Origin of the sequence: Rhodococcus sp. P14, from assembly GCF_000256505.1 — a bacterium.
Classification (GTDB): domain Bacteria; phylum Actinomycetota; class Actinomycetes; order Mycobacteriales; family Mycobacteriaceae; genus Rhodococcus; species Rhodococcus ruber.
In genome coordinates, this window is sequence record NZ_AJFC01000084.1 from 1 (window position 1) to 54,249 (window position 54,249).

Annotated in this window: 59 protein-coding genes, 1 tRNA gene and 1 pseudogene (1 of these 61 only partly in view); 24 read left to right on the top strand and 37 right to left on the bottom strand. The window is 71.6% G+C overall.

What is annotated here, in order from left to right:
• Together OEY_RS0105955 and OEY_RS0105960 are read right to left on the bottom strand one after the other, a co-directional pair.
• The coding region (locus OEY_RS0105955) for an SAM-dependent methyltransferase (protein ID WP_010592992.1) at positions 1-541 on the bottom strand (541 nt) is incomplete at its 3' end.
• A 36-nt stretch (positions 542-577) separates the two neighbouring features.
• The gene (locus OEY_RS0105960; RefSeq protein ID WP_010592993.1) at positions 578-940 is read right to left on the bottom strand and encodes a GntR family transcriptional regulator; all 363 of its coding nucleotides are present in this window, start codon (positions 938-940) and stop codon (positions 578-580) included.
• A gap of 114 nt (positions 941-1,054) precedes the next feature.
• On the opposite strand from OEY_RS0105960, the gene arsC reads away from it, so the two are divergent.
• Positions 1,055-1,402, top strand: a complete 348-nt coding sequence (arsC, locus tag OEY_RS0105965) for an arsenate reductase (glutaredoxin) (protein WP_029539913.1) — start codon at positions 1,055-1,057, stop codon at positions 1,400-1,402.
• Here arsC and arcA read toward each other — a convergent pair.
• The gene (arcA, locus tag OEY_RS0105970; protein ID WP_010592995.1) at positions 1,399-2,631 is read right to left on the bottom strand and encodes an arginine deiminase; all 1,233 of its coding nucleotides are present in this window, start codon (positions 2,629-2,631) and stop codon (positions 1,399-1,401) included. The two genes, arsC and arcA, sit on opposite strands and share 4 nt — an antisense overlap.
• A gap of 115 nt (positions 2,632-2,746) precedes the next feature.
• On the opposite strand from arcA, the gene OEY_RS0105975 reads away from it, so the two are divergent.
• Positions 2,747-3,214, top strand: a complete 468-nt coding sequence (locus tag OEY_RS0105975; protein WP_010592996.1) for an FABP family protein — start codon at positions 2,747-2,749, stop codon at positions 3,212-3,214.
• A 3-nt stretch (positions 3,215-3,217) separates the two neighbouring features.
• Here the strand turns inward: OEY_RS0105975 and OEY_RS0105980 are convergent, their stop codons facing one another.
• Complete coding sequence (locus tag OEY_RS0105980) at positions 3,218-3,835, bottom strand: response regulator (protein WP_010592997.1); 618 nt, start codon at positions 3,833-3,835, stop codon at positions 3,218-3,220.
• Positions 3,832-5,013, bottom strand: a complete 1,182-nt coding sequence (locus OEY_RS0105985; protein WP_051009366.1) for a sensor histidine kinase — start codon at positions 5,011-5,013, stop codon at positions 3,832-3,834. The genes OEY_RS0105980 and OEY_RS0105985 overlap by 4 nt, the downstream gene beginning before the upstream one ends.
• 112 nt (positions 5,014-5,125) lie before the next feature.
• Between OEY_RS0105985 and OEY_RS0105990 the strand changes: the two genes are divergently transcribed.
• Positions 5,126-6,196, top strand: a complete 1,071-nt coding sequence (locus tag OEY_RS0105990; RefSeq protein ID WP_010592999.1) for an ABC transporter permease — start codon at positions 5,126-5,128, stop codon at positions 6,194-6,196.
• A 35-nt stretch (positions 6,197-6,231) separates the two neighbouring features.
• Positions 6,232-6,894 carry an ABC transporter ATP-binding protein gene (locus OEY_RS0105995; protein ID WP_010593000.1) on the top strand — a complete coding sequence of 221 codons (663 nt, stop codon included), beginning with the start codon at positions 6,232-6,234 and terminating at the stop codon, positions 6,892-6,894.
• 3 nt (positions 6,895-6,897) lie between these two features.
• Here the strand turns inward: OEY_RS0105995 and OEY_RS0106000 are convergent, their stop codons facing one another.
• The 3 genes from OEY_RS0106000 to OEY_RS0106010 form a co-directional block, all read right to left on the bottom strand.
• Positions 6,898-7,758 carry an SDR family oxidoreductase gene (locus OEY_RS0106000; RefSeq protein ID WP_010593001.1) on the bottom strand — a complete coding sequence of 287 codons (861 nt, stop codon included), beginning with the start codon at positions 7,756-7,758 and terminating at the stop codon, positions 6,898-6,900.
• Positions 7,759-7,870: 112 nt separating this feature from the next.
• On the bottom strand, positions 7,871-8,014 hold the full coding sequence (locus OEY_RS30430) for a hypothetical protein (RefSeq protein WP_155621893.1): 144 nt from the start codon (positions 8,012-8,014) through the stop codon (positions 7,871-7,873).
• A gap of 110 nt (positions 8,015-8,124) precedes the next feature.
• A tRNA-Ala gene (locus OEY_RS0106010) sits at positions 8,125-8,200 on the bottom strand.
• Positions 8,201-8,299: 99 nt separating this feature from the next.
• Between OEY_RS0106010 and OEY_RS31375 the strand changes: the two genes are divergently transcribed.
• Both OEY_RS31375 and OEY_RS0106020 read left to right on the top strand, forming a co-directional pair.
• Positions 8,300-9,949: a LuxR C-terminal-related transcriptional regulator gene (locus tag OEY_RS31375; protein WP_272942267.1), complete on the top strand. Its 1,650-nt coding sequence runs from the start codon at positions 8,300-8,302 to the stop codon at positions 9,947-9,949.
• On the top strand, positions 9,946-10,737 hold the full coding sequence (locus tag OEY_RS0106020) for a class I SAM-dependent methyltransferase (RefSeq protein WP_017679461.1): 792 nt from the start codon (positions 9,946-9,948) through the stop codon (positions 10,735-10,737). The genes OEY_RS31375 and OEY_RS0106020 overlap by 4 nt, the downstream gene beginning before the upstream one ends.
• Positions 10,738-10,759: 22 nt before the next feature.
• Here the strand turns inward: OEY_RS0106020 and sepX are convergent, their stop codons facing one another.
• The 4 genes from sepX to OEY_RS0106040 form a co-directional block, all read right to left on the bottom strand.
• A complete protein-coding gene (gene sepX / locus OEY_RS0106025; protein ID WP_010593004.1) occupies positions 10,760-11,608 on the bottom strand; it encodes a divisome protein SepX/GlpR in 849 nt (282 codons plus the stop codon).
• A 225-nt stretch (positions 11,609-11,833) separates the two neighbouring features.
• Entirely contained in the window at positions 11,834-12,469 is a 636-nt protein-coding gene (locus OEY_RS0106030) for a GNAT family N-acetyltransferase (protein ID WP_010593005.1), read from the bottom strand.
• Positions 12,469-13,728: a molybdotransferase-like divisome protein Glp gene (gene glp, locus OEY_RS0106035; RefSeq protein ID WP_010593006.1), complete on the bottom strand. Its 1,260-nt coding sequence runs from the start codon at positions 13,726-13,728 to the stop codon at positions 12,469-12,471. Before glp ends, OEY_RS0106030 begins: the two co-directional genes overlap by 1 nt.
• Before the next feature lie 32 nt (positions 13,729-13,760).
• The gene (locus tag OEY_RS0106040) at positions 13,761-14,672 is read right to left on the bottom strand and encodes a UTP--glucose-1-phosphate uridylyltransferase (RefSeq protein ID WP_003937797.1); all 912 of its coding nucleotides are present in this window, start codon (positions 14,670-14,672) and stop codon (positions 13,761-13,763) included.
• Positions 14,673-14,733: 61 nt separating this feature from the next.
• Here OEY_RS0106040 and OEY_RS0106045 point away from each other — a divergent pair, with 61 nt between their 5' ends.
• The 4 genes from OEY_RS0106045 to mscL all read left to right on the top strand — a co-directional run bounded on the left by OEY_RS0106045 (position 14,734) and on the right by mscL (position 17,089).
• Positions 14,734-15,339 carry a 5-formyltetrahydrofolate cyclo-ligase gene (locus OEY_RS0106045; RefSeq protein WP_010593007.1) on the top strand — a complete coding sequence of 202 codons (606 nt, stop codon included), beginning with the start codon at positions 14,734-14,736 and terminating at the stop codon, positions 15,337-15,339.
• A 69-nt stretch (positions 15,340-15,408) separates the two neighbouring features.
• A complete protein-coding gene (locus tag OEY_RS0106050; protein ID WP_010593008.1) occupies positions 15,409-15,705 on the top strand; it encodes an FmdB family zinc ribbon protein in 297 nt (98 codons plus the stop codon).
• A gap of 97 nt (positions 15,706-15,802) precedes the next feature.
• On the top strand, positions 15,803-16,492 hold the full coding sequence (locus OEY_RS0106055; protein WP_010593009.1) for an RcpC/CpaB family pilus assembly protein: 690 nt from the start codon (positions 15,803-15,805) through the stop codon (positions 16,490-16,492).
• A gap of 165 nt (positions 16,493-16,657) precedes the next feature.
• Positions 16,658-17,089 (top strand): large conductance mechanosensitive channel protein MscL, encoded by a 432-nt coding sequence (mscL, locus tag OEY_RS0106060; RefSeq protein ID WP_003937793.1) that lies wholly within the window; start codon positions 16,658-16,660, stop codon positions 17,087-17,089.
• 91 nt (positions 17,090-17,180) lie between these two features.
• Here mscL and OEY_RS0106065 read toward each other — a convergent pair whose 3' ends face one another.
• The 9 genes from OEY_RS0106065 to mrf form a co-directional block, all read right to left on the bottom strand.
• Complete coding sequence (locus OEY_RS0106065) at positions 17,181-17,819, bottom strand: MspA family porin (protein ID WP_010593010.1); 639 nt, start codon at positions 17,817-17,819, stop codon at positions 17,181-17,183.
• Positions 17,820-17,871: 52 nt separating this feature from the next.
• A complete protein-coding gene (locus OEY_RS0106070; RefSeq protein ID WP_010593011.1) occupies positions 17,872-18,687 on the bottom strand; it encodes an MspA family porin in 816 nt (271 codons plus the stop codon).
• Positions 18,688-19,471: 784 nt separating this feature from the next.
• On the bottom strand, positions 19,472-19,969 hold the full coding sequence (locus OEY_RS0106080) for a MogA/MoaB family molybdenum cofactor biosynthesis protein (protein WP_026137469.1): 498 nt from the start codon (positions 19,967-19,969) through the stop codon (positions 19,472-19,474).
• 74 nt (positions 19,970-20,043) lie between these two features.
• Positions 20,044-21,291, bottom strand: coding sequence for a S1C family serine protease (locus OEY_RS0106085; RefSeq protein ID WP_010593013.1), 1,248 nt, complete (start codon positions 21,289-21,291; stop codon positions 20,044-20,046).
• 103 nt (positions 21,292-21,394) lie between these two features.
• The gene (locus tag OEY_RS0106090; RefSeq protein ID WP_017679453.1) at positions 21,395-22,783 is read right to left on the bottom strand and encodes a HAMP domain-containing sensor histidine kinase; all 1,389 of its coding nucleotides are present in this window, start codon (positions 22,781-22,783) and stop codon (positions 21,395-21,397) included.
• A 38-nt stretch (positions 22,784-22,821) separates the two neighbouring features.
• Positions 22,822-23,508, bottom strand: coding sequence for a response regulator transcription factor (locus OEY_RS0106095; protein ID WP_010593015.1), 687 nt, complete (start codon positions 23,506-23,508; stop codon positions 22,822-22,824).
• 97 nt (positions 23,509-23,605) lie between these two features.
• Positions 23,606-23,779 (bottom strand): 50S ribosomal protein L32, encoded by a 174-nt coding sequence (gene rpmF, locus OEY_RS0106100; protein ID WP_003937785.1) that lies wholly within the window; start codon positions 23,777-23,779, stop codon positions 23,606-23,608.
• Positions 23,780-23,802: 23 nt separating this feature from the next.
• The gene (locus OEY_RS0106105) at positions 23,803-24,057 is read right to left on the bottom strand and encodes a type B 50S ribosomal protein L31 (protein ID WP_003937784.1); all 255 of its coding nucleotides are present in this window, start codon (positions 24,055-24,057) and stop codon (positions 23,803-23,805) included.
• Positions 24,054-25,268, bottom strand: coding sequence for a ribosome hibernation factor-recruiting GTPase MRF (mrf, locus tag OEY_RS0106110; protein WP_010593016.1), 1,215 nt, complete (start codon positions 25,266-25,268; stop codon positions 24,054-24,056). Before mrf ends, OEY_RS0106105 begins: the two co-directional genes overlap by 4 nt.
• A 117-nt stretch (positions 25,269-25,385) precedes the next feature.
• On the opposite strand from mrf, the gene rpmB reads away from it, so the two are divergent.
• The 5 genes from rpmB to OEY_RS0106135 all read left to right on the top strand — a co-directional run bounded on the left by rpmB (position 25,386) and on the right by OEY_RS0106135 (position 27,426).
• A complete protein-coding gene (gene rpmB, locus OEY_RS0106115; RefSeq protein ID WP_010593017.1) occupies positions 25,386-25,622 on the top strand; it encodes a 50S ribosomal protein L28 in 237 nt (78 codons plus the stop codon).
• Entirely contained in the window at positions 25,622-25,786 is a 165-nt protein-coding gene (gene rpmG, locus OEY_RS0106120) for a 50S ribosomal protein L33 (protein ID WP_010593018.1), read from the top strand. Before rpmB ends, rpmG begins: the two co-directional genes overlap by 1 nt.
• A 3-nt stretch (positions 25,787-25,789) precedes the next feature.
• Positions 25,790-26,095, top strand: a complete 306-nt coding sequence (gene rpsN, locus OEY_RS0106125; RefSeq protein WP_003937780.1) for a 30S ribosomal protein S14 — start codon at positions 25,790-25,792, stop codon at positions 26,093-26,095.
• A 10-nt stretch (positions 26,096-26,105) separates the two neighbouring features.
• Positions 26,106-26,366, top strand: a complete 261-nt coding sequence (rpsR, locus tag OEY_RS0106130; RefSeq protein WP_003937779.1) for a 30S ribosomal protein S18 — start codon at positions 26,106-26,108, stop codon at positions 26,364-26,366.
• A 193-nt stretch (positions 26,367-26,559) separates the two neighbouring features.
• On the top strand, positions 26,560-27,426 hold the full coding sequence (locus OEY_RS0106135; RefSeq protein ID WP_017679446.1) for a DUF559 domain-containing protein: 867 nt from the start codon (positions 26,560-26,562) through the stop codon (positions 27,424-27,426).
• Positions 27,427-27,499: 73 nt separating this feature from the next.
• Here OEY_RS0106135 and OEY_RS0106140 read toward each other — a convergent pair whose 3' ends face one another.
• The 6 genes and pseudogenes from OEY_RS0106140 to OEY_RS0106165 form a co-directional block, all read right to left on the bottom strand.
• Positions 27,500-28,513, bottom strand: coding sequence for a zinc-binding dehydrogenase (locus OEY_RS0106140; RefSeq protein ID WP_010593020.1), 1,014 nt, complete (start codon positions 28,511-28,513; stop codon positions 27,500-27,502).
• A pseudogene (gene phnE / locus OEY_RS28080) lies at positions 28,489-30,091 on the bottom strand (phosphonate ABC transporter, permease protein PhnE). Before phnE ends, OEY_RS0106140 begins: the two are co-directional and overlap by 25 nt.
• Positions 30,088-30,924, bottom strand: coding sequence for a phosphonate ABC transporter ATP-binding protein (gene phnC / locus OEY_RS0106150; protein ID WP_010593021.1), 837 nt, complete (start codon positions 30,922-30,924; stop codon positions 30,088-30,090). Before phnC ends, phnE begins: the two are co-directional and overlap by 4 nt.
• A 1-nt stretch (position 30,925) precedes the next feature.
• Complete coding sequence (locus tag OEY_RS0106155; protein ID WP_010593022.1) at positions 30,926-31,894, bottom strand: phosphate/phosphite/phosphonate ABC transporter substrate-binding protein; 969 nt, start codon at positions 31,892-31,894, stop codon at positions 30,926-30,928.
• A gap of 30 nt (positions 31,895-31,924) precedes the next feature.
• Positions 31,925-32,602, bottom strand: coding sequence for a phosphonatase-like hydrolase (locus tag OEY_RS0106160; protein WP_010593023.1), 678 nt, complete (start codon positions 32,600-32,602; stop codon positions 31,925-31,927).
• A 32-nt stretch (positions 32,603-32,634) separates the two neighbouring features.
• Positions 32,635-33,765 (bottom strand): TIGR03364 family FAD-dependent oxidoreductase, encoded by a 1,131-nt coding sequence (locus tag OEY_RS0106165; RefSeq protein ID WP_010593024.1) that lies wholly within the window; start codon positions 33,763-33,765, stop codon positions 32,635-32,637.
• Positions 33,766-33,861: 96 nt separating this feature from the next.
• Between OEY_RS0106165 and OEY_RS0106170 the strand changes: the two genes are divergently transcribed.
• The gene (locus OEY_RS0106170; protein ID WP_010593025.1) at positions 33,862-34,578 is read left to right on the top strand and encodes a GntR family transcriptional regulator; all 717 of its coding nucleotides are present in this window, start codon (positions 33,862-33,864) and stop codon (positions 34,576-34,578) included.
• 24 nt (positions 34,579-34,602) lie between these two features.
• On the opposite strand, the gene OEY_RS30810 is transcribed toward OEY_RS0106170, so the two are convergent.
• Complete coding sequence (locus tag OEY_RS30810) at positions 34,603-34,761, bottom strand: hypothetical protein (protein ID WP_017679440.1); 159 nt, start codon at positions 34,759-34,761, stop codon at positions 34,603-34,605.
• Positions 34,762-34,930: 169 nt separating this feature from the next.
• Between OEY_RS30810 and OEY_RS0106180 the strand changes: the two genes are divergently transcribed.
• Genes OEY_RS0106180 through OEY_RS0106190 form a run of 3 tightly spaced genes read left to right on the top strand, consistent with a single transcriptional unit; the run spans position 34,931 to position 37,443 of the window.
• On the top strand, positions 34,931-35,857 hold the full coding sequence (locus OEY_RS0106180; RefSeq protein WP_029539917.1) for an AEC family transporter: 927 nt from the start codon (positions 34,931-34,933) through the stop codon (positions 35,855-35,857).
• A gap of 23 nt (positions 35,858-35,880) precedes the next feature.
• Positions 35,881-36,273: a hypothetical protein gene (locus tag OEY_RS0106185; RefSeq protein ID WP_010593027.1), complete on the top strand. Its 393-nt coding sequence runs from the start codon at positions 35,881-35,883 to the stop codon at positions 36,271-36,273.
• Positions 36,274-36,276: 3 nt separating this feature from the next.
• Positions 36,277-37,443: an MFS transporter gene (locus OEY_RS0106190; protein WP_010593028.1), complete on the top strand. Its 1,167-nt coding sequence runs from the start codon at positions 36,277-36,279 to the stop codon at positions 37,441-37,443.
• 51 nt (positions 37,444-37,494) lie between these two features.
• Here OEY_RS0106190 and OEY_RS0106195 read toward each other — a convergent pair whose 3' ends face one another.
• A complete protein-coding gene (locus OEY_RS0106195) occupies positions 37,495-39,432 on the bottom strand; it encodes a vWA domain-containing protein (protein ID WP_010593029.1) in 1,938 nt (645 codons plus the stop codon).
• On the bottom strand, positions 39,432-40,817 hold the full coding sequence (locus OEY_RS0106200; RefSeq protein ID WP_010593030.1) for a sigma 54-interacting transcriptional regulator: 1,386 nt from the start codon (positions 40,815-40,817) through the stop codon (positions 39,432-39,434). Before OEY_RS0106200 ends, OEY_RS0106195 begins: the two co-directional genes overlap by 1 nt.
• A 143-nt stretch (positions 40,818-40,960) precedes the next feature.
• Here OEY_RS0106200 and OEY_RS0106205 point away from each other — a divergent pair, with 143 nt between their 5' ends.
• The 3 genes from OEY_RS0106205 (at position 40,961) to OEY_RS0106220 (ending at position 43,067) form a co-directional block, all read left to right on the top strand.
• Positions 40,961-41,533, top strand: coding sequence for a DUF4126 domain-containing protein (locus tag OEY_RS0106205; protein WP_010593031.1), 573 nt, complete (start codon positions 40,961-40,963; stop codon positions 41,531-41,533).
• Between the two features lie 22 nt (positions 41,534-41,555).
• A complete protein-coding gene (locus OEY_RS0106210) occupies positions 41,556-42,515 on the top strand; it encodes an alpha/beta hydrolase family protein (RefSeq protein WP_010593032.1) in 960 nt (319 codons plus the stop codon).
• 315 nt (positions 42,516-42,830) lie between these two features.
• A complete protein-coding gene (locus OEY_RS0106220) occupies positions 42,831-43,067 on the top strand; it encodes a hypothetical protein (protein WP_006945013.1) in 237 nt (78 codons plus the stop codon).
• A gap of 27 nt (positions 43,068-43,094) precedes the next feature.
• Here OEY_RS0106220 and purH read toward each other — a convergent pair whose 3' ends face one another.
• The 4 genes from purH to OEY_RS0106240 form a co-directional block, all read right to left on the bottom strand.
• Entirely contained in the window at positions 43,095-44,660 is a 1,566-nt protein-coding gene (gene purH / locus OEY_RS0106225) for a bifunctional phosphoribosylaminoimidazolecarboxamide formyltransferase/IMP cyclohydrolase (protein ID WP_010593033.1), read from the bottom strand.
• Entirely contained in the window at positions 44,647-45,261 is a 615-nt protein-coding gene (gene purN / locus OEY_RS0106230; protein WP_010593034.1) for a phosphoribosylglycinamide formyltransferase, read from the bottom strand. The genes purH and purN overlap by 14 nt, the downstream gene beginning before the upstream one ends.
• An 87-nt stretch (positions 45,262-45,348) precedes the next feature.
• Entirely contained in the window at positions 45,349-47,064 is a 1,716-nt protein-coding gene (locus tag OEY_RS0106235) for a cell division protein PerM (RefSeq protein ID WP_010593035.1), read from the bottom strand.
• Positions 47,065-47,130: 66 nt separating this feature from the next.
• Entirely contained in the window at positions 47,131-48,363 is a 1,233-nt protein-coding gene (locus OEY_RS0106240; RefSeq protein WP_010593036.1) for a DUF5336 domain-containing protein, read from the bottom strand.
• Positions 48,364-48,470: 107 nt separating this feature from the next.
• Between OEY_RS0106240 and OEY_RS0106245 the strand changes: the two genes are divergently transcribed.
• Positions 48,471-49,094, top strand: a complete 624-nt coding sequence (locus OEY_RS0106245; protein ID WP_010593037.1) for an IMPACT family protein — start codon at positions 48,471-48,473, stop codon at positions 49,092-49,094.
• Positions 49,095-49,175: 81 nt separating this feature from the next.
• Here the strand turns inward: OEY_RS0106245 and sucD are convergent, their stop codons facing one another.
• The 3 genes from sucD to OEY_RS0106260 all read right to left on the bottom strand — a co-directional run bounded on the left by sucD (position 49,176) and on the right by OEY_RS0106260 (position 53,116).
• The gene (gene sucD / locus OEY_RS0106250) at positions 49,176-50,078 is read right to left on the bottom strand and encodes a succinate--CoA ligase subunit alpha (RefSeq protein WP_010593038.1); all 903 of its coding nucleotides are present in this window, start codon (positions 50,076-50,078) and stop codon (positions 49,176-49,178) included.
• 15 nt (positions 50,079-50,093) lie between these two features.
• Positions 50,094-51,263 (bottom strand): ADP-forming succinate--CoA ligase subunit beta, encoded by a 1,170-nt coding sequence (gene sucC, locus OEY_RS0106255; RefSeq protein ID WP_010593039.1) that lies wholly within the window; start codon positions 51,261-51,263, stop codon positions 50,094-50,096.
• 143 nt (positions 51,264-51,406) lie between these two features.
• Positions 51,407-53,116: a hypothetical protein gene (locus OEY_RS0106260; protein WP_010593040.1), complete on the bottom strand. Its 1,710-nt coding sequence runs from the start codon at positions 53,114-53,116 to the stop codon at positions 51,407-51,409.
• A 226-nt stretch (positions 53,117-53,342) separates the two neighbouring features.
• Here OEY_RS0106260 and OEY_RS0106265 point away from each other — a divergent pair, with 226 nt between their 5' ends.
• Positions 53,343-54,249 carry the 5' portion of a M23 family metallopeptidase gene (locus OEY_RS0106265; protein ID WP_010593041.1) on the top strand. It continues 137 nt past the right edge of the window, so the window shows 907 of its 1,044 coding nt (coding positions 1-907); the start codon lies at positions 53,343-53,345; its stop codon lies off the right edge, out of view.

Sequence of the window (54,249 nt, forward strand, 5' to 3'; positions counted from 1 at the left end):
CAGCAGCTGTGGCTGCCGAGCTGGCGGTGACGTCCGCGGGCGCGGCCCGCACGCCGACGGTCCGGCCGCCCTCGACGATGTCGACGATCGCGTAACCGCAGCGCGAGAGCAGCGCGCTGATCCGCATCGACACCGGTCCGACGGCCAGCCCCGGAGGGGGTTCGTCGAACACCCACAGCTCGCCGGTGGGTCGCAGCAGCGACGCGACAGCCGTCGGCGCGGCGGGGTCGTCGCTGCGGAAACTGGGGACGTTGACGGCGAAGACGAGATCGAACGACCCCGGCAGGTCGACGCCGGGGAACTCGCCGACACGCAGTTCGGCGAGCCCGGCGTCGAGTCCGTCCCGGATGCGGCGACGCGCCCGGTCGATCTGCGTCGCCGAGCGGTCCACCCCCACGACGCAGCCGCGGCGGCGCAGCCGCTCGCACACGAGCGCGAGCGCGACGCCCCCTCCGCAGCCGATCTCGAGCACGTCGCTGCCCGGTTGCGGATCCATGGCCTCGACCGCGAACGCGATGCGCGCCGGCACGGTGCCACTCATGGGAAACTCCTCGTGGACGGGTGGGTGTCGGTGGTTTCAGGCGCCGCGCAGCGCCGCGACGACGAACTCGAGCACCTCGTCGTCGGACATGCCGAGGGTGCGCAGTTCGCGGACGTAGCCGGTGGCGGCGCGCTGGGCGAGCGTGCGGGTCAAGTCACCGGAATCCGCGACGAACGTGCCCGCCCGGCCCCGCGTCTCGATGATGCCGAGCTGCTCGAGCTCACGGTAGGTCTTGGCCACGGTGTTCGGGGCGATGCCGAGGTGTTCGGCCAGCCCGCGGACGGTGGGCAGCTTGGTGCCGGCGATCAGTTCGTCGCGCCGCACCATCGTGGCGATCCGCTGGCGCAACTGCTCGTACGGCGGGACCGGCGAGCCGGGGTCGATGACGATGTCGAGCATCGGGGCGTCCTCAGGTGGGCTGATGGTGCGTCGAGGCTAACAGTGCCGGCCGACCGTTCCCGAATGCGCCGCGGCACCCCCGCACTCGCCCGTGCCGCACGGCAGAATGTGGCCATGGCAACGACCGCGACGATCTACCACAACCCCCGGTGCAGCACGTCCCGCAACACCCTGAAGGTGTTGCAGGAGGCGGGCCTCGAACCGACCGTCGTCAAGTACCTCGAGACCCCGCCGTCGCGCGACGGGCTGCGCAAGCTGCTCGACGACGCCGGCCTGGTCCCGAGCCAGGCGATCCGGCGGAAGGAGTCGCTGTTCGGCGATCTGAACCTGGCGGATGCCTCCGAGGACGAGTTGCTCGACGCGATGGTGGCCCATCCGATCCTCATCGAGCGCCCGATCGTGGTCACCGACAAGGGCACCGTCCTGGCCCGGCCCGTCGAGAAGGTGCGCGAGATCCTCTAGGTCCCCGCCTCGCCCGCGGTCGGCCGGGCGCGGGCGAGCGGGCAGGACATGCAGCGGGGCCCGCCGCGTCCGGAGCCCAGCTCGGACCCGGCGATGCGCAGCACCTCGATGCCCGCGTCCTCGAGGCGCGTGTTGGTCTCGAGGTTGCGTTCGTAGGCCACCACCACGCCGGGCGCGAGGGCCAGGGTGTTGTTGCCGTCGTCCCACTGTTCCCGTTCGGCGACGACCGGATCGAGGCCGGTGTCGATGACGCGGAGCTTCTCGATCCCCATCGCGTCGGCGGCCGCCTCGAGGAACCCGCGCGGCCCACTGATCCGGACGTCACCGTTCTCCCGGCGGAGAGTGAAGGCCTGCAACGTCTCCCGCACCGCCGGGTACATCACCACGGCGTCGACGTCCACCATCGTGCACACGGTGTCCAGATGCATCGAGGCCCGCTGCTGCGCGATCGGCACCGCCAGCACGGTGTGCGCGAGACCGTCCTCGAAGACGCTCCGAGCGAGCGCTTCCGCACCCGCCGGGGTCGTGCGCTCCCCCACGCCCACGGCCACGACGCCCGGAGCGAGCAGCAGCACGTCCCCGCCCTCGACCGGCGCGGTGTGCGATTCGTAGGCCCGCCGCACCCCCAGGAACCGCGGGTGGAACGCGTAGATCAGGTCGGTGAGCGCCGCCTCCCGGCGCCGGGCCGGCAGGGCCAGGGTGGGGATCGCGACCCGGGGACCGACCCAGAACGACGAGTCCCGGGTGAACAGCAGGTTCGGCAGCGGCTCGATCACGAAGTCGGCACCGTGGTGCATCAACCGCACCAGCGACGGCGCGGCCCCGAGTCCCGCGGCGGGCAGTTCGTCGAACGTCATGCCCGCGACGAGGACGCGGGTGAGGTCCGCGGCGGACATCGCGCGCAGGTGGGCGGCGAGTTCGTGCGCCAGCCCGTGCCCGAGCCGGCGCGGGTCCACCGCGGACGACACCCCCTGGACGCGGGCGGCGCCGCTGACCTCGAGGGTCTCGGTGAGCAGGTCGGACAGGAGCAGCACCTCCACGCCCCGCCCCCGCAGCAGCTCGACGAACGCGTCGTGTTCCTCCTGCGCCCGCGCCACCCAGGGCAGCGCGTCGAACAGCAACTGGTCGTTGTTGCGGGGAGTCAGGCGTTCGAGTTCCGCGCCCGGCCGGTGCATGAGCACCGCTTTCAGCGCCCCCACCTCGGAGTCCACACCCAGCGCAGCGTTCATGGAATAGACCGTAATGCCGCGGGCCGCCTCACGGTGCGCCGAAACTCCCCGAACCCGACCCGGCGTCCATCCGCGGTGGCAGGATCGGCGGTGCCCGACGACCGAGGAGACATTCATGACCGACACCGACCCGCTCGGTGACCTCGCCGACTTCGCCGGCCGCTGGGTGGGCGGCGGCGAAGGCCACTACCCCACCATCGAGGACTTCACCTACGACGAGACCATCGACTTCACCGCCGTCCCGGGGAAGCCGTTCCTGATGTACGTCAGCCGCACGAAGAACCCCGGCACCGGTCAGCCCATGCACACCGAGAACGGCTACCTCCGTCTCGCCGACCACGACGTGGAGCTGCTGGTCTCCCAGCCGACCGGATTCGTCGAGATCCAGCGCTCCCGGCTCACCCAGGGCGTCCTCGACTTCACGCCCGTCCACCTCGAGCGCTCTCCGCACGCCAAGCCGGTGCACGAGCTGCGGCGGCGGTTCGTACTCGACGGCGACGACCTGTCCTACGACCTGTGGATGGCGCACGCGCAGACCCCGCTCACGCACCATCTGCACGCGACGCTGCGACGCGCCGGCTGACCCTCAGAGCAGGCCGCGCTCGCGTGCCGCGGCGACCGCCGCGGTGCGCGAGTCCACACCCAGCTTCGAGAACGCGTGCACCAGATGGGACTTGACGGTGGCTTCGCTCACGAACAGTTCCTTGGCGACGGCCCGGTTGGACAGGCCGCGCGCCACCGCGGCGAGCACCTCGATCTCGCGGGCGCTCAGCTCCACCCGGGGTGTCTGCATGCTGCGGTAGAGACGTTGCGCCACACCGGGATCCAGCACGGTTTCGCCCCGCGCCGCCCGGGTCACCGCGTCGACGAGCACGGCGGGGTCGGCGTCCTTGAGCAGGTAGCCGGCCGCCCCCGCCTCGACCGCGCGCAGGATGTCGGAGTCGGTGTCGTACGTGGTCAGCACCAGCACCTTCGGCGGATCCGGCGCGGCCGCGAGTTCGGCCGTCGCGTCCGCCCCGTCCATCCCGGGTCCGAGCCGCAGGTCCATCAGCACCACGTCCGGGCGGTGCGCGGCGCTCTGGGCGACGGCCTCCCGCCCGGACGCGGCCTCGGCCACCACCTCGAGGCCGGGCTCCGACGCGAGCAGCGCGCGCAGGCCCGCCCGCACGACGGGATGGTCGTCGACGAGCAGCACCCGGATCACGGCAGCATCCGCACGGGCAGCGTTGCGGCCACGGCGGTTCCGTCGCCGGGCGCCGACTCGACGACGACCGCGCCGCCGAGTTCGGCGAGCCGATCCCGCATGGCGGTGAGCCCGAAGCCGCCGCCCGAACCGGCCGCGTCGACGTCGAAACCGGCTCCGTCGTCGACCACGTCGAGCCGGACCTCGTCCGGGGCGTAGGCGAGGGTCACCCGCACGCGGCGGGCCCGCGCATGCAGCCGGACGTTCGCCAGCGCGCTCTGCGCCACCCGCAGCAACGCCACGTCGAATCCCGTGGGCAGCGGCAGCGGTTCACCGTCCACGCGCAGTTCGGCGTCGATGCCGGTGTCGCCGCGCAACCGGTCCAGGACGCGGCCGAGGGCTGCCGCCAGCGGCGCGTCGTCGAGGTCGGACGGACGCAGCTTGTCCACGACCCGGCGGGCCTCGACGAGATTGCGCCGCGCGGTCTCCTCGATCCGGCCGAGCAGCGCCGCGGTGTCGCCGCCGGTCCGCAACCCGGCGCGGGCGAGCAGCAGGATCGACGAGAAGCCCTGGGCCAGCGTGTCGTGGATGTCGCGGGCGAGGCGGGCCCGTTCGGCGGTGGCGCCGGTCTCCCGCTGCAACCGCACCAGCTCGTCCTGGGCGTCGAGCAGTTCGCGGTGCGCCGCGGTGAGTTCGGTGAGCAGCGCGTCGCGTTGCTCCGCGTCGCGCACGAGCTGGCGGTAGATCAGGGCCGTGCCGGACGCCACGAGCGCCCCGAACAGGGGCCCGAGCACGGCGGCCGTCGGGTTGGCGGTGCCGTGCCCGATGCTCGCGGCGATCGCGACCGCCGTCAGTGCCGCGGTCGCCGCGATCGCGGCGACCGTGGGCAGCAGATGGAAGCACAGGAAGAACAGCGCGAAGGCGAGCCACACGAAATCCGGCGCGAGCAGCACCAGCGCCAGCCACCCGGCCAGCAGCACCGCCAGCCAGATTCCGCCGCGGGATCCGCGCCGGGCGAACCACAGCCCCGAGACGTACCAGGCGAATTCGGCGCCCGCGAGGACCAGCACCCCCGCCGAGCCGGCACCGCGCAGTGCCCCGACCAGCAGCAGCAGCACGAACAGCGCGTGCTGGCCCAGCTGCATCGCACGCAGCACCGGGACCGTCCCCTCGGGAGGGTGCGGTCGGGCGGTCTGCATTGCACCGACGCTAACACCGCCGACCACGCCGCCGCCTCCTACTTTCGATTGATCCGCGAACCCATCCGCCGAGCGATGCGCGGGCACCGTCGCGCCGGGCACGGTGGAACTCATGTTCCTCGCACTGCGCGATCTGCGCTTCGCCACGGGGCGCTTCGCCGTCATGACGGCGGTGCTCGTCCTGATTTCGTTCCTCGTCGTCATGCTCTCCGGCCTCACCGCGGGCCTGGGCAACCAGTCGATCGCCGCGATCCGCGGCATCGGCGCCGAGCACTTCGCCCTCGACGGCGGCGGCACCGATCCGTCCGACGTGTCGTTCGGCGAGTCCACCGTCACCGACTCGCAACGCGCCGCACTCGCCGCGCAGCCCGGTGTGGCCGACACCGCCGTGCTCGGGGTCGCGCCCGGCCGCGTCGGGTCGGGCGGACGCGAGGTGGCGGCGGCCCTGTTCGGGGTCGCTCCCGGGTCCTTCGCGGCACCGGCAGGCCTGCGCCCGGCGACGGCGGCCGTCGACGCGCAACTCGCCGCAGACAACGGCTGGTCGCCGGGCACGATCCTGACCGTCGGCGGCCGGGAGGTCACCGTCGCCGCCCTCGTCGAGGACTCCTACTACAGCCATCAGCCCGTCGTGTGGCTCGACCTCGGCACCTGGCGCGACCTGCCCGCGACGGCCGGCGCCGACGGGACGGTGATCGCGCTGCGGACCGGACCCGGGTTCGACGCGCCCACGGTCGCGACCGCGACCGGCACGAGCGTGCTCGACACCTCCGCGACCCTGGACACCATCGGGTCGTACACCTCCGAACGCGGGTCGCTGCTGCTGATGCAGGCCATGCTGCTCGTCGTCGGCGCCCTCGTCGTGGGGGCGTTCTTCACGGTGTGGACCGTCCAGCGCAGCCGGGACATCGCGGTGCTGCGCGCGATCGGTGCCTCCACCTCCTACCTGCTGCGCGACGCCCTCGGACAGGCCGCCGTGGTGCTCGTGCTCGGAACCGGGCTGGGCACCGTCGCCGCCACCGCCGCCGGGGCGGCCGCCGCCACCGTCGTTCCGTTCACGCTGAGCGCGGCCACGACCGTCCTGCCGTTCGTCGCGCTGGTCGGGATCGGCCTCCTCGGTGCCGCGGCGGCCGTCGCCCGCATCGGCTCCGTCGACCCGCTGACCGCGCTCGCCGCGGCCCACTGAGCTGTTCGAGAGATCCGTTCGAGAAAGGCACCACCATGAGCGTGCGGCTCACCGACATCGTCCTCACCTATCCCGACGGAGACGCCACCCTGCGCGTCCTCGACGGCCTGAACTTCCACGCCGAGGCCGGCGAGACGGTCGCCGTCACCGGCCCGTCCGGATCCGGCAAGTCGAGCCTGCTCGCCGTCGCGGGACTGCTCACCGTGCCCGATTCCGGCCGAGTGGTCCTCGACGGCGTGGACACCACGGATCTCGACGCGGCGACGCGGACCCGGCTGCGGCGGGACCGGATCGGCTTCGTGTTCCAGCAGGCGAACCTGCTGCCCTCGCTGACCGCTACGGAGCAGCTCGCGCTGGTCGCGCACCTGAGCGGGCGCCGGATCGACCGGGCCCGCGCCCGCGACCTGCTCGCGGCGGTGGGGCTGACGCAGCAGGCCGACCGCCGTCCCCACCAGCTCTCCGGCGGGCAGCGGCAGCGGGTCGCGATCGCCCGCAGTCTCGTCAACGATCCTGCGGTCCTGCTGGTCGACGAACCGACGTCGGCGCTGGACGCCGACCGCAGCCGCGAGATCGTCGAACTGCTCGAACGCACGGCGCGCGAGCGCGACGTCGCCGTCGTGATGGTCACGCACGATCGGGAAGCGCTGCGGGCGGGAACGCGGTTACGCGAGTTCGCCCTCGACAAGACCTCGGCCTGAGCGTCACCGGCGGGTGCGGACGGCCTCGAGGGTGCGGGAGAAGTAGTTGTTGGCCAGTTGCATCACCACGTTGTACGGCGGGGCGAACTTGCGGGCCCACCAGTAGCCGAAACGCACGTCGAACGACGTGTACACCAGGAAGCGGTTCTTCCGGATCCCGGCGAGGATGCACCCGGCGACCTTCTCCGGCGACGCGGCGTGCCGCTCGAACCGGGCGGTGAGCTTGCGGGCGGCCGGATGGTCGCGGTCCACGCCGACGATCTGCACGGAGTTCACCAGCGGGGTGCGGACCGCACCGGGCACGACGAGCGAGACCCCGATGCGATGCCGGTGCAGGTCGAACCGCAGCACCTCGGACACGCCGCGCAGACCGAACTTGCTCGCGCTGTACGCCGCGTGCCACGGCAGGGCCAGCAGTCCCGCCGCGGAGGAGACGTTGACGAGATGCCCACCGCGGCCGGCCTCGATCATCGGCGGCACGAAGTTCTCGATGACGTGGATCGGGCCCATGAGGTTGACGTCGACCATCTGCTTCCAGTGCCGGTGCTCGAGCGCGTCGACCGTGCCCCACACCGACGTTCCGGCGACGTTGGCGACGACGTCGAGGGCCCCGGCGCGCTCGTGGACGTCGGCGGCGAAGGCGGTGACGGCGTCGTAGTCGGAGACGTCGAGCGCCGCGGCGTGCAGCACCGAGCCCCCACGTTCGCGCACGGTGCGGACCGTGTCGTCGAGACCGTCGGCGGCGAGGTCGGTGAGCACCAGTTCGGCGCCCTCCGCGGCGGCGGCCAGGGCCAGTGCCCGGCCGATACCGCTGGCCGCTCCGGTCACGAGGAACTTCCTGTCCCGCAGGTCCTTGATCGCCATGCCCGCCCCCGCTCTCGTCGTCTGCGGGCCACCTTAGCGCGACGTCGACCGCCGCGGCGCCGCGCAGGTGCCGTGGTGCAAGGAGCGTTCGTCCTCCCGTCCGCGGGGTGAGTCAGAGGCGCTGGGCCATTTCCTCCTGGTACTTGCGGATCGTCTCCTCGATGCCGTCGGCGTCGGCGTCGCGGCCTTCGCTGCGGGCGCTGTCGGCACGTTCGCGGAGCACTCGAATAGCGCGCCGCAACTCGTCGTCACTCATCCTGTGTTCCATGTCACACAGTCTCCCCGACCGCGCGGCTGTTCGGCCCGCAATCGGCGGCACGACATCGACGACGAAAGGCGCCTCCCGGCCCGGGAGACGCCCTTCGGTGGTGGAGCTGAGGGGAATCGAACCCCTGACCTCTTCGATGCGAACGAAGCGCGCTACCAACTGCGCCACAGCCCCGCGGGTTCCGTTCGGAACCGCCCGCAAACTGTAGCAAACGTGCGCGCCGGAGACGAAATTGAGGTATCGGCACAGGTCACGGCGGCGGACAATCGACCTGTGGATGCAGTGCGCCTACGTGGGGACCAGGCCCTGCGGGAGGGTCGGTGGGCCGCCGCGCTGGCCGACCTGACGTCGGTGGCGGCCGCGACCGACGATCCGGCGGCGTGGCTCGGCATCGGCGAGGCGTCGTGGTGGCTCGGGCGCCTCGACGACAGCGTCGCCGCCTGTCGCAGGGCCTACACGACGGCTCTCCGGAGCGGCGACCGGGAGAGCGCGGTTCGCTGCGCGGCGTGGCTGAGCATCAGCTACACGTCCGATTTCGGCAATCGGTCGGTGGCCCACGGTTGGGTCCGCCGGGCGCAGCGACTGCTGCCCGAGGGGGCACCGGGCGCGTTGCACGCCCTGGTGTGGGTGGCACACGCCCACCGCCTGCTCCCGGACGCCGCGGCGGCCGCGCCGTGGGTGGCGCGCGCCCTGGACGCCGCACGCCGATGCGGCGACCGGGATCTCGAACTGGTGGCACTCGCCCAGTCCGGACACGTGGCTGTGGCCCGGGGCGACCTGGAACCCGGATTCGCGCTGCTGGACGAGGCCGCGGCGGCCGCCCTGGGCGATGCGGACCGCCGATTCGACACCGTCGTGTTCGTCTGCTGCGACATGCTCGGCGCGTGTGCGCTCGCCGGCGACACCCGTCGCGCCGGCGAGTGGTGCCGCGTCGCCGAGGACTTCACCTCCCGCCGGGGGTGCCCCTTCCTGTACGTCGAGTGCCGCACCCTCTACGGGGCACTGCTGCTCACCGCGGGCCGCTGGGCGGAGGCGGACCGTCTGCTGACGGCGGTGCTCACGCTCGACGAGAAGGTCTGCCCCGCTGTCCACGCGCGCGCCGTCGCGGCCCTCGCCACGCTCCGGGTCCGGCAGGGGCGGCTCGACGAGGCCCGGGCGATGCTGGACCGATCCCCCCGCCCGACCGCGGAGTTGGACACCGCCCGCGCCGAGGTCGTCCTCGCCGACGGTGACCCCGCAACCGCCCGGCGGCTGCTCGAACGTCGCGGCGCCACGTCCCTGCTGTGCGCCCGGGCCCAGGCGGCCACGGGCGACCTGGACGCGGCGACGGCCACCGCGGCGGCGCTCGACCCCGACGGTCCCGAGGCGGTGGAGGCGGCGGGGCTGACCGCCGCGGCGCGGGGCCGCGTGGTGGCCGCAGTCGATGCCTTCGAGACGGCCGCTGCTCGCTGGGCGGACCGCGCGGCGCCGTTCGAGGCGGCCCGCTGCCTGCTCGAACTGGCCGAATCGGCGATGAACGACGATCCCACCCTCGCGGCCGCACGGGGGCGAACGGCGGTGACGATCTTCCGGGAACTCGGAGCCGTCGCCGCCGCGGACCGCTCCGCGGCCCTGTTGCGGCGTCTCGGGGTGCGCGGCCCCGGCATCCGCGCCACCGCTCGCACCGCCCCGGGCCTCGACAGCGGCCTCACCGCCCGCGAACGCGAGGTGCTGGACCTGCTCGCGGTGGGCCTGACGAATCCGGAGATCGCCGGCCGGCTGTTCGTCTCCCGCAAGACGGTGGCGCACCACGTGAGCCACATCCTCCGCAAGCTCGGCGTGCGGAACCGCTCGGAGGCCGCCGCGTATGCCGCCGCCCACCCGGAAGATGGGTCACCTGCCCGATGCGCCGCACCCGGGCGCGGCGCCACCCTCGGGGTATGACGAACACGACCGAGAACTTCGGGATTTCACCGGCGGCCGCGGAGGTGTACGAGTCACGCTTCGTACCCGCGCTCTTCGCGCAGTGGGCGCCACGGCTGCTGGACCAGGCTGCGATCACGACGGGCACACGGGTGCTGGACGTGGCATGCGGAACCGGGATCGTCGCGCGCGTGGCCGCCGACCGGGTAGGGCCGTCGGGCCGGGTCGTCGGTGTCGATGTCAGCGAGGCCATGCTGGCGGTGGCACGCCGGATGTGTCCCGACGTCGAATGGCGCCGGGGTGACGCCGGCGCGCTGCCGTTCGCGGACGGTTCGTTCGATGCGGCGCTGTGCCAGATGGCGCTGATGTTCTTTCCCGATCGTGCCCGGGCGCTGCGCGAGATGCGACGCGTGGCGACGGAGGTGGTCGCCGTGTGTGTGCCGGCCGCGTTGGACGAGCAGCCGGCCTACCGGGACTTCGTCGACGTCGCGGTCCGGCACGCCGGTCCGCCCGCGGCGTCTCTCCTGGGCACCTACTGGAGTTGTGGGGACCGCGACGAACTGCGGGGATGGTTCCGCGACGCCGGACTCACCGTCGATCGGTTCACCACGCACACCGGAAGCGCGCGGTTCCCGTCCGTGGATGCGATGGTGGCGACCGAGGTCGAGGGCAGCCCGTTGATCGAACGGATCGACGCCGGCACGTACGAGGCGATCACCTCGGAGGCCCGATCGGTGCTGGCCCGGTTCACCGACCCGGACGGCTCGGTGTCGGCGCCTCTCGTGGCACACATCGTCACCGGGCGCTGAATACTCCCGAGCGGACCGACGGCTACTCGCCGGATGCCCGGCGCACCGGGTAGTCGTCGGCGTCGTAGCGGGGTTCGTACGCCTCGTAGGCGGGTTCGTCGTCCGCGTAGCGGTCCAGGTGCTCGAACACCGGGTCCTCGTCGTCGGCCTCGAGCACGACCGCGCCGGGACGGCGCAGCCGCGCCGGGACGAGACGTAACTCGTCGTCGCTGTGCGACTCGACGCCCAGGCGCGAGCGGTTCAGGCGGGCCATGCGACGACGACGGATCTCCTGTTCGACGCGCACCTGACGACGAAGGTAGACGAGGTAGCCCGCGAGGGCGGCCGTCGCGACCGCGCACAGCCACCACAGCGCCGACGAGACGACGAGGGCGAGGGCGGCGGTCATGATCGCTGCGAACAGCAGGCCGAGCACGGTGCGCTGCCGGAACTCGTAGCGCGCGGCGCGGGCCATGGCGTCGGCCTGGGGATCGAATCCGCCGCGTCCGCGGCGCTGAGGCACGAACTCCCGGGCGGGAGCACGTTCGGGACGGTCGTCGAAGTCGGTGTCGTGGTCGGTGTCGAGCTGTGTGTCCATGCGGTCCTCCGCTGGGTGGCGGTGTCTGCGGTCGTCCACCGTGCGGACGCGACCGGAGTCGTCGCCGGCAGTGGGACGGGCGGAATCCCGACTCGGACGCCAGTGGGGATCGCGGCGATGACCTGCGGCCGGCCCGCGCGGGGCGAGTGGCTCGTCGTCACCTCGGTGCAGAACCCGGGTTGCGAGTGCGGCGTCGGTCGTCTGACGGATACGGGGGCGCTTCGTGACCAGCATCGGCACCAGAACGAACAACCACACGGCGACCAACCCGATCCACAGGAGCGAGTTCGGCATTCGGCGGCCCTCCTCCCAGTCGTCGCCTACCAGTCCGTCGACGCCACTGACCCCGTCAGGTTAGCGGCCCCGAGGCCGTCACCAGGACAGAAACGCCGACTCAGATGACTACAGCTGTCACACGAGTCACGCGAACCATGTGACACTCTCTTCACTCTAGTCACACGCATATACCCACGTGTGGGTATTACTACGCATCGCTACACGTAATCTGCGTTACAGCCGTCAGGCCCAGCCGGCCCGGCCGCCCCGGATCAGCACGTCGGACACGCTGCCGGGTACCTCCTCGACCGTCATGGCGACCAGCAGATGGTCGCGGAAGCGCCCGTCGACGTCGAGGTAGCGCCGCAGCAGGCCCTCCTCGCGGAAACCCACATTGCGCAGCACCGCGCGGCTCGCGACGTTCTCCGGCCGCACCGTGGCCTCGACCCGGTGCAACCCGGCCGGGCCGAAGCAGTGGTCCAACCCGAGCGCCACCGCGGCCGTGGCCACACCCAGGCCGTTGACGTGCTTGGCCACCCAGTAGCCGATCCACGCCGACCGCAGCGCACCGCGCACGACGTTGCCCACGGTGATCTGTCCACAGAACTCCCCGTCGAGCTCGATCGCCATCGGCAGCATGTGACCCCGGCGGGCCTCCGCCCGCAGGCTGCGGTACAGCCCGGGCCACACCGTGATGTGATGGCGCATCTCCCAGGGCACGTCCCCGGTGGGCTCCCACGGCTCGAGGTGCGCCCGGTCCCGGATCCGCAGCCGGCTCCACACCGCCGCGTCGCGCAACCGGATCGGCCGCACCGTGACCAGTCCACCGGCAACCCGCAGCGGACCCAGCTCCGCCGGCCATCCCGGATGACGGCTCATCAGCCGCGCTGTCCGAGGAAGGCGACGTCCACCGGATCGCCGGTGCGCACCTCGGTCACCTCCGGATCGATCAGCACCAGACAGTTCGCCTCGGCCAGCGTCGCCAGCAGGTGCGACGACGCGCCCGCCGCACCACCGAGCGCCTGGACCATGTACTCGCCCGTCGCCTCGTCGCGCATCAGCTGCCCCCGCAGGAATCCCTTGCGATCCGGGATCGAGGTGATCGGCGTGACGGTGCGGGCCGTGACGACGCGTCGCATCGGCTGCCGGCGCCCGAGCGCGATACGGATCAGCGGCCGCACCATCACCTCGAACACGACCAGCGCGCTGACCGGATTCCCCGGGAGCAGGAAGGTGGGCACCTCGTCGCGGCCGAGCTGGCCGAATCCCTGCACCGAGCCGGGGTGCATCGCCACCCGCTCCACCTCGAGCTTGCCGAGGTCGGCCAGCGCCTCGCGCACCTCCTCGAGCGCACCACCGCCGACGGCTCCCGCGACCACGACGATCTCGGACCGGATCAGCTGGCCCTCGACCACCTCCCGCAGGCGCTTCGGGTCGGTGCTGGCGATCCCCACGCGGTTGACGTCCGCGCCTGCGTCGCGGGCGGCCGCCGCCAGGGCGTACGAGTTGACGTCGTACACCTGGCCGGGACCCGGGGTGCGGTCCACGTCCACGAGCTCGCCGCCGACGGAGATCACCGACAGCCGGGGACGCGGATGGACCAGCACCTTGTCGCGGCCGACCGCCGCGAGCAGACCGACCTGGGCGGCGCCGATGATCGTGCCGGCCCGGACCGCGACATCGCCGGGCTGGACGTCGTCGCCCGCCCGGCGGACGTACTCACCCGACCGGACGGGACGCAGGACCTTGATACGCGCGCGGCCACCGTCGGTGCGGTCGAGCGGAAGGACGGCGTCGGCGAGGGTCGGCAGCGGCGCCCCGGTGTCCACCCGCACCGCCTGCCGCGGCTGCAGCCGGATCGGCTGACGCGACCCGGCCGAGACCTCGCCCACCACGGGCAGCGTCAACTCGATCGGTTCGCCGTCGTCGCCGATCGCATCGGTGCCCGCACCCTGGACGTCGACGCTGCGCACCGCGTAGCCGTCGATCGCGGCCTGATCGAAGCCGGGCAGGGGCCGCTCGGTGACGACCTCCTCCGCACAGAGCAGGCCCTGCGCCTCGGAGATGGCGACCCGGACCGGCCGGGGCGCCACCGCTGCCGCCGTGACCCTGGCCTGTTGATCCTCGACCGACCGCATACCGCTTCTCGTCCTCCCGACCTGTCGCGCCGTCAGTGCTTCAGGCGCTCGACGAGCCACTCCCGCAGGGAGGGGCCGTACTCCTCGCTGTTCAACGCAGAGTCAACCGCAGCGCGCAGATAGCCGCCGGGATTTCCGAGGTCGTGTCGAGTGCCCCGATGGACCACCACGTGCACGGGGTGACCCTCCTCGATGAGCAGGGCGATTGCGTCGGTGAGCTGCAGTTCACCGCCCGCACCGGGAGTGATCCGGCGCAGCGCGTCGAAGATCGCCCGATCGAGCAGATAGCGCCCGGCGGCGGCGAACGTGGACGGCGCATTCTCGGGCGCCGGCTTCTCGACCATGCCCACGACCTTCAGCACGTCCGGGTTCACGGCGTCGGGCACCTCTTCGACGTCGAAGACACCGTAGGCGCTCACCTGGTCCTTGGGCACGTCGATCGCGCACAGCACCGTGCCGCCGCGCTTGGCCCGCACCCGCTGCATGGTCTCGAGGACTCCGCGCGGCAACACGAGGTCGTCCGGCAGGAGGACGGCGACGGAGTCCTCGTCGGGATCGAGGGCGGCCTCGGCGCACGCGACGGCGTGCCCGAGTCCGAGCGGCTGCTCCTGCACCACCGACTCCACCTCGAGCAGCCCCGGCGCCTTGCGGACCTTCTCGAGCAGGTGGTACTTGCCGCTCTCCTTCAGTTTCGACTCGAGGACCAGGTCCTCGACGAAATGCGCGACGACGCCGTCCTTGCCCGGCGCCGTCACGATCACCAGTCGCTCGGCACCCGAGTCCGCGGCCTCCCCCGCCACGAGCTCGATTCCCGGCGTGTCCACCACCGGGAGGAGTTCCTTCGGCACGGTTTTGGTCGCCGGCAGAAAGCGCGTACCGAGGCCGGCCGCGGGAACCACTGCCGTGCGGAAATGGCCCGCTGCACCGGTCGCATTGTTCGTCATAGATCCCACCCTAACTTTCGGCTACCACCCGGTAGATAGGTCAGATCCTAAGGTGACGGATATGAGCGCACTCTCCAAGTCACAATGGCGGGCCCGAATCGTTGCTGCGCGACGGGCCCGTGACGACGAGGAGCGCCGCGGTGAGGACGCCGCCCTCGCCGCGGCGGCACGATCCCTGGCCCCCACCCGGGCGACGGTATGCGCCTACGTGCCGGTGGGGTCCGAGCCCGGCGCGTTGTCCCTGCTCGATGCTCTCTGCGAGGCCGGAAACCGGGTGCTGCTGCCGCTCACCCGTGCGGACAGCACCCTGGACTGGGCGCAGTACACCGGGGCCGGCGCACTCGCCCCCGCCGGGTACGGCCTGCTCGAGCCCACCGGACCGGCCCTGGGGCCGGAAGAGGTGCGCCGCGCGCACACCGTGCTGGTGCCGGCGCTCGCAGTGGACGAACGCGGCGTCCGGCTCGGTCGCGGAGCCGGCTTCTACGACCGGACGCTGCATCTCGCGGCCGCCGACGCCGTCCTCGTGGCAGTGGTCCGGGACGAGGAACTCGTACCGGAGCTGCCGGAGGATCCCCACGACATCCGGATGGGCTGGGCCCTGACGCCCGGCCGCGGCCTGGTGCCGCTGAACGGGTCGGCCGGGACGGGGAATAGGGAACCCCAGTAGCGATGTTGGCACTGTCGGCTGTAGAGTGCTAATGCTGCGGTCGCCAACCAACTCGCGGAGGATCCACCGGTGCCCACTTACTCCTATGCCTGTACGTCCTGCGACAACCGATTCGACATCGTGCAGTCGTTCACCGACGACGCCCTGACGGAATGCAACGAGTGCTCGGGCAAGCTGCGCAAGCTGTTCAATTCGGTCGGCATCGTCTTCAAGGGCAGTGGTTTCTACCGCACCGATTCCCGCAGCGGAAGCAGCACCGCCAGCGAGCCGGCCAAGTCCGACTCGTCGCCGGCCGCATCGTCGAGCACCTCGTCGTCGAGCAGCTCGTCCTCGAGCACCTCGGCACCGGCCGCAGCCGCGAGCTGACACCGTTCATCCACAAGCGGACGATTCATCCACAGTCCGCCCCTGATCGGCACTTCGACGGGCCGGCGGGTACGACCCGACCCCTAGGGTTCGGGCCATGCCCGCCGGCCCGTTCTCGTTCCCGCACCTGCGCAATCCGCTCGACCCCACGCTGACCGACCGGCTCACGGCGCTGACTCGGCCCGGCTGGGCGCGCACCGTCGCCGTGCGCCGCGCGATCGCGGCCGGTCTCGTCGGTGTCGCGGCGGTCTCCGCCGTCACCGGCGGCGCGTCGGACGACCGGACCCGCACGGTCGTCGCCGCGCGCGACCTGCGGCCCGGGCAGACCCTCACCGTCGACGACGTCACCGTCGTCGAGCGCGACGCGTCCCAGCTCCCGTCCGGGGCCCTCACCGATCCCGCCGAGGCCCTCGGTCACACCCTGGCCGGACCGGTGCCCGCCGGCGAAGTCCTCGTCGGGGTGCGGATGCTCGGGCCGCGCCTCGCGGCGGCCACCACCGGCGACAGCGCGGCCCGCGTGGTGCCGGTCCGCCTGGCCGACCCCGGCGTCGGGGATCTGCTCCGCGAAGGCGACCTCGTCGACGTCCTCACCGTCGCCGAGGCCTCTGCCCCGTCGGCACCGGAGGTACGGGTGCTGGCGACGGGGGCGACGGTCGTGCTGGCTCAGGGAACGGACGAGACGAACAACCGCGGAGAGAAGGTGGTGCTGCTCGCGCTGCCGCCCGAGCCGGCGACAGCCGTGGCCGCGGCCTCACTCGTCAGCGCACTGACGGTGACCTTGCACTGAGCGGGACGGTGACCTTGCACTGGGCCGGACAGTGACCTTGCACCGGGCCGGACAGTCACCTTGCACTGGGCCGGACGACGTCTCGTATTTCGGTCTGAGCCGCACACCTGCTGGTTTATGGTGCGACTGCGAGCACGACGACAACACCTGTCAAGGAGACGCACCATGCTGAAGGGCTTCAAGGATTTCCTGCTCCGCGGAAACGTGCTCGACCTCGCCGTCGCGGTCGTCGTCGGCACCGCGTTCACGGCCATCGTCACCGCCTTCACCAGCTACATCATCGAACCGCTCATCGCGGCGATCGGTGGGGACAACGAGATGGGCTGGGGCGTCCAGATCCTGCCCGACAACCCCGAGACCTTCCTCAACTTCGGCGCCGTGGTGTCGGCGATCATCAACTTCCTCATCATCGCCGCCGTCGTCTACTTCGTGCTGATCGTCCCGGCGAACGCCGCCAAGAAGCGGTTCGCCACCGAGAAGGACGACACCAAGGCGAGTGCCGAAGATCTGCTCATCCAGATCCGCGACATCCTCGAGGCGCAGACCGGTCAGAGCGGTGCACACGCCAAGCCGAGCCTCGAAGAGCAGGAGCGATAGGCACGAACTGCACCGGACAACGAAAAGGGTTGGGCCCGATCGGAATTCCGAGCGGGCCCAACCCGTTTCAGCCTGCGGCCGGGACGTCGTGTCAGACGGTCCAGGGCTTGCCGTAGGTGGTCACGTTGTCGCCGTTCGCGGTGATGGCGCGGACGAACGGACGGACCTGGACGGCGCCGATGACGCCGGAGGCGGTGCCGTGGACGTTGGAGAACTGGACGGTCTTGAAATCACCGTCGAACTCGCCCTCGGCGACGACGAGCTCCTCGATGCCCGGAGCCGGGGTCAGCTCGAGCTCGGCGTAGGCCTGCGGGAGGATGTCGGTCACGGTGGCGGTGGCACCGTCCGCAGCCGAGAGCTCGAGCTCCAGCTGCGGGGTCGAGTAGGTGACGCCGATGGCTCCGTCGATGCTGCCGGCCCACGCGAACTGGTAGCCGAACTGGAACGTGGTGCCCTCGGCGTCGGCAGCATCCTCACCGATCAGGTTCGCGGTGCCGCGGCCGTTGTGGAACCACTCGCGGTTGAAGGGGCTGCCACCCAGGGCCGGCACGCCGTGGATGAAGGTGTCCTCCTGGGTCACGACGACCTCGAGGCCGTCCGAGACGATCCGGTTCTGATCGTCGACCGCAGCCTGCGCGGAGCCGGTCGCACCGAGGACCAGGCCCAGGACGGCGGCACCGGACACCGCGGCGTTACGTGCGGCCTTGAAGCCACGCGACTTGATTCCCATGATTTCTCCGTATTTCTTGGTGGGGATTACTGCGGGGTGGGGCGGAGCAGGACTAGATCGTCCAGACCTTGCCGTAGGTGGTGACGTTGTCGCCGTTCGCGGTGATCACGCGGACGAAGGGGCGGACCGAGACCGCGCCGATGACGCCGGTGGCGGCGCCGTGCACGTTGGCGAACTGCACGTGCTTGTAATCGCCGTCGAACTCGCCCTCGGCGACGACGAGCTCCTCGATGCCCGGGGCCGGGGTCAGCTCGATGCCGGCGGTGAACTGGGGCAGGATGCTGTCGACGGTGAGAACGTCCTCTGCATACGGCGCTGGGCTCGTCTCGCCGTTGGGGATGTAAAGCGGGTTGCCGTCGGCGGTGTCGTCGTCGGTCGCAGGAACACGATTTTCCTCTTCGACGACATTGCCTTCGTAGTCGATGTACTCACCCGCGTCATTGGTGTTCCAGACCGGATCGAACTGGTCGACGTTCTCCACACCACGGGTGGCCTCGAGCTCAGCCTGCGGGCTCGACCACGCGATGCCGATCGAGCCGTCGACCGCGGCCGACCACGCGAACTGGTAGCCGAACTGGAACGTCGAGCCCTCGAAGTCCGCGGCGTCGGGGCCGACGATGTTGGCGATGCCACGACCGTTGTGGAACCACTCACGGCTGAGCGGGCTACCGCCGATCGGGGGGACACCCTGGATGAAGGTGTCCTCCTGGGTCACGACGACCTCGTGACCGTCCGACACGATCCGGTTCTGGTCGTCGACCACAGCGCCGGCGGTCCCGGTCGATCCCAGAACCAGGCCGAACACGGCGGCGGCGGCCACCGTGACGTTGCGGGCGGCCTTCACACCGCGTCGCGTCTGCATCTTCATGAATGCCTCATCCATTCTCTGCGTGCCGGGTCACGCACACGCGTCCGACAACTGCCCTGTCGCCCGCGAGGCATGCCACACCATGAACACCGGCGGGCACCCGCCCGCCGGTGCGACGTGTGCGTCATCCGCACGGTTGCGTTTCCGATTCGTGATGAAGACCGCGACGTGTGCCGTTGATCTTGACCTCAGCGAACCACGACAGAGACTAGACCGTGACCTCGAACCCCAGCAACGGCTACGTCGGCGCGCAGAGCCCCGCCGGGACGGAAATGTTTCGGCCCAGTGAAACAACGGGTGACCAGCACCCACGGCGGCACACAGAGGCCGCGCGATGTCAAATCTTAGGTTCGGCTTATCCGCATTCGTGCATACCCACAGGTGACACCCGCAAACCGGGGTGTGATGCGGTGCATCCGCCCGGTGCGACGGTGATCGACCTCACCTGAAAGGGTGCCGATGATCAAGGTGAAACGCCGAGCGGAAGGGTTACGAAGAGATTTCGAACGGTCGGCCGAGAAATGAACGACCGCCCCTCGGGAAACAACTGTAAGTGGGGTAGATCACACACTGCCGTGGTGGGGCGGGACCTGCCGTCGCAGCCACTCGTCCGAGTCGGACGACTCGTCGCCCGGCGAGCGCTCGTCGCGAGTCGTCTCGGGGAGCACGTCACCGAAGACGCGGCGGAGCCGGGCCCGGTCGATCCGGGCCCGGCCGGCGTCGCCGCGCTGCGGTGCGTCGTCCGGCGACGCACCGGCAGCACTCTCGTCCGTGCCTGTGATGGCTATCCCTCCACTCGCGACAGTTCCTCGATCACGTGCGAGGCGAGCGGCAACAGTGTGGCCATGCCGTCGCGGATCGCGGCGCGCGACGACGCCAGGTTGGCGACCAGCGTGGACCCCGACAGCCCGACCAGACCGCGGGACAGGCCGGCATCCATCGCGCCGGCGGAGAAACCCGAGGAGCGCAACGCCTCGCCGATCCCCTGGAGCTCCCGGTCGAGCACGTCGGACGTGGCGTCCGGCGTCACGTCGCGCGGCGACACCCCGGTCCCACCGACGGAGATCACCAGGTCCACACCGCCGATGACGGCGGTGTTGAGGGCGTTGCGGATCTCCACCTCGTCGGCCGACACGGTGACGACACCGTCGACGGCGAACCCCGCCTCGGCGAGCAGTTCGGTCACCAGCGGTCCGGCGGAGTCCGGGTTGTCGCCGTGCGCTACCCGGTCGTCCACGATCACCACGAGGGCTCGTCCGGTCCTGGGGGTTTCGAATTCCATGATGCCCACCGTAGTTCCCCTGTCCGTCGAACGAGCTGTATGTCCGAGAATGAACCCGGCGGTCGATTCTGCTCTCATCGGCCACCCGCCTCCGCCTCCGCGAGCTGCACCTCGACGGTCTTCTCGCCGCCACCCTGAGCGTCGGTGTAGGTGATGCGGACGGTATCGCCGGGCGCGTACGAGCGCACGGCCGCGATCAGGGAGTCCCCGTCCGTGACGAGCCGGTCGTCGACCTTGGTGATGACCACGCCACTCGGAATTCCGGCCCGTTCCGCCGGTCCGCCCGCGGTGACCTCCATGACCCGGGCGCCACGCACGTCGCTCTGCGACGGCACCTGCACGCCGATGATGGCGTGGGTGGCCTTCCCGGTGTCGACGAGCTGGTCGGCGATGCGACGGGCCTGATCGACCGGGATGGCGAAGCCGAGACCGATGGATCCGGACTGTCCACCGGCGGTGGCGATCGCCGTGTTGACGCCGATCAGCCGGCCGTCCATGTCCACGAGCGCGCCACCGGAGTTGCCGGGGTTGATCGCGGCGTCGGTCTGCAGCGCGTCGATGACGGTGTTCTGGTTCCCGGTCTCCCCGCTGGTCGACACCGGCCGGTCGAGGGCCGAGACGATCCCCGTGGTCACCGTGCTCTCGAGCCCGAGCGGTGAGCCGACCGCGACGACCTGCTGGCCCACCTGCACGGCGGCGGAATCGCCGAGCTCGATCGGCGTGAGGTCGGTGCGGCCCTCGGCCCGGATCACGGCGATGTCGGAGATCGGATCGGTCCCCACGACGGTCGCCGGAGCGGAACTTCCGTCGGAGAAGTATGCGGTGAGCTGCGCGCCGGCGCCGCCGCCGGCGACGACGTGGTTGTTGGTGAGGATCAGGCCGTCGGAGGACAGGATCACCCCCGAGCCCTCGCCCTGTGCCGTGCGGCCGACCACCTCGATGCGCACGACGCTCGGCACGACCTTCTGCGCGACGGCCTGCACCGACCCCGCGGGCGCGGCGGCGACCGTCGTCGTGGACGGCCTCGGCGCGTCGAGAGCATTGGTGACGGACGCACCGCCGGTCGACTGTTGCGTGGTCCACGCGCCGACCGCGCCGCCGATGCCGCCGCTGACCAGTGCCAGCGCGACGGCGCCGAGGGCGAGCAGGCCCCGCGCGGACCGCGGTGCGCCCTGGGGTCCCGGCGCGGGCTGGGGCGGGGCGCCGAACGGCGCGGTGTGCCCGTACCCCGGACCGGAGGGGGCTTGGTAGGGATTCGGCTGGGGCGGTATCGGCTGGTGGGGCTCTCGGTGGCCGCCACCCTGGGTGGGGTCCTCGCTCATCTCATCGCTTTCGTGTACACGGCCGCCGGGTCGGTGGCTCGTCGGCTTCCCAGCATGCCCGCGGCGGCTGAGAGTCCGCTTAGACCCGACGCCGATTTTCCTGTCAATCCGCCGGGTGTTCGAGGTGCGGCGCGCCGGGCAGCACGATCCGGACGAGGGCACCCCCGCGCGACGAGGCGTCGACCGCGATGGTGCCGCCGTGCTTCATCACGACCTGCCGCACGATCGCGAGGCCCAGGCCGGATCCGGGCATCGACCGCGACGCGGTCGAACGGTAGAACCGCTCGAACACCAGCTCGCGGTCCTCCTCCGGGATGCCGGGGCCGGCGTCGTCGACGGTCAGTTCCATCAGGCCGGGCCCGAGCTGGCGCATCGACACGAGCACCTCGGCGTCGGCGGGACTCCATTTGGCGGCGTTGTCGAGGACGTTGAGCACCGCCCGCGACAGCGCGGCCTGGTCGCCGTAGACGAACCACGGTTCCGTGTGGGCCGTGAAGTCGAGGTCGGAGCGGCGCCGCCGGGCCCGTTCGAGGCTGCGCTCGACGACGTCGGAGATGTCGACCGGCTCGAACACCGTCTCGGGTGCGTCCTCGCGGGCGAGGTCGACGAGGTCCCCCACCAGGGTGGACAGCTCCTCTATCTGCGCCACGACGTCGGCGCGCAGTTCCGCCATGTCCTCCTCGGGCAGGTTCGGGGCGTCCGGCCGGCTCGCCGCGATGAGCAGTTCCATGTTCGTGCGCAACGACGTCAGCGGGGTGCGCAGCTCGTGGCCGGCATCGGCGACGAGCCGGCTCTGCCGCTCCCGCGACTCGGCGAGCGCGCGCAGCATCGTGTTGAAGCTCTCGGTGAGGCGGGCCAGCTCGTCGTGCCCGGTCACGCGGATCGGCCGCAGGTCGTCGGTGCGGGCGACCCGCTCGGCCGCCGCGGTGAGCCGCGCGACGGGGCGCAGACCGGTGCGTCCGACCGTCGCACCGGCGGCCGCGGCGAGCACCACCCCGCACCCGCCGACAACGAACAGCACGCTCGCGAGCCGTTTCAGGATGTCCGCGGTGGGCTGCAGTCGCTGCGAGATGACGATGGTGCTGCCGTCGGGGATGCGCTGCGCGAGCACCCGCTGATGACCGACGGTGCGCAGCGACGACTCCCGTTCGCCCTTCGCGACGGCGAACTCGGCGCTGCCGATCGGGACGGAGGATCCGGGTGGCACGTACTGCCCCAGGTCGGGATAGACGAGCGCCACGCTGATGTCGGAGCTGTAGAGCTGGGCGCCACCGATGTAGCGGGGGTCGTAGGTGATGAGGGTGCTGCTCTCGACGAGCGCGGCGGCGCGCGCCCGCAACTGCTTGTCGACGTCGGCGTAGAGAGCGCGCGCGACCACCGCATACGCCGCGATCGAGGTGACCGCGACGGCGATCGCCACGGCGCCGGCCGCCAGCAGCGTGACACGACGGCGCAGCGGCACCGACCGGGTCAGCAGCAGCGGGGGCCGCATCGGGCGCCCGGAATCCGGGTCGGCGCCTTCGAGTCGGGTCACGGCGGGGTTTCCCGCAGGACGTAGCCGACGCCGCGCACCGTGTGGATCAGGCGCGGCTCACCCTCGGCCTCGGTCTTGCGGCGCAGGTACCCCACGTAGACCTCGAGGGCGTTGCCCGAGGTGGGAAAGTCGTAGCCCCACACCTCCTCGAGGATCCGGCTGCGGCTCAGGACGCGGCGGGGGTTCGCCATGAGCATTTCCATGAGGGCGAACTCGGTGCGGGTGAGACTGATCGAGCGGGCACCGCGGGTGACCTCACGGGTGGACGGGTTCAGGGTCAGGTCCGCGAACCGCAGCGTCTCCTCCGACTCGGCCGGGTCGGGTGAGGCGCGACGGAGCAGCGCGCGCAGCCGGGCGAGCAGTTCCTCGAGCGCGAACGGCTTGGGCAGGTAGTCGTCGGCGCCGGCGTCCAGGCCCGCGACGCGCTCGGAGACGGAATCCCGGGCGGTGAGTACGAGGATCGGGAGGTCGTCGCCGGTGCTGCGCAATCGTCGGCACACCTCGAGGCCGTCGACCCGCGGCATCATCACGTCGAGGACCATCGCGTCGGGCCGTTCGGCCGCGACCTGTTCGAGGGCGTCCTGCCCGTCCGTCGCGAGCTCGACGCTGTATCCGTTGAAGCTCAGTGATCGGCGCAGGGACTCCCGCACCGCCCGGTCGTCGTCGACCACCAGAATGCGCATGGCTTCCAGTGTGGACCCGACCGCTGAGAGGTGTCTGAGAGGACGACGGCGTGTCCGGCGAGGGAACCGCAGGGCGCTGCGGTTCCCTCGCCGGGCGTCACACGTCGTTCGGGTCGATCACCCCGAGCTGCACGGACTTGACGAGGCGTCGCGGAACGTGGTGGGTGACACCGGCGACGGTGACCGGCACCAGGGCCGGGACCTGCGCGTTCCACTGCGAGCGGCGGCTGCGGGTGTTGGACCGGGACATCCGGCGCTTGGGTACTGCCATGGTGGTTCTCCTCGGGGGGTCGGTCAGGGGCGACGGCGCGTGCCGTACTTGCGTTCGAACTTCTCGACGCGGCCGGCCGCGTCGAGCACGCGGGCGGTTCCCGTCCAGAAGGGATGGGACTCGCTGGTGACGTCGACGACGATCAGCGGGTAGGTGTTGCCGTCGGACCATTCGACCGTGCGGTCGGCGGTGACGGTGGAGCGGGTGAGGAACGCCGATCCGGTGTTCGCGTCCTGGAACACCACGGGGTGGTAGTCGGGGTGGATGCCGGGCTTCATGCTCGTCCTTCTCCTTCTGTCGGTGCGGCGTCGGCGGTCGGCGCCGGGAGGTCGTCGCACGGGTCTTCGTGGTAGTCGCCGAACGGGTCGTCCCACGTCGGCCAGGCCGCCGGGTCGGCGAACTCCTCGTCGGTGAGCAGCGCCCACTCCAGGACGCGACGAATCTCGTCGGGGTCGGCGTCGTGGGTGAGGATCACCATCGAGGTGTCGCGGTCTCCGTAGGTGTCGTCCCAGCGCAGCGCCGCCATGGCGCGCCGTTCGCCGGAGACTCGTTGCTGCTGCTCGGGAGTCATCGCGACGAGCCACGGTCCGGCGTGGGCGACGCGCAGCCCCTCCCCGGCGGACTCGATCAGCAGCGCGGTGTCGGGCTGCGTCGCGACCCAGGCCCGGCCGCGGGCCCGGACCACGCCGTCGAGGAGGACGTCGATCGCCTCGTGCAGGCGCTGCGGATGGAAGGGTCGGCGGGCACCGAACTCGAGCAGCCGGACGCCGCAGTCCTCGCCGAGCGGTGGCTCGCCGCGCAGCAGCGGCGAGTGGGCGTCGGAGACCACCCCGCGCCGCGCCCCGGCGGGTATCTGCCGGAGTAGGTGTTCGACATCGACGTCCTCGCCCCACGCGACGGGGGCATCGGGCGCGAGCCGCGCGAGCACCGCATGCAGCTTCGCCTGGTGCCAGCCGTCGGCGCCGGGCCGGACGACGAGAGCGTCGGCGAATTCGACCTGGCCCACGACGACCTGGGCGACGGTGCGGTCGTCGTCGAGTTCCTCGTCGCCGGTGGCGTCGGCGAGCCAGGTGGCAGCGTCGATGCAGGTGACGGTGGCCTCGATCCGCACGTCGTGGGCGGCGGGTCCGTCGAGCTGCCCGACGACGCCGGAGACGACGACGTGCTCGACGGCCCAGCACAGGGCCTCGGGCTCGAGCCGGGGGTCGAGCAGCAGGACGATGCGATCGACGTTGCTGCGGGCATGCAGGCGCCGCAGCAGCGGGAGCAGATCCTCGCGGAGGGTACAGGAGACGCAGCCGTGGGCGAGTTCGAGCACGTCGAGGCGGTGATCGTGCTCGGTGGTGAGGGTGCGGCGCACGACGCCCTCACCAACGTGGTCGAGGTCGTGGTGCACCACGACGGTCCCCGGACGCAGCAGGGCCCGCGCGGTCCGTTCGGTGGGTCCGCGCCGGCCGGCGACGACGATCAGCGGCGTTCTGGTGTCCACCGGAACCCCTTTCGGTAACGATTGTCATTAGCTCGAAGAGAGCGTACAGTCGCATGGGCCATTTGTCGAAAACGATTGTCGTTACGCCCTGAGGGCGCCGACAGAAGGGAGCCCGCCGTGTCGGCGCACTGCCAGGTGACCGGACGCAAGCCCGGCTTCGGGAAATCCGTCTCCCACTCCCACATCCGCACCAACCGGCGCTGGGACCCGAACATCCAGCGCAAGACCTACTACCTGCCCTCCGAGGGACGCCGCGTCACCCTGACGCTCTCCGCGAAGGGCATCAAGACCGTCGACCGCGACGGCATCGAAGCCGTCGTCGCCCGGCTCCGCGCCCGAGGAGAGAAGCTGTAGTGGCCCGCAACGAGATCCGCCCCCTCGTCAAGCTCCGCTCCACCGGCGGCACCGGCTACACGTACGTCACCCGCAAGAACCGGCGCAACGATCCCGACCGGCTCGTCCTGCGCAAGTACGATCCCGTGCTGCGCCGCCACATCGACTTCCGCGAGGAGAAGTAGGCCATGGCCAAGAAGTCGAAGATCGCGCGCAACGAACAGCGGGCGCTCGTCGTCGCCCGCTACGCGGAACGTCGCGCGGAACTGAAGGAGATCGTGCGGCGCCCGTCGAGCACCGCCGCGCAGCGCCTCGCCGCACAGACGGCCCTGCAGCGTCTGCCGCGCGACGCCAGTCCGGTACGATTGCGCAATCGAGACGCTGCGGATGGACGTCCGCGCGGCCACCTGCGGAAGTTCGGGCTCTCACGCGTGCGCGTGAGGGAACTCGCGCACCGCGGCGAGCTGCCCGGCGTCCACAAGTCGAGCTGGTGAGGAGCGAGTCATGGCAGTCAAGAGGGGCCCGTCGAAGAAGTCGCGTGCCGTGGAAGGCCGCAAGCCCAAGAAGAACCCGCTGTTCGCGGCGAAGATCGAGTACGTCGACTACAAGGACGTGAACCTGCTCCGCACGTTCATCTCCGATCGCGGCAAGATCCGCAGCCGTCGCGTGACCGGCCTGACCCCGCAGCAGCAGCGTCAGGTGGCCACCGCGGTGAAGAACGCCCGCGAGATGGCCCTGCTGCCCTTCACCACCACCAGCAAGTAGAGCTCCACTCGCGGCGAGGGCCGCGCGGGCACGTGCCCGCGCGGCCCTCGCCGCATTCGTGGACCGTCGAGTGCGCAGTTCTCGTGCCACTGCCCGGCGTGTCGCCACGAGAAGTGCACACTCGCGCGAGTTGTCCACAGGCCCCCGTGACCTCGGTTCCCTCCGGTACGGCCACCGGGCATTCTCGGCGATCATGGGGGAATTCGACGAACCGTTCCTGGGGACGCACGCCGTCCAGGCGGGCATTCTGACGCCGCATCAGCTCCGGCGATTCCGGCGCGTCCATCGGAATGTGTACATCCACCGGGACGCGGCCGTCACACCGAGCGGCCGCGCGCGAGCGGCATGGCTCTGGGCAGGGGGCGACGGAGTGCTGGCCGGCTACTCGGCTGCGGCCCTGTTCGGCAGCCGGTGGATCGATGCGACCGCGCCCGCGGAGCTGATCCGGCGCGGTAGCCGCCGGGGCACCGCAGGGGTCGTCGTGCACGCCGGGACGCTCCCCGACGACGAGGTGTGCGAGTTGGCAGACATGCGAGTGACGTCACCGGCTCGCACCGCGTTCGACCTCGGCCGTCGCCTCGCCCTGGATGCCGCGGTCGAACAGCTCGACGCACTGTGTCGTGCCACTCGCTCCGATCCTGCGTGTGTCGCCGAACTGGCCGATCGGCACAGCGGCGCCCGTGGCGTGCGGCGGTTGCGGGAGGCCCTGGCGCTGGTGGACCCAGGAGCCGAGTCGCTTCCGGAAACGCGGGTGCGGCTGCTTCTCGTGCGCGGCGGCCTCCCCCGCCCCAGCACCCAGGTCCCGGTCGTAGGGGTGGACGGACGCATTCTGGGCTGGGCCGACCTGGGCTGGAAGCAATGGCGCACCGTCGTCGAGTACGACGGCATCCATCACTGGACGGACGAGCGCCAGCGCACCAAGGACATCGAACGATACGAGGCCTTCGCGGCGCTGGGCTGGTCCGTCGTCCGCGTCAACTCCGAGCAGCTTCGCCTGCGCCCCGCGTCGATCGTGGCACGCGTGCGGGCGCGACTTCGATCGGCGGGCGCGCCGGTCTGACCGCCGAGTGCGCACTTCTCGTGCCACTGCCCGGCGTGTCGCCACGAGAAGTGCGCGCTCACGGGACTTGACCTCACGGGGCGGCGGACGCCCGCAGGGCGGGCGCGGCGGGCCGACGCAGGGCGTGCGCGACGTCGTCGAGCCGGACCGGTGCCGCGACGAGCTCGTCCCACGGGTACGTACCCGCGGTGCGGGTCAGGAAGGCCACGGCACGACGCAGGTGGGCGGGCTCGTAGTTGTGGACTCCGGTGACGGTGAGCCACCCGCGCACGACGGCCTCGGGGTCGAGGGATACCGAAGGGCCGGGCGTCACGGATCCCGCCAGGACGAGGCGGCCGCCGACGTCGAGCCGGTGCAGGCACTCCCCCACCGCGACGACGGATCCCGAGAAGTCGAGCGCGACGTCGACGGAGCCGCCTTCGTCGCCGACGCCCCCGAACCGCTCGGCGACCGCGACCCGCTCCGCGTCCGGGTCGGCGACGCGCACATCGGCGCCGGCCTCCGCGCACAACGCGGTCGCGGTGACCCCGAGCATGCCCGCGCCGCACACCAGGACCCGCCGTCCGGCGACGTCACCGGCCGCCTCGACGGCGGCGACCGCCGTCGCCGTCGCACATGCCGCCGGGGCCGCGACGACGTCCGGCACCGTGTCCGGCACCCGGACCACGCCCACTCCGGCCGGCAGCACGATGTGCCGGGCGTAGGTGCCGGACAACCCCCAGGCGCCGTCGAAAGGTTCATGACCCACCTTGCGCAGGGTCCGGCACTTGGCGGTCCGGCCGGACCCGCACCTGTCGCACGCACCGCACGAGGCCGTGACGGTCCACACGACCCGCGTGCCGACGACGGTCCCCGCACCGGGTCCGGCCGCGACGACCTCGCCGACGGCCTCGTGTCCGAGCACCGACGGCTGTGGCCCGGGCCGTCGTCCGGCGACGGTGTGCAGGTCGCTGCCGCACACCGTCGCGAGCCGGATCCGTACCAGCAGTTCCCGGTCACCGAGGCGCGGGACGGGCACGTCGCGCACGTCGACGCCGGTGCCCGTCCACACGGCCGCGCGCGTCAGACCACCAGCGACCGGATCCATCCCGACACCCTTTCGATCAGGTAGACGACGGCGAACACGACGAGCACGATCGCTCCGGCGAACTCGAAGTTCAGGGTCCGGATCGCCTCGAAGAGCAGGAAGCCGACGCCGCCGGCGCCGACGATGCCGAGCACCGTCGAGGTGCGGATGTTGACGTCGAGCAGGTAGAGGCTCGAGCCGATCACGGACGGCACCGCCTGCGGAATCACCGCCGCGAACAACGTCTTCCACCAACCGCAGCCCACGGCCCGCGCCGCCTCGACGGGACCGGGGTCGATCTCCTCGACGGCGTCCGCCACGAGCTTGCCGAGGAATCCCACGGATCCGAGAGCGAGCGCGCACGCCCCGGCGACGGGGCCGAGTCCGATCGCGGCGACGAAGATCACCGCGAGGATCAGTTCGGGCACCGCGCGGACGAACAGGATCACCGAGCGCGCCGACCAGTACACGGCCGGATGCGGGGACACGTTGCGGGCGGCGAGTATCCCGAACGGCAGCGAGAGCACGATGCCGGCGGCCGTGGCGACCGCACCGATCGCGAGGGTTTGGAGCACGGCGTCGACCAGCTTGCCGCCGACCGCGGTGAAGTCCGGCGGGAGCAGACGGGTGAACACCTCGAGCGAGGGGCCGATCCACGTGAGCAGCGCGCGCGGGTCGATACGCAGGCTGATCAGCGCACCGACGGTGGCGGCGGCGACCGCGCCGGAGAAGATGAGTCGCGCGGCCTTCTCGCGGCGCGGATCCGGATCGGTGGGTGCCAGCAGGGTCCGCCGGACGAGGACCGCGAGCACCTCCATCGCGGCGATGATCGCGAGGATCACGCACACGATGCCCAGCGCCCGCGGATACACCAGACCGCGCAGGGCGTCCTGGAGCGCGAACCCGATGCCGCCGGCGCCGACGAATCCGAGCACGACGGAGGTACGCAGGTTGATGTCGATGCGGTAGACGAACGTCCCCAGCCAGGCGGGAACCACCTGGGGCAACACGGCATTGATCATCTCGCGGACGTACCCGGCCCCCGTGCTGCGGACCGCCTCCCGGGGCCCGGGCTCGGTCTGCTCGACGGCGTCGGCGAACAGCTTGCCGAGCATGCCGATGGAGTGCAGGGCGAGCGCGAGCACGCCGGGTAGGACGCCGATCCCGAGGGCGCGGACGAACAGCACCGCGAACAGCAGGTCCGGCACCGCCCGGCAGAAGGTGATCATCGCGCGCGCCACCGTGTACACGGCGGGGTGCGGGGTGGTGTTGCGGGCGGCCAGGAAGGCCAGCGGCACCGACGCGACGGTCGCGAGCACCGTGCCGAGCACCGCCATCAGCAGGGTGTCGAGGGCGAGCTTCCAGATCCGGCCCGGATCGTCAAGGGTGGGGGGGCAGCATGCGGCCGAGCAGGCCGGCGACGTCGTCGAGCCCGTCGAGCAGCGCCGCGGGGGCGAAGTCGATGTAGCGGGCGGAGGCCAGGACGGCGAGGAACGCGACAGCCCCGCACGTCCCCAGCAGACGCCGGCGGCGGACGGCCGACCCCGGCAGGTGCCGCCCGACGCGGTCGGGCGGCGCGGGCGCGAGGGCGGTGCTCACGACGGTCCCGTCGGCGCCGAGGCCGGCTGGGCGGCCGGGTCGACCCGTCGATAGATGTCCATGGCGTCGGCCCGGCTCAGTTCCACGGCGGGCCGGTCGAGCACCTTCCGCCCGCCGCGCAGGCCGACGATCCGATGGGCCCAGCCCAGCGCAAGGTCCACCTGGTGCAGGGTGCACACGACGGTGAGCGTGTCCTCCATGCACACCCGGAAGAGCAGGTCCATCACCACCCCGGCGTTCTCGGGGTCGAGGGACGCGACCGGTTCGTCGGCGAGCAGGACGGTGGGGCGCTGCATCAGCGTCCGCGCGATCGCGACTCGCTGCTGCTGCCCACCGGAGAGGGTGTCGGCGCGACGGTCCGCGAGGTCGGCCAACCCGACGCGGTCGAGATGGGCGAGGGCCTCGGTGCGCATCCGCCTCGGGTACGTCGCGGCGCCGTAGCGGGGAACGCGCAGCCGTCCGAGTCCGCCGACGAGGACGTTCTCGAGGCAGCTGAGCCGGCCGACGAGGTTGAAGTGCTGGAAGACGAACCCCACGTCCCGGCGCAGGTTGCGTAGCTCGGCGCGCGACGCCAGATCGACGCGGGTGCCGGCCACCTCCACGGCCCCGTCGGTGACTCTGTGCAGGCCGTTGAGGCAGCGCAGCAGCGTCGACTTGCCGGAGCCGGACAGGCCCAGCAGCACGACGAGTTCGCTGCGGTGCACGGCGAGGTCGACACCGTCGAGAGCCACGGTGCCGCCGAACTTCTTCGTGACGCGACGGGCGGAGACGACGACGTCGTCGCCCGCGACGGTCGGGGCGTCGTCGCCCACGACGGTGTGATCGCTGTTCAATTCAGCCCTTGCACTTGTCGGATTCGGTCAGGGCGCACACCTCGCGCACGCCCTCGTAGTCGGCGTCGGTCGCGGGGACGACGCCCCATGCCCGTTCGTCGGTGATACGGCACTCGCCCTCGCACAGTCCTGCGGCGCGCATGTGATCGGCGTTGGCCTTGTCGACGAAGATCGCGCGGAGCCGGTCGACGACGTCGGCACCGAGCGAGTTGCTCGCCACGAACAGCGAGCCGGCGATCGTCTCGGACTCCCAGACCTTCTTCAGTTCGCCTTCCTCCAGGTCACCGCTGGCGATCATGGTCTCGTCGACCATGGTGTCGAAGGCGAAGCCCGCATCGCAGTCGCCGGCGGCGATCGCGAGGGCCGACGCGTCGTGGCCGCCCGCGTAGACCGGGTTCACACCGGCGGCGACGGCCTGCTCGGTGCCGGATTCGACGACGCCGGCCTCGATGAGTCCCGCGGAGGGGTACAGGAATCCGGACGTGGAGCCCGGATCCACGAAGCACACGTCCTTGCCGGCGAAGTCGTCGATGCCGTCGATCTCGGTGTTGTCGGAGCGGGTGAGGCCGTAGGACCGGTAACCCGGCTCTCCGCCGGGTTCCTGGACGACGGCGCCGAGCGGGCTGACGGCGGCGCCGTTGACGCCGGCCACGACGTAGGCGAACGGACCGAAGAAGGCGAGGTCGACGTTGTCGGCGATGATGCCCTCGACCACGCCGGCGTAGTCGGAGGCCTGCACGAACTCGACCTCGGCGCCGGTCTCGCGCTCGAGGAGCGCGAGGAGCGGATCGTAACTGGCCTGCAGATCCGCCGAGTTCTCCGCGGGAATCGCGGCCAGGGTGAGCTTCTCGGGGAAGCCCTGAGCATTGACGGCGTCGGGATCGGAGCCGCCGCAGGCGGTGAGGGTGAGAGCGAGGCCGGTCGCGAGCGCGGTCGCGGCGACCGTGCGGCGGGAGAAGTACGGGTGCATGTCGGGAGTCCTCGGGGTCGGAGGTGTCGGTCAGGACTGCAGGAGCAGATCGGGCAGGTCGGCGACGGAACCGACGATGTGGGTGGCCCCGGCGTCACGCAGCGTCTGTTCGTCGTGGGCGCCGGTGCGGGTGCCGACGACGACGGAGGCGCCGGCGCGGCGCCCGGAGAGAATGTCGCCCACGGTGTCGCCGACCACGGCGACCTCGCGCACGTCGTCGATCTCGGCGCGCAGCAGCGCGGTGAGCACCAGGTCGGGGTACGGCCGGCCGCGACCGGCGTCGGACGGTGCGAGGGTGAGGTCGGCGAGGTCCTGCCAGCCGAGCGCCGAAAGCAGCCGGTCCTGGGTGGCGCGGCTGAAGCCGGTGGTGAGCGCCACGACGAGCCCGGCGTCGCGCAGCCGGGTGATCGCGTCCGCGGCTCCGGGGATCGGCTCGACCTCGCCGGCGTCGACGAAGTCGTCGTAGGCACGTTCGAAGGCGGCGTTGGCGGCGCGGGCGCGCTCCTCGGAGCCGAACAGGGACCGGAAGACGACGATCTTGGACCGGCCCATCGTGTCGAGTACGTAGCGCCGGGCGGCGTCGCGTTCGGGTCCGTCGGTGGGCAGTCCGACGCTGGTGGCGGCCGCGTCGAAGGCGCGCAGGACGAGGCCACCGTCGGCGACGGTGGTGCCGGCCATGTCGAGCACGGCCAGTCGGATGACAGTCATCGGTACTCCGGAATGGTTGCGAGAGAGGATGTTCAGAGACTCAGGAGGTCGGCGGTGCACTCACCGAGGTAGGGGCCGAGGGTCATGCCGCGGCCGCCCGGTCCGGCGATGATCCAGACGTCGTCGTCGACGCGGGCACGGTGGACGAGTTCGGTGGGATCGAGGCACTGGCTGTAGACCCCGGCCCACCGGCGCACCACGGGCGGGAGCCGGCGTCCGAGCAGCTCCTCGGTGACGGTGACGAGGTGCTCGTACGGGGCCTCGTCGACGTCGAACGCGAACGGTTCGTCGTACTCGTGCGTGTCGCCGAGGGTGAGCCCGCCGTCGAGGCGCTGCACGCACAGCAACTGCATGCGGTGCTGCTCGGCGGTGAGCGCCTGCGGTTCGCGCGCCTTCAGCTCGTCCAGCGCGGCCCCGGCGAATCCCGGGTAGTAGCGCAGGCTGTCGCCGTCGGCGACGGACGTGGTGAGCTTTTCGCCCAGCGGTGCGGTCTGCATCATCTGCAGGCGCACGCGGCGCAGGGGCAGGTCGCCGCCGAGTTCGCGGGCGAGACCGGACAGGGTCGCCCCGGGGCACACGAGCACGAGGTCGGTCTCGTGGACGGTGCCGTGGTCGTCGCGCACCTGCACCGTGCCGTGGGCGGTGCGGGTCACGCTGCGGGCCTCGGTCTCCGGCCGGAAGCGGTACCGCCCGGAGGTGGCGAGGTGCCACCGGATCGCGGGCAGGGCGACGCGGGATTCGACGGCGGCGTCGGTGCTGCAGTGCAGGCCGGCGGCGAACTTGCCCCGGAGGGCGGGGTTGAGCCGGCGGATCGCTTCGGCCTCGAGCAGGGTGAAACCCCGGTCGCGGGCGTCGGCGCGGTCGGCGGCCGCCCGGGCGACGACCACCTCGGCGTCGCTGCGGAGAAGGGTGATCGAACCGTTCTCCCGGAAACCGATGCCGGGGACGCGGGCGCCGAGGTCGGCCCACAGCTCGCGGGAGCGCAGGGTGGCGGCCAGTTCGTCCTCGGTGCGCCCGGAGACCCACACGAGGCCGAAGTTGCGGACGGTGGCGCCCCGGGCTTCCGGCTCGCGTTCGAGGTGGACGACGTCGTGTCCGCGGCGGACGGCGGCGTCGGCGTGGGCGGTGCCCAGGATGCCGCCGCCGATGATCAGGACTCGCATGACCCGAGCCTGAGTGATGGTCTAGACCAATAATGGGACGGCAGGCGAACGCCCGGTGAACAATTGGTATAGACCAGAATCCGGTACGATTCGACCGTGCCAGAAACCGCTCGCGAGACCCGGGTCCCCAAGCACCAGATCGTGCGGCATCAGGTCACCGCCCTGCTCGACGAGCTCTCCGTCGGCGACCCGGTGCCCTCCGAGCGTGAACTCGCCAGCCGGTTCGACGTGGCCCGGGAAACCGTCCGCCAGGCGCTGCGCGAGCTCCTCGTCGACGGCCGCATCGAACGCCGCGGCCGGGGCACCGTCGTCGCGAAGCCCAAGATCCTGCAACCGCTGATCATCGGTTCCTACACCGAGGCGGCCCTCGCGGAGGGCCGGAGCGCGGGACGCATCCTCGTCGGCTGGACCGACCTCGCCGCCGACCCCGACCTCGCCGCGGTCCTCGCGATCGCCGTCGGCGATCCCGTCCTCGAACTCGAACGCGTCCTGCTCACCGACGGCGTCCGCGTCGGACTGGAACGGACCCGCCTGCCCGCCGCCCGCTTCCCGGGACTCGCCGACAGCTTCGACGCCACGTCGTCGCTGTACGCGGCGATCCGCGCACGCGGCATCACCTTCGCGCGCGCGGTCGAGTACATCGAGACCACCCTGCCCGACGCACGCGAGGCGGCGCTCCTCGACGCCGACATCCGCACGCCCATGCTCCTGCTCAACCGCGTTTCCTACGATCGGCACGAGGCACCGATCGAGCAGCGGCGCTCGCTCTACCGTGGGGACCGGATGACGTTCGTCGCCACGGTGACGCCCTGAGCCGTTCCCGGGGCCCGGCAGACCTCACGAACCGTCGTCGCCCCAGACGCCGAGATGCTGCAGGACCAGTTCCTGCCGCCGTACGAGCCGCTCCGAGAGCGTCCAGTCCGCGTGCTGATACCGCGGATGCTGGGCCAGCGCGATGACGTTGGCCGGGGGATGAACAATCGGGTCGGTCGGCATTTTTTCAGCATCGCAGATTCCCGGCCCCGGTGCCCGGTCGGCGTCCGTTCGCGGCGTCTCACCGGACGGGGCGACAAGGGCGGGATGTGCCCCGTGCCGTTACCGCCGGTAAGGTTCTCGGTCTGGCGTGCAGCGCCTGCATATCGTGTGCTTTCGAAGGGTTGTGTCGGTGTCGGGCGTGATCGCGGGATTCAGCGTCATCTTCGTGATCATCGCGATCGGATTCGTACTCGGCCGGACGGGCACGCTCGGACCCGAGGCCCAGTTCGTGCTCAGCCGGATGGTGTTCTTCGTCGCCACCCCCGCGCTGCTGTTCGACTCGCTGGCCACCTCCGACCTGTCGGTGATCTTCTCCCCCACCCTGTACGTCGCCGCAGCCACCGCGTTCGCCGTCGCCGCGCTCTACCTCGTCGTCGCGAAGCTGTGGCTGCGCCGGCCCCTGCCGGAGCTGACGATCGGCGCGCTTGCCGCCTCGTACGTCAACTCCGCCAATCTCGGCATTCCGATCGCTGTGTTCGTCCTCGGCGACGCCTCGTTCGTCGCGCCGCTGCTGCTGTTCCAGATCGTGCTGTTCTCCCCCATCGCCTTGACGATGCTGGACCTGTCGACGATGCGCCCCGGCGCGTCACGACGGGAGACGATCACCGCCCCGTTCAAGAACCCGATCGTGCTGGCGGGCGCGGCCGGACTCGCCGTCGCCGTCGCCGGCTGGACGCCGCCTGCCGCGCTGATGCAGCCGTTCCACCTCCTCGGTGGCGCCTCCGTACCGGGTGCCCTGCTCGCATTCGGCCTGTCGCTCCAGGGGGTGCGGGTGCTCGAGAAGGGCACCAGCCCGCGCCGCGACGTCGCGCTCGCATCGGTGCTCAAGATCGTGGTGCAGCCCGTCCTCGCCTACGTCATGGCCCGGCACCTGATGGGCCTGGACGGGCACGAACTCTTCGCGATCGTCGTGGTGGCGACGCTGCCGACCGCACAGAACGTGTTCGTCTACGCGAGCCGCTACGGCCGCGGCATGGTGCTCGCCCGCGACGCCGCGCTGGTCACCACCCTCGCCTCGATCCCCGCGATCGGCGTCGTCGCCGCGCTCCTCGCATGACGGGCGCGGCTAGGTTGAGAGCCATGCGATTGCCGGTGCTCGCCGTGTGCTGCGTCCTGGCCGGCGCGTGCGGTCCGGGCGGCGCCGACGTCCCCGCCCTACCGGAGGAACCGACACCGGTGGGGGCGACGGTCTTCACCGCCCGCGACGACCTCGTCGAGCCGCACCCGATCCCCCTGCGCTCGTGGACCCGAGTGGACGACGACCGCATCGCCGTCCACTTCGAGACCGGCACACCCGCGTGTTTCGGAGTCGACGCCACCGTCGGCGAGTCCGACTCCGCCGTGACGGTGGCGTTGCGTGGCGGCACCCTGCCGGAGGCGGTGGACCGGGCGTGCATCATGATCGCCGTCACCGGTGTGCTCGAGCTGACGCTGCAGGCACCGCTGGCCGACCGGATCGTGACGGCCGGCTGACCGATGTCCCGCATCCCCCGGCACTGGCTGCTGCTCCTGTGCACGGCGACGGCGCTGCTGCATGCGACGTTCCAGTCGGTGCGCGTCCTCGTCTCCTACCGCGTGCTCGCCCTCGGCGGCGACGCGGCCGTGATCGGCGTGGTGACGGCCCTGTTCGCCCTCGTCCCGCTGGTCCTGGCGGTGCAGCTGGGCCGGGCCGTCGACCGCCGGCACGCGGCGGGGATTCTCCGGGGCGGTGTCGTGGTGTCGGTGGCCGGTGCGCTGATCATCGCGGTCAGCCCGGACCTGTGGGTCCTCGGCCTCGGCAACACCGTCCTGGGTCTCGGTCAGCTTCTGGTGACGGTGTCCGGACAGGCGTTCGTGTCGATCCTGTCGCCACCGGGTGAACTCGACCGCGGCTTCGCGGGCATCACCCTGGGAGTGTCGGTGGGTCAGGCGATCGGGGTGCCGCTCGCCGGCGTGATCGCCGCGGCGAGCAACGGGGACACCGTCGAGACCACCCCGGCGTTGCTGGTGATGACGGTCCTCGCCGCGGCAGCCCTGCCGTTCGTCGTCGGCCTGCGCGAACCGCCCGGCTCCGGTCGCGCCCCGGGCGACGCGCCACCGCAGTCGGTGCGGTCGATGCTGGGCACGCGCGGGATGAAGCCCGCGATGTTCTCGAGCCTCGTCGTGCTGGCGTCCGTCGACATCGTGGTCGCGTACCTGCCGCTGCTCGGGGAGGAGTTCGGCTTCGGGGTGCTGTTGGTGTCGGCCCTGCTCACCGCCCGCACCGTCGCGTCGATCGTCTCGCGTGCGGTGCTGCCGTGGGCACTGCGGACGATTCCGCGGCGACGTCTGCTGCTGTCGGCGACGGCGTGCACGGCCCTGCCCGTCGCGGCGCTGCCGTTCCTGCCGAACCCGTGGGCGCTGGGGATACTCCTGGCGATCTGCGGTGCCTTCTGGGGGTTCGGGCAGCCACTGACCATGACGTGGGTCGTCGAGCTGGTGGCACCGGCGGACCGGGCGTCGGCGCTGGCCGTGCGCCTCACCGGCAACCGTCTCGGCCAGGTGTCGGTGCCGTTGGCAGCCGGCGCGATCGCCGGCATCGCCGGCACGGCGTCGGTGTTCCTGGTGACCGCGGGACTGCTCTCGACCGCCGCGGTGAGCACCTGGCGGGCGCTGCGCCGGTAGCCCGTGCGCGTTTCCGGTAGTTCCCGCTACCAGAATCGCGCACGGGGTGGGTCAGCGGCGGCGCAGCCGCACGTAGTCGCCTACGACGGCGGCCCCGAGGCCGTCGACGTCCGGCGCGACGACCCGGCCACCGACCCGGCGGGCCATCCGGTCGACGATCCGCGCCAGCCCGGGATCGTCGCCGAGCCGGAAGATCGTCACGTGCGCCCCGACGCGGGCGAGATGGTCGAGCTCACGGACCGTCATGCCGAGCGTGCGGGCGCTGGGCGGATAGTCGAACGCCGCGTAGCCGTCCGCCTCGAGATGCGCGGTGGGCTCACCGTCGGTGACCACCAGCACCACCGGCTGGGCATTGGAATGCCGGCGCAGGTGCCGGCCGGCCAGCATCAGCGCGTGGTGCAGGTTCGTGCCCTGCTCGTACACCCCGTCCAGCCCGGCGAGTTCGGAGGCGGTGACGACGCGGGCGTGCCGGCCGAACGCGATCAGCTGCAGCGCGTCGCCGCGGAACCGGGTCGAGACCAGGTGGTTGAGGGCCAGGGCCGTGCGCTTCATCGGCACCCACCGGCCGTCCATCACCATCGAGAACGACGTGTCCACCAGCAGCGCCACCGCCGCCTGGGTGCGCTGCTCGGTCTCGACGACCTCGACGTCGGTGACATCCATCCGCACCGGGATCCGCGCGGGGGCGCGCAGGGTCGCGTTGGTGAGGGTGCGCACCACGTCCCACGGCTCGGTGTCGCCGAACTCCCACGGGCGCGACGCCCCGGTGGGCTCACCGGTGGCCCCCGCCCGGCGGGTCTCGCGCTGCCCGCCCCGGGTGGACAGCTGGTCCATGACGTCGCGCAGCGCGGTCCGGCCGAGTTCGCGCATCGCCTTGGGCGACAGGCGCCAGTGCCCGTCGGCGCCCCGGTCGAAGAACCCCTGCCGCTGCAGTTCCTTCTCGAGCTGGGCGAGCGTGCGCGCATCGGCCGCGGCGTCGTCGCCGAGCTGGCGGGCCAGCGCGTCGAGGTCGATGTCGTCGAGGGAGGCGCCGGCGTACTGCTGGGAGAGCTGCTCGGCGAGTGCGTCGAGTTCGGCGACGTCCTGCAGCGCCCCCGTCGCTTCGCCCAGGCCCATTCCCCGGTCCCCTCGGAACCGCTCCGACCCGGTCCAGTCCTCCCCCGGGCGGGCGGCACGCAGGTGCGAGTCGAGACGGTCGAGCTGCGACATCAGGCTCGGCGAACCGAACGCCTGCTGAGCGAGGGCGTCGAGCTCGTCGCGCTGTTCCTGGCTGAGCGAGTTGCGCAGGCGCTGCGCCGCCGCCGCGCGCTGGGCCAGCGAGTCGAGCAGTTCCTCCACGTTGCCGGGATTCTCCGGGAAGAAGTCGCCGTGTTCGGCCATGAACCGCTCGAAGTCCTCCTGGGTGTCCTCCCCGCGGGAATGCTTGTCCAGCAGATCGTTCAGATCCTCGAGCATGCGGTTCACGCGCTCACGGTCCTCGTCGGTGGCACCTTCGAGGGCCTGCTTCATCCCGGCGAACCGCTGGTCGAGCACCTCGCGGCCCAGCAGGTCACGGATCTTCTCGTAGTCCTCCCGGGCCTGCGGGCTGCGCCAGTCGTAGTCGGCGAGCTCCTGCACGGCCTGCGCGGTGGAGGCGGGCAGTTCCTCGATCCGCATCTCCGCGAACCGGGCGTCGTCGTCGAGTGCGCGTGCGAGGGCCTTGCGTTCCTCGAGGACGGCCCGGTCGAGCAGCTCACGCACCTCGCGCAGCGTGCCGTCGAGGTTCGTCCGGTCCAGCAGCTCCCGCCGACGCCGATTCGCCTGCGCCGCAAGGCGGTCCAGCCCGCGCATCGAGCCGTGACCGCGGCGCAGCAGTTCCCGCAGCGCACGTCGCGGCGAACTGCCGGCCAGCACGTCCTCGCCGATCGCGGCGAGGGCCTCACGCAGATCCACCGGCGGGGCGAGGGGGTCGCCGCCGTCGTAGGGCCCGTACCGCGCGCCCCGGCTCATCAGGAGTACACCGCGGCGCCGTCGTCGTCGGCGTGCTTGGCGATCCGCCGCGCGAGGTAGAGGCCCTCGAGCGCGAGTTCGGCGGCGGCAGCCCGCGTTCCGATGTCCTCCGCGCCGAGCCGCTCGGCGACGACGTCGAGGACGGGCAGGTCGGGCAGTTCGTCCAGCAGCGCCTTGGCGGTGATCCGTTCCCCGGTCACCACCGGCTGTCCCTGCTCGACGGCGGTGACGAGCGGGCCGAGGTTCACCCCGGCGAGCCGGGTGCGGGCGGCGTCCGCGGTGGCCCGCCTCAGGAGGTGATCGAGGACCTCGAATTCCCTTCCCTCCTCGCCGGATTCGAACTCGACCTTGCCCCGCAGCACCTCCACGACGGTGCCGAGGTCGACGGGACGTGCGACGGGGTCGGCCTCGCCGAGCACGGCGCCGCGACGCATCGCCGCGGCGGCGACGGTCTCGGCGCCGGCGACGGCGAAGCGCGCCGACACACCGGAACGCTGGTCCACCGAGGTGGATTCACGCAGCAGGCGGGTGAAGCGGGCGAGGATCTCGAGCAGGAAGTCCGGGACCCGGGCCTGCAGCTGCGCCTCCTGCTCGATGACGGCGATCTCGTCGTCGAGCTGCGTCGGGTAGTGGGTGCGGATCTCGGCGCCGAACCGGTCCTTGAGCGGGGTGATGATCCGGCCGCGGTTGGTGTAGTCCTCCGGATTGGCGCTGGCGACGAGCAGGACGTCGAGCGGGAGCCGCAGCGTGTACCCGCGCACCTGGATGTCGCGTTCCTCCATGACGTTGAGCAGCGAGACCTGGATGCGCTCGGCGAGGTCTGGCAGCTCGTTGACGGCGACGATGCCGCGGTGGGCGCGCGGCACGAGACCGAAGTGGATGGTCTCGGGGTCGCCGAGGCTGCGGCCCTCGGCGACCTTGACGGGGTCGACGTCGCCGACCAGGTCGGCGACGGAGGTGTCGGGGGTGGCGAGTTTCTCGGCGTAGCGTTCGCTGCGGTGCCGCCAGGCGACGGGCAGGTCGTCGCCGAGTTCGGCGGCGCGGCGGATCGAGGCGGGGGTGATCGGGTCGTAGGGGTGCTCGCCGAGTTCGGAACCGGCGATAACCGGTGTCCACTCGTCGAGCAGCAGCGGCAGGGTGCGCAGCAACCGGGTCTTGCCCTGCCCGCGTTCACCGAGCAGCACCACGTCGTGGCCCGCGAGCAGCGCACGTTCGAGTTGCGGAACGACGGTGTCGTCGAATCCGACGATGCCCGGCCACGGGTCGAGGCCGTCGCGCAGGGCGGCGAGCAGGTTCTGCCGGATCTCGTCCTTGACGGAGCGGTGCTCGTGTCCCGAGGCACGCAGCTCTCCGACGGTGGACGGCCTGAGTGTGGGTGACGTCACCCCTCCCAAGGTACGAGCGTTCGGTGATTTCGGCACCTGCAGCCGCGGCGGTGCCCCACCCGGAACCGGCGCCGTACCGGCAGCTCTTCCCGGATCGGGCCGTGCCGGAGCGCGCTGTCGGCACCGATCCCTAGACTCCCGCCATGGACACCTGGCTCCTCGCGGCACTGCTGGGCATCGGGCTGGCCGCCGCCACCGGCCTGCGCACCTTTCTCCCGCTGCTGATGCTCGGCACCGCAGTGCACTTCGGCCTGTTCGGAATCGCGCTCAACGAGTCGATGCAGTGGGTCGGGTCGACGGGCGCGCTCGTCGCCCTGGCGATCGCCACCGTCGTCGAGGTCGGCGCCGACCTCGTCCCCTTCGTCGACAACGTCCTCTCGGCCGTCGCGACCGTCGTGCGGCCCGTCGCGGGCGCGCTGGCCGCCTGGGCGGCGTTCGCCGATCTCGACCCGGCGATGGCCGCTCTCGCCGGCATCGTCGTCGGCGCCCCGACCGCGATGGCGGTGAGCACTGTGCAGACCGGCACCCGCGCGGCGAGCACGGTCACCACCGCGGGACTCGGCAACCCGGCGCTGTCGCTGCTCGACGACCTGCTGTCGTTCGTCACGTCGCTGATCGCGCTCGTCGTCCCGCTGCTCGTCGTGCCCCTGCTCGCGGGCTTCGTGTGGGCCGTCCACCGCGGGTATCGACGGCTGAGCCGCCTGCGGACGGTCTGACCGGTTCTGATAGACACGACGCATGGCGGACACCGACATCTCCTTCTCCAGCGGCGACGTGACCCTGCACGGCAGCCTGCGCGTGCCCGCCGCGAGCGACGGAAACGTCCCCGCCGTGCTGCTGCTCGCCGGCAGCGGTCCCACCGATCGCAACGGCGACAGTGCGCTGCTGCCCGGCCCGATCGGCACGCTGCGCCACCTCGCCGACGTGCTCGAGCGCAACGGCTTCGCGAGCCTGCGCTACGACAAGCTCGGCAGCGGTGTGACCGGCCTCGGCCCGTACGACGTCGCCGACGTCGCCGACCTCGGGTTCTCCACGTTCATCGACGCCGCCACGGACGGCCTCCGGTTCCTCGCCGCGCAGCCGGGCATCGACGCCGAGCGGCTCTACGTGGTCGGGCACAGCGAGGGCGCCCTCATCGCCCTCACCCTCGCCGACGCCGGTGCCCCGGTCGCAGGCATCGCGCTGCTCGAGCCCTTGGCCGTGCGGCTGCTGGACTTGCTCACCGCCCAGATCGACGCCCAGCTCGACGCGGTCGTCGACGCCGGTCAGCTCCCGATCCAGGTCGCCGACGAACTGCGCCTGGCCCTCGCCGGCGCCGTGGAATCGCTGCGCGCCGACGGCACCCTCAGCGACACCCTGCCCGAGCCGCTGCGCAACGCCGGTCTGGTCTCGGCCAACGCCAAGGCCCTTGCCGAGGAGGACGCGCTCGATCCGCGGATGCTCGCGGCTCAGCTCGAGGGCGGGCTGCCGGTGCTGACCAGCGTCTCGGCGAAGGACATCCAGGTGCGGGTCGAGGACGTCGACGCCCTCGACTCGGCGCTCGTGCACACGAACCTGACGTCCCTGCGCCTGCACCGGTCCAACCACGTGCTCAAGGACATCGGCGACCAGCAGTCCACCGGTGCCGACTACATCGCCGATCTGCCCTTCTCCGACGAGTTCACCCGCGGTTTCGAGGCGTGGCTCGCCAAGCTCTGACCCCTCGCCCGAGACGGGCGGAACACAAGAGATGTCAGATTCGCTTTACTCGGGTATGGTGTCCGGTTAACCCGTAGGAACACACGAGAAAGGTACGGTCCGATGCGAGACGACAAGGTCATCGCGGCGAAGTCGATGCGCGTTGCCGTACCCAGCTGGTGCCGACACACCTACGCGTACTTCCACTTCGCCAAGTGGCGACCCCGGGAATGAGTCGACGACTCGACCGATTCCTTCTCGGGCACCCGGGCACATCGCCTCGGGTGCCCTTTCTTTTCCCCGCATACCGATCTTGTCCAGTAAGAGGAGAACACGATGAAACTGCGACTCGGCGCCACCGGCGCCGTCCCCAAGGACCTGCCCGACGATCTCACCGGTCACGCGATCACGATCGACCTGAGCCACGTCGGCACCGAACAGGCTGCGGCCGCTGCGGACCTCATCCGCGAACTGCTCGACCGCGGCGCCGCCCGGCTGGTCATCTCCGACGCCCGCGACGCCGCGCCGCGGACGGTGACCCGCCCGGCGACCGGGCACCCGCACGCAGCCTGACCGGCGCGTGCGGGCGGCCGGCGTCGCTCAGTGCGCGAAGTGGCGTGCGCCGGTGAGGTACAGGGTCACGCCGGCCTCGCGAGCGGCCTCGATGACCTCGTTGTCGCGCACCGAACCGCCCGGCTGCACGACGGCCCGGACACCGGCCTCGGTGAGCACCTGCAGGCCGTCCGCGAACGGGAAGAACGCGTCGGATGCGGCGACGGATCCGACGACCCGGTCCCCGGCGCGGGAGACCGCGAGCCGGGCGGAGTCCACGCGATTGACCTGCCCCATGCCGACACCGACGGTGGCGCCGCCCGCGGCGAGCAGGATCGCGTTGGACTTCACGGCCCGGCAGGCACGCCACGCGAACTCGAGATCCGCGAGGGTCTCGGCGTCGGCGGCCTCGCCGCAGGCCAGCTCCCAGTTCGCGGCCGAATCGCCCGGCGCGGTGAGGGTGTCGCGCTCCTGCAGCAGCATTCCGCCGGAGATCTGCCGCAGTTCGATCTGCGCCGCCTGCGGCGAGTCGGCCCGCAGAATGCGGATGTTCTTCTTGCGGCTGAGCACCTCGACCGCGCCGTCCGCGTAGCCGGGGGCGATGATCACCTCGGTGAAGATCTCGGCGACCTGCTCGGCCATCGCCACGCTCACTTCACGGTTGACGGCGATCACGCCGCCGAACGCACTCACCGGATCGCACTCGTGTGCCTTGCGGTGCGCCTCGGCGACGGACTCCGCGACCGCGATCCCACACGGGTTGGCGTGCTTGATGATCGCGACGCACGGCCGGTCGTGGTCGTGTGCGGCGCGCCAGGCCGCGTCGGCGTCCTGATAGTTGTTGTACGACATCTCCTTGCCGTGGAACTGCTCGGCCCGCGCCAGACCCGGCTCGCCCGCCTCGTTCACGTACAGCGCCGCCGCCTGGTGCGGGTTCTCGCCGTAGCGCAGCACGGCCGCGCGCTCCCACGTCGCACCGGCCCACGCCGGGAACTGCTCGGCGGTGTCGGACTCCCCGGCGGCGTAGCCGGCGTTCATCCAGCTCGCCACCGCCACGTCGTAGGCGGCGGTGTGCTGGAATGCCTGGGCGGCAAGGGCTTTGCGCTGAGACAGGGTGAAACCGCCGCCCTTGACGGCGTCGAGCACGTCGTCGTAGCGGGCCGGGTCGACGACCACCGCGACCGACGGGTGGTTCTTCGCGGCGGCACGCACCATGGACGGGCCGCCGATGTCGATCTGCTCGACGCACTCGTCGGCGGTGGCGCCGGAGGCGACGGTCTGCGTGAACGGGTACAGGTTCACCACGACCAGTTCGAACGCCTCGACACCGAGTTCGGCGAGCTGATCGAGATGATCCTGCTTGCGCGTGTCGGCGAGGATGCCGGCGTGCACCCGCGGGTGCAGCGTCTTGACCCGGCCCTCGAGACATTCGGGGAATCCGGTGAGGTCCTCCACCTTGGTGACGGGGATTCCGGCGCCGGCGATGGTGGCCGCCGTGGACCCGGTGGAGACCAGCGCGACACCCGCCTCGTGCAGGCCCGTCGCCAGTTCGACCAAACCGGTCTTGTCGTAGACGCTGACGAGTGCGCGTCGCACAGCCTTACGTTCGGTCACTGGGGATCACGGCCTTTCGTCCATCGGATACAACTCCACGGGTGGCGACGGCGGCGACCACGTCGGCCAGCAGTCGTCGCTCCACAACCTTGATGCGTTCGTGCAGGGTGGCCTCGTCGTCGTCGTCGAGGACCGGCACGGGTTCCTGCGCCAGGATGGGACCGGTGTCGACACCCGCGTCGACCAGGTGCACGGTCGAGCCGGTGACCTTCACCCCGTAGGCGAGGGCGTCCGGCACGGCGTGTGCGCCGGGGAACGCGGGCAGCAGCGCCGGATGGGTGTTGACGATGCGGCCCCCGAACCGGTCCAGGAAGACCGGCCCCAGGATCTTCATGAAACCGGCCGAGACCACCAGGTCCGGCTCGTGCGCAGCGACGGCGTCGGTCAGGGCGCGGTCCCACGCGGCCCGGTCCGGGTGCTCGCGCAGAGCGACACGGACATGGGGAATACCGGCGGCCTCCGCATGCCCCTCGGCGGCACACTCGCGGTCCACTCCGACGGCGACGATCCGGGCGGGATATCCGTCCGTGTGCGTCGCGTCGATCAGCGACCGCAGCAGGCTGCCGGTGCCCGAAGCGAGGACGACGACCCGTGCCGGCACAGTGGGCGGCAGCTGGTCACGCGAGGCAGTCAGCGCTCTACTCCTGGAACTCGAGAGGGGGCGGCCGGAGGCTCGGCCGGGTAGAGCCTAGCCCTTGGGGGGTGTGGCACCCTCCGGCAGGTCGCCGTTGGGCTCCGGTGGCGCGCCGGCATCCCGGTCCCTCTCGACGGGCCGGGCCGGCTCGTCGGCCGCGTCCTCGATCGTCGCGTCGACGACGTCCGTACGTTCGGCCACAGGGTCCTCGGTGCCCGGGTCCTCGGTGTCCGGGTCCTTGGTGTCCGGGTCCTTGGTGTCCGGGTCCTCGGTGTCCGGGTCCTCGGTGTCCGGGTCCGCGGCGACGGCCGCATCGTCGGCGGCCGAGGGGTCGTCCTCGACGATCTCGGCGTCGAGCACGGCGGCGACCGGTGCCGCCTCGAGCGCCCGGACGTCGTCGACGAGCGGGGCGGCGACGTCCTCCTCGGCCGGCTCGTCGCCGGGGCCCTCGGCCGCCTCGTCGCCGGGCTCCTCGTCGGCGAGCTGCTCTCCGGCGACCTCGTCATCGGTGAGCTTCTCCTCGGCGGCCGACTGCCGGGCGGCTTCCACCGCAGCCAGGCGGTGCTCGCGCCAGAGCAGCAGCTGCGAGGTGACGAGGCCGAGCAGTCCCGTCCACGCGAACACCAGCACCCCGGCCAGCCACCAGTTTCCGCCGACCACACCGAAGACCCCCAGCGGGCCACCGGCAGCCCACGTGGCCAGCGCGGTCGTCGCACCGGCGAGCGCCGCCGCAGCAACCACCGTGAGGGCGGCGTCGGTGGACGACACGCGTTCCCCTCGGGCGCGTGCCTCGAGGTGGCACCGGGCGACGTACCGCCCGAGCAGCGCGCCCACCGTCGCGGGGACGGCGAGCAGCACGGGCCAGAACGGCGCGGCCGGTCCCGGTGGGATCACGGCAAGCACCGGCGGGGCAGGCAGGCCCCCGCCGGTCGCCTCGAACAGGCTCACGCGCACGTCGCCGAACTGCACCGTGCTGCCGGTCACCACGGCGGCGGCCCCGATCAGCACGTTGGGCAGGTACAGCACCGACAACACCGTCAGCCCGAGGGCGCCGACCGCTCCCCCGCCGCGGCCGATAAGGTCACCGACCACGGTCCACGACCACAGCAGCGCGAGCACGGTCACCGCCCCGCCCGCGGCGAACATCCCCAGCACCGTCCGGGCCGCGGGACGCACGGCGGCGACCAGCCAGTTCGGCACGCCGTAGCGGGACGCCAGCGGCCGCCACGTCCGGGAACCGATGCCGAGCCCGGCCCCGACCAGGTACAGCGCGGTCACCCACGCCAGCGCGGACGCGGGATTGGGGGTGACGACAGGCAGGACACTTGCCGCATCCTGGATCACGATCAGTGCCGCCACCGTGATCACCGTCGGACCGGCGAGGGTGGCCGCCGCGATGCGCGAGGCGTTCCGGCGATCGAGCGGACGGCCACCGAGGGCGACGACACCGTCGGTGGCCGACCGTGCGGCCCGAGCGGTCAGCCACACCAGCACCGCTGTCGGCAGCAACGGCAGCACCCCCAGCGGTACCCCGTCGATCGTCAATGTCACCTGGTGCAGGGCCAGCCAGCTGCCCGCGATGGCCGCGTAGATGCCGGTCAGGTCGCTGCTCGCGGCCACCATAGTGGTCACCACCAGCGTGGCGATCAACGCGAGGGTCACCGCCGGCACCTTGGCCGCCGTGCCGAGCAGGATCCGCAACTGCTCCGGTTCGACCGGGGTGCCTTCCGGGGTCGTGTGCCGGTCGGACCGGCCTAGCGTCGAGGTCATCGTGTCGAGAGTGTCACCCGGCGACGATCGGGACGGTCAGGCGCGCCGCAGCATGTGCGGGAGCCCTCACCGCGGTTCGTCGCCGGGACGGAACGCCTGCGTCGGCGCCGGATCCGACGTCCGCTCGGTGTCCCCCTCCGAGGAACGGCCGGTGGCCTCGCGCTCAGAGTCTGCGCCCCGGGGGGCGAGCACCGTCGGCTCGTCGACGTCGCCGCCGGCAGACTCGCCCGTCCGACCGGCGGGACCCGGAGTCCCCGCACCGTACGGCGCCTGCGCGCCCGTCGGGGTGTAGGCCTGCTGTCCGGGGTGCTGGCCCTCGGAATGCTGCCGGTCGACGCGCAGCGGCTGGCTCAGGTGTTCGGTCTGGGCGCCGGCGTCCGGGCTGGGGTAGTGCTCGCGCGGCTGCGCCCCCGAGTACTGGGTGCCGGGGTACTGGCCCCCGGCGTACTGGCCGGAGGGGTACTGGCCGGACGGGTACTGACCCGACGGGTACTGACCGGACGGGTACTGACCCGAGGGGTACTGCGCCTGCTGGTAGCCGGGGTACTGCGCCGAGGTCCCGGACGGGTAGGCCGAGGTCCCGGACGGGTAGGCCGAGGATCCGGAAGGGTACCCGGAGCCCGGCGTTCCGTATCCGCTCGCCGTCGCGCCGGGAGCGTAACCCTGCCCCCCACCGGCACCCTGCGCACCGTAGCCCTGCGCACCGTAGCCCTGCGCTCCGGCACCCTGCGCTCCGTAACCCTGCCCGCCGTAACCCTGGCCGCCGCCCTGGCCGCCGAACGACTGCGCGGGCGAACGACGCTGGCCGGGCACCAAAATCCCGATCCCGAAGAGCAGCGCCATGAGCGCGAGCGCGGTCTGCAGGAAACCGAGGACGAGGATCGACACCCCACCCCAGGAGATGCCGGTGTCGTCCGGGAGGTGGAAGAGCTGGAACAGCGACACCACGAAGCCGACCGCGGAGGCCGCCACCGCGACGGAGCGCAGGTCCTGACCCGGCAGCAGCGACAGCGCAGCGGCCGCGCCGCCGAAGAGCAAGAAGGCCAGCGGGACGACCGCGAACCCGAAGTCGAACGACGACAGCGCGACCTGGGTGCCGAAGGAGATGCGCACGTACGGCGCCAGGCCGAGCAGGAAGTTCAGCCCCGCCAGCACCGCGACGGCGATCGGCAGGAGCAGCGGCACCACCTTGTCGGAGACGCCGCGGGCGGCGGACCCGGGTCCTGCCCCGGTCGACGACCCCGAGGGGCCTGCCGGGTTGTCGGACCGGCCCGTTCCCGAGCCTGCTGGGTAGGTCATCGCTCCTCCTGATGTCGTCGGCTGCTCTGCGACCAGCCTAGGCACGATCACCGTGGGCGGCAGGAGTCCCGCGAATCCGGCGAATCCCCACCGGCGAGAATGTGCCCATGCCCAGCACCCTCGAGCCCGGACCGGACGTCGTCGCCGAGACGGAGATCAAGCACTCCCGCTTCCTCGCCGTGCTGCGCCGCGTCGACTCGGACACCGCCGCGCTCGCCTTCGTCGAGGAACAGCGGCGGCTGTATCCCGATGCGCGGCATCATTGCTGGGCCTTCGTGGTGGGCGACGAGCCGGCGCACCGGGCGGAGCGGTCGAGCGACGACGGGGAGCCGGGTGGCACGGCCGGGGTGCCGATGCTGCAGGTGCTGCACCACCGCGACCTGGTGAACGTCGCGGTGGTGGTCACCCGATGGTTCGGGGGCATCAAGCTCGGCGCGGGCGGACTGGTCCGAGCGTATTCGGGTGCGGTGGCGGTTGCGGTCGACGCGGCGACGCTGGTGCCGCGGGAGCGGCGGGAGGTGTTCACGCTGGCGGTGGGGCACGGTGATGCCGGACGCGTGGAGTCGGAACTACGGGGCCGCGGAGTGAGCGTGCTCGACGTGTCCTACACGGAGCGTGTCGTCTTCACCGTCGCGGCGCGGGATGCGACCGAACTGCAGAGCGTGGTGGCATCGGTGACGGCCGGTGCGGGGGAACTCGTGCCCGTCGGCACCGAATGGGTCGACGGGTAGGCAGCGGAGCCGCCGGTGTGTCCTTTGGGCTGCCTGGACCGCCCAAAGGACACACCGGCGGCGAAGCCGCTCCGCTCTGTTCTAGAGCGACTGCAGGATCTCGCGCGCGAGAGCGGCGGTCTCGGACGGCGTCTTGCCGACCTTCACGCCGGCCGCCTCGAGGGCGTCCTTCTTGGCCTGCGCGGTGCCCGAGGAGCCGGAGACGATGGCGCCGGCGTGGCCCATGGTCTTGCCCTCGGGAGCGGTGAACCCGGCGACGTAGCCGACGACCGGCTTGGTCACGTTCGCCTTGATGTAGTCGGCCGCGCGCTCCTCGGCGTCGCCGCCGATCTCGCCGATCATGACGATGAGCTTGGTCTCGGGATCCTTCTCGAACGCCTCGATGGCGTCGATGTGGGTGGTGCCGATGACCGGGTCGCCGCCGATGCCGATGGCGGTCGAGAAGCCGAAGTCACGCAGCTCGAACATCATCTGGTAGGTCAGCGTGCCGGACTTCGACACCAGGCCGACCGGGCCCTTGCCGGAGATGTTGGCCGGGGTGATGCCGACCAGCGACTCGCCGGGGGTGATGATGCCGGGGCAGTTGGGGCCGATGATCCGGGTCTTGCTGCCCTTCTCGACGTTGTAGGCCCACGCGTACGCGGTGTCCTGCACCGGGATGCCCTCGGTGATGACCACGAGCAGCGGGATCTCCGCGTCGATGGCCTCGATGATGGCGTCCTTGGCGAACTTGGGGGGAACGAACGCGATCGAGACGTCCGCGCCGGTCTCCTTCATCGCCTCGGCGACGGTGCCGAAGACGGGCAGCTCGACGGCGGAACCGTCGGCCGCGGTGTGGGACACCGTGGTGCCGGCCTTACGGGCGTTGACGCCGCCGACGACCTGGGTCCCGGCCTTGAGCATCAGGGCGGTGTGCTTGGTGCCCTCGCCGCCGGTGATGCCCTGGACGATGACCTTCGAGTCCTTGTTGAGGAAGATAGACATGTTCTCCGTGTGTCCTTACTTCGCGGCGTACGCCAGCTCGGCGGCCTTGTCAGCGGCCTCGTCCATGGTTCCGACCAGCGTGACCAGCGGGTGGTTGGCGTCGGCCAGGATCTTGCGGCCGGCCTCGACATTGTTGCCGTCCAGACGGACGACCAGCGGCTTGTTGGCCTCGTCGCCGAGGATCTCGAGCGCCTTGACGATGCCGTTGGCGACGGCGTCGCACGCGGTGATGCCACCGAACACGTTGACGAACACGCTCTGGACCTGGGAGTCGTTCAGGATCACGTCCAGGCCGGCGGCCATGACCTCGGCCGAGGCGCCACCGCCGATGTCGAGGAAGTTGGCAGGCTTGACGCCGCCGTGCTTCTCACCGGCGTACGCGACGACGTCGAGGGTCGACATGACCAGACCCGCGCCGTTGCCGATGATGCCGACCTGACCGTCGAGCTTGACGTAGTTCAGGTCGTGCTCCTTGGCCTTGGCCTCGAGCGGATCGGTGGAGTCCTTGTCCTCGAGCTCGGCGTGCTCGGGGTGACGGAAGCCCGCGTTCTCGTCGATGGTGACCTTGCCGTCCAGGGCGAGGATCTGATCGTCGGGGGTACGCACGAGGGGGTTGACCTCGACCAGGGTGGCGTCCTCGGCGACGAAGACCTCCCACAGCTTCTGGATGGTCACGGCCGCGGCGTCGAGCACCTCGGCGGGCAGGTGGCCCTGCTCGGCGATGCTGCGCGCGAACGCGAGGTCGACACCCTTGACGGCGTCCACGGACACCTTGGCGAGACGCTCGGGCTTGGTTGCCGCGACCTCTTCGATCTCCATGCCGCCCTCGACCGAGCACATGGCCAGGTAGGTGCGGTTGGCACGGTCGAGCAGGAAGGAGATGTAGTACTCCTCCGCGATGTCGCTGGCCTCGGCGACCAGCAGCTTCTTGACGATGTGACCCTTGATGTCGAGGCCGAGGATGTTCTCGGCGTGGGTCTTCGCATCCTCGGGGGTGGCGGCGTACTTCACGCCGCCGGCCTTGCCACGACCACCGGTCTTGACCTGGGCCTTGACCATCACAGGCTTACCGATTTCCTCGGCGATAGCCTTGGCATCGTCGGCCGTGTCGGTCACACGACCCAGCGACGTCGGCACACCATGCTTGGCGAAGAGTTCCTTCGCCTGGTATTCGAAGAGATCCATCTGCTCACCGTCTCGTCTGCGTTGACGCCCGCTCGAGGGGTATGAGCGGGTCCGTTCGGACTGTAACTAGTCGGAAGTCCCACCAAACGCCCGCACTCCTGGTATGTGTCGCATGTCACCGGAGTGGGGCCCCGAGGGGTACCTCACGGATTTTCCTCCCGGATTGTGAGCCACGCCGCAGCCAGGAGGAGCACCACCCCCAGGATTGCAGGCAGCGTGAGGACTCCGTTCACCGGCTCCTGCTCCGGGGTCCGTACGAGCACCCACGAGGCCGCGTACAGGGCCACCGAGGCCGCCGCACCGAGCAACAGCACACTGCCGCGGGCCGGCCGCGCACGCGCTGCGACCAGCACCGCGGCGACCACCGCGACGGCGAGCACCGCCCGCCCCCACACGTCGTACCCCCAGGGGTAGCTCAGCACCGAGCCGGCGCCGGGCTGCAACGGCAGCAGCACCCCGGCACCGGCAGTGAGCGCCGCCGCCGCGCCCACCGTGCGCGCGACGGGCCCGGCGATCCGTTCGACGGAGGTGTCGATGCCGTCGCGTTCCGCACCTCCCGCGAGGACGACGAACACGCCCGTCACCGCCGCCCCCAGGATGGCGGCCCCGGCCAGCCAGGTGCCCGGCCCGGCGCCGACACCGGGCAGGCCCGCGGCGAGCACCCAGGACTGCAGCACCGCCCCGGCGGCGGTGACCACCCCGGCGGCCGGCACCACGACGGCGGGTCGCAGCGGAGCAGCGAACTCGGAGAGCAGCAGCCACACGCTCAGTGCCAGCACGAGCAGACCCGCGGCGAACAGCATGCGGGCGGCAGGCAGTTCGGGCGCCGCACCGGCGGGCACCGACAGCGCCGGCAGCAGCGAACCCACTGTCGCGACGGCGCCGGTGACGAGCCCCGCGACACCCGCCTGCCGATGCCGCGCCGCGGGAGCGGACGGCAGCACCCTGGGCACCGGCCCGGCGGCGTGATCGGACCGTGCGACGAGCCGGGGCAGCGCGGCCGCGGCCGCGACGAGCAGGACGGCAGCGAGCACGCCGACGGCGGCCGCGGACGACGGCGTCAGCCGCGCACCGCTCAGTCCCGCCGCCAGCCGGGGCCCCAGGATGCCCAGCGCACCGAGCCCCGCACCGGCCAACGCCCCGGCTGCGGCGGCCGACGACGAGGTCACCAGCGCCCACGTCGCCGCCAGCAGCACCGCGACCGCCGCCACCAGGGCGCCGATCGCCGCAGCCGGCGTGGCGTCGAGGACGCCGGAACCGAGCAGGACCGGGTCGTTCGACACGAAGGGCGGGGCGAGCAGCGCACCGGCCGCGGCAAGTGCAGCTCCCGCCACACCGGCCGCCGCCGGAGCCCCGGTGCGGGCAACCGCGGGCCGGTCCTCGCCGGGGAGGTGGGCGTCGGGCTCGGCTTCCAGTTGCCGGACCGCGACGGCTCCGAGGGCCCCGGCGAGGACCGAGGCGAGATGACCGGCGAGGACGACGCCCGCGCCGGGACCTGCCGCGAGTCCCGCGGCGGTGACGGGCCGGAACAGCTCGAGGCGGTCCGCGTCGAGGGCGTCGGTGAACAGCGCGACGTCGAGCAGGGCCGCGCCGAGTGCGACGAACCCCGCTCCAGCGAGAAGCGCGGCGGCCCGGACGGCGGGGAGGGGGCCGCGCCGGCGGGCAAGACTCACCGCACCGGCGGGAACCGCGAGCGCGACGACGGCAGCGACGAGGGACGCGGCGCCCGAGGCGGCGCCGACCGGTCCCGTGTCGGCACGGACCACGGGCAGGAGCGGCGCGACCGCCACCGCGGTGGCTCCGAGCGCGGCCAGGACGAGCGCAGCGAGAAGTACGGGCGGGCGGCTCGGCACGATCCGACGCTACGACGGCCTTCCGGTACATCCCGGCGTGACACACCGTAAGTCTTCGGTATCGCCCCGTAACCAGGGAAATGTTTCCAGATTTGCCCAGCTCAAACTGTGATGCCGGTCACAAGGTCCGATTTCCTGCCCGTTTAGGTTGCCACGCTTGCGATCGTTTCGTTACCGTCGCTTCGGTCCGAGTAACGGTCAGGTCACGAACGGAGGACGGCAGTCGATGCACACTTGCACTCCCCGCGCCGACAGCCGTCCCGACAGCGAGTTCGACGATATCGACTTCGCAGGGGCGACCGACCGCCTCTACCCGGGCCACTGGCAGCCGCACGAGCACTACTTCGACGAGGGCCCTGCGGACGATCCGGACGTCTCGAGCATTGTGAATTTCCGTAACACCAGCACCACCGAGCAGTACGAATTCTACGGCGACGAGCCGGCCCGCCCGCTCACCGCCCCCGCAGTGTCCGACGGTGATCCGGCCGCCCCGCCTCGTCGCGGCGGCGCCCACCGCGTTCCCACTCCGCCCGCCGCCCTCAAGGGCCGTGCCGCGGTCCTCGCGGTCGCCGCCGGCGCCGTCGTCGCCGCGGGTCAGGCCGCCACCAGCGGCCCCGCTCAGAACTCCGAGCATTCCGAGGTCGCCCTCGCCGCCGACACCACCGGCTCGAACGTCATCACCGCCACCGCGGTGCCGCAGGCCGCCCAGTTCGCCGCGGAGACCGAGTCCGAGAGCGCGACTCCCTCCCAGGCCCCTCAGGTCCTCAACATCGCGGACCCGAACGACCTGTCCCAGTTCTCCAATCTGCTCGCCAAGGGCCAGCGCTTCAGCGAGGAGCGCGCCGCCCGCGAGGCCGCCGCCCGTCGCCCCCTGTTCGTCCTGCCGGCCGCGGGCGTCTTCACCTCCAGCTACGGCGCCCGCTGGGGAACCCTGCACGCCGGTGTGGACATCGCCGGTCCCATCGGAACCCCGATCCTCGCGGTCGCCGACGGCACCGTCATCGACTCCGGTCCGGCGTCCGGGTTCGGCATGTGGGTGCGTCTGCGCCACGCCGACGGCACCGTCACCGTCTACGGTCACATCGACCAGTCCTTCGTGACCGTCGGTCAGCAGGTCATGGCGGGTGACCAGA

Bases quoted from the DNA above. Each gene is read 5' to 3' on its own strand.
- OEY_RS0106140 (WP_010593020.1), bottom strand. From the start codon at position 28,513: ATGGATCCGGTCGCTGGTGGTCTGACGCGCGCGGCCGTGTGGACGGGC.
- OEY_RS0106190 (WP_010593028.1), top strand. From the start codon at position 36,277: ATGTCCCGCATCCCCCGGCACTGGCTGCTGCTCCTGTGCACGGCGACG.
- OEY_RS0105960 (WP_010592993.1), bottom strand. From the start codon at position 940: ATGCTCGACATCGTCATCGACCCCGGCTCGCCGGTCCCGCCGTACGAG.
- OEY_RS0106185 (WP_010593027.1), top strand. From the start codon at position 35,881: ATGCGATTGCCGGTGCTCGCCGTGTGCTGCGTCCTGGCCGGCGCGTGC.
- sucD (WP_010593038.1), bottom strand. From the start codon at position 50,078: ATGTCTATCTTCCTCAACAAGGACTCGAAGGTCATCGTCCAGGGCATC.
- glp (WP_010593006.1), bottom strand. From the start codon at position 13,728: ATGCGGTCGGTCGAGGATCAACAGGCCAGGGTCACGGCGGCAGCGGTG.
- OEY_RS0106155 (WP_010593022.1), bottom strand. From the start codon at position 31,894: ATGCACCCGTACTTCTCCCGCCGCACGGTCGCCGCGACCGCGCTCGCG.
- OEY_RS0105975 (WP_010592996.1), top strand. From the start codon at position 2,747: ATGACCGACACCGACCCGCTCGGTGACCTCGCCGACTTCGCCGGCCGC.
- OEY_RS0106095 (WP_010593015.1), bottom strand. From the start codon at position 23,508: ATGCGCATTCTGGTGGTCGACGACGACCGGGCGGTGCGGGAGTCCCTG.
- OEY_RS0106045 (WP_010593007.1), top strand. From the start codon at position 14,734: ATGAGCGCACTCTCCAAGTCACAATGGCGGGCCCGAATCGTTGCTGCG.
- rpsN (WP_003937780.1), top strand. From the start codon at position 25,790: ATGGCCAAGAAGTCGAAGATCGCGCGCAACGAACAGCGGGCGCTCGTC.
- OEY_RS0106080 (WP_026137469.1), bottom strand. From the start codon at position 19,969: ATGGAATTCGAAACCCCCAGGACCGGACGAGCCCTCGTGGTGATCGTG.
- OEY_RS0105985 (WP_051009366.1), bottom strand. From the start codon at position 5,013: ATGCAGACCGCCCGACCGCACCCTCCCGAGGGGACGGTCCCGGTGCTG.
- OEY_RS30810 (WP_017679440.1), bottom strand. From the start codon at position 34,761: ATGCCGACCGACCCGATTGTTCATCCCCCGGCCAACGTCATCGCGCTG.
- OEY_RS0106055 (WP_010593009.1), top strand. From the start codon at position 15,803: ATGCCCGCCGGCCCGTTCTCGTTCCCGCACCTGCGCAATCCGCTCGAC.
- mscL (WP_003937793.1), top strand. From the start codon at position 16,658: ATGCTGAAGGGCTTCAAGGATTTCCTGCTCCGCGGAAACGTGCTCGAC.
- OEY_RS0106240 (WP_010593036.1), bottom strand. From the start codon at position 48,363: ATGACCTACCCAGCAGGCTCGGGAACGGGCCGGTCCGACAACCCGGCA.
- OEY_RS30430 (WP_155621893.1), bottom strand. From the start codon at position 8,014: ATGAGTGACGACGAGTTGCGGCGCGCTATTCGAGTGCTCCGCGAACGT.
- OEY_RS0105990 (WP_010592999.1), top strand. From the start codon at position 5,126: ATGTTCCTCGCACTGCGCGATCTGCGCTTCGCCACGGGGCGCTTCGCC.
- sucC (WP_010593039.1), bottom strand. From the start codon at position 51,263: ATGGATCTCTTCGAATACCAGGCGAAGGAACTCTTCGCCAAGCATGGT.
- OEY_RS0105995 (WP_010593000.1), top strand. From the start codon at position 6,232: ATGAGCGTGCGGCTCACCGACATCGTCCTCACCTATCCCGACGGAGAC.
- OEY_RS0106135 (WP_017679446.1), top strand. From the start codon at position 26,560: ATGGGGGAATTCGACGAACCGTTCCTGGGGACGCACGCCGTCCAGGCG.
- arcA (WP_010592995.1), bottom strand. From the start codon at position 2,631: ATGAACGCTGCGCTGGGTGTGGACTCCGAGGTGGGGGCGCTGAAAGCG.
- rpmF (WP_003937785.1), bottom strand. From the start codon at position 23,779: ATGGCAGTACCCAAGCGCCGGATGTCCCGGTCCAACACCCGCAGCCGC.
- OEY_RS0106070 (WP_010593011.1), bottom strand. From the start codon at position 18,687: ATGAAGATGCAGACGCGACGCGGTGTGAAGGCCGCCCGCAACGTCACG.
- OEY_RS0106020 (WP_017679461.1), top strand. From the start codon at position 9,946: ATGACGAACACGACCGAGAACTTCGGGATTTCACCGGCGGCCGCGGAG.
- OEY_RS0106065 (WP_010593010.1), bottom strand. From the start codon at position 17,819: ATGGGAATCAAGTCGCGTGGCTTCAAGGCCGCACGTAACGCCGCGGTG.
- OEY_RS0106030 (WP_010593005.1), bottom strand. From the start codon at position 12,469: ATGAGCCGTCATCCGGGATGGCCGGCGGAGCTGGGTCCGCTGCGGGTT.
- OEY_RS0106105 (WP_003937784.1), bottom strand. From the start codon at position 24,057: ATGAAGCCCGGCATCCACCCCGACTACCACCCCGTGGTGTTCCAGGAC.
- OEY_RS0106205 (WP_010593031.1), top strand. From the start codon at position 40,961: ATGGACACCTGGCTCCTCGCGGCACTGCTGGGCATCGGGCTGGCCGCC.
- OEY_RS0106090 (WP_017679453.1), bottom strand. From the start codon at position 22,783: ATGCGGCCCCCGCTGCTGCTGACCCGGTCGGTGCCGCTGCGCCGTCGT.
- OEY_RS0106220 (WP_006945013.1), top strand. From the start codon at position 42,831: ATGAAACTGCGACTCGGCGCCACCGGCGCCGTCCCCAAGGACCTGCCC.
- OEY_RS0106040 (WP_003937797.1), bottom strand. From the start codon at position 14,672: ATGACGAACAATGCGACCGGTGCAGCGGGCCATTTCCGCACGGCAGTG.
- OEY_RS0106210 (WP_010593032.1), top strand. From the start codon at position 41,556: ATGGCGGACACCGACATCTCCTTCTCCAGCGGCGACGTGACCCTGCAC.
- arsC (WP_029539913.1), top strand. From the start codon at position 1,055: ATGGCAACGACCGCGACGATCTACCACAACCCCCGGTGCAGCACGTCC.
- OEY_RS0106235 (WP_010593035.1), bottom strand. From the start codon at position 47,064: ATGACCTCGACGCTAGGCCGGTCCGACCGGCACACGACCCCGGAAGGC.
- OEY_RS0106245 (WP_010593037.1), top strand. From the start codon at position 48,471: ATGCCCAGCACCCTCGAGCCCGGACCGGACGTCGTCGCCGAGACGGAG.
- sepX (WP_010593004.1), bottom strand. From the start codon at position 11,608: ATGCCGAACTCGCTCCTGTGGATCGGGTTGGTCGCCGTGTGGTTGTTC.
- OEY_RS0106085 (WP_010593013.1), bottom strand. From the start codon at position 21,291: ATGAGCGAGGACCCCACCCAGGGTGGCGGCCACCGAGAGCCCCACCAG.
- OEY_RS0106000 (WP_010593001.1), bottom strand. From the start codon at position 7,758: ATGGCGATCAAGGACCTGCGGGACAGGAAGTTCCTCGTGACCGGAGCG.
- OEY_RS0106195 (WP_010593029.1), bottom strand. From the start codon at position 39,432: ATGAGCCGGGGCGCGCGGTACGGGCCCTACGACGGCGGCGACCCCCTC.
- rpsR (WP_003937779.1), top strand. From the start codon at position 26,106: ATGGCAGTCAAGAGGGGCCCGTCGAAGAAGTCGCGTGCCGTGGAAGGC.
- OEY_RS0106160 (WP_010593023.1), bottom strand. From the start codon at position 32,602: ATGACTGTCATCCGACTGGCCGTGCTCGACATGGCCGGCACCACCGTC.
- OEY_RS0106165 (WP_010593024.1), bottom strand. From the start codon at position 33,765: ATGCGAGTCCTGATCATCGGCGGCGGCATCCTGGGCACCGCCCACGCC.